Raw genomic sequence first — 56113 nt, 5'->3', positions numbered from 1 at the left:
CTCATGGCGGGCATCGAGCTGGCCGCGCTGATGGAGCGGCTGGCCGCCGAGCGCCTGGAGCGCCCGACCGACGATCTGACGACGGCGCTGGTGACCACCGAGGTCGAGGGGGAGAAGCTCACCCACCAGGAGATCGCCTCGTTCTTCATCCTGCTGCTCGTGGCGGGGAACGAGACCACCCGCAACGCCATCTCCCAGGGGTTGCTGGCGCTGCAGGAGCACCCCGACCAGCGGGCCCGCTGGATCGCCGACCCCGGGCTCACCCGCACGGCGGTCGAGGAGATCGTGCGGTGGACCAGCCCGGTCACCTGGATGCGCCGCACCGCGACCCGCGACGGAGAGGTGAACGGCCACCCCTTCACCGCGGGGGACAAGTTCCTCCTCTTCTACGCCGCCGCCAACCGCGACCCCGAGGTGTTCGCCGACCCCCACCGCTTCGACCTCGCGCGCGACCCCAACCCGCACGTCGGGTTCGGGTCGAAGGGGCCGCACTTCTGCCTGGGCGCGCACCTGGCCCGGCGGGAACTGGCGGTCACCTTCGCCCGGGTCTTCGAGCAGCTCCCCGACCTGGAGATCACCGGCCCGCCCGCCCGGCTGCGGTCGTCGTTCGTCAACGGGCTCAAGCGGCTCCCGGCCCGGCTGGCGGACAGCCGGTGAGCCGCCTGGAGGCCGACCTGGAGCGCTGCGTCGGGGCCGGCGCCTGCGAGGCACTGGCGCCGGACCTGTTCGAGGTGGGCGACGAGGGGACGGTGACGGTGCTGCGCCCCCACCCGGAGGGTGGTGAGCTCCGCGACGCCGAGGAGGCGGTGCGGCAGTGCCCGACCCGCGCCTTGCAGCTGGTCGCGGAACAGCCGGCTCCCGCGGCAGGTTGACCGCGGGCATGGAGACCACCGTCACCGACGTCCCCGAGTCCGACCGGTTCGAGATCCGCGACGGCGACCGCGTGCTGGGGCTGGCCGCCTACGAACGCCGCGGCGACACCCTGGAGTTCACCCACACCGAGATCGACCCCGACGCCGGGCAGTCCGGCCTGGGCGGCACCCTGGTACGCGCCGCCCTCGACGAGGTGCGGTCGCGCGGTGGGTCCGTGGTGCCGCGCTGCTCGTTCGTGGCCGGCTGGATCGAGCGGCACCCCGACTACGCCGACCTGGTGGCCGACCGGGACCGCTGAGGGGGACCGGTGGGGTGGCCCGGCCGCCCCACCGGTGCCCGTCACAGGACCTTGGTGCCGTACATCTCGCCGAGCGGGTCGGCGATGAGCTCGATGCGGGCGCCGTCGGGGTCGCGGAAGTAGACCGAGACCCCGCTGTGCACCTCGTGCGCGACGCCGGCCTCGGTGAGCCGGCCGACCAGCTCCTCCCAGCGCTGCGGGTCGACGCTGATCGCCATGTGGTGCAGCCCGCCGAGCACCTCGGCGTACGGCCCGACGTCCAGGCCTGGGAAGTCGAAGAACGCCAGCAGGTTGCCGTTGCCGATGTCGAAGAAGAAGTGCGAGGAGCCGGGGTAGTCGCGGTTCTCGATCAGCTCGGTCAGCGGGAAGCCCAGCACGTCCTGGTAGAAGCGCACGGTCCGCTCGACGTCGCTGCTGAGGAGCGCGGTGTGGTGCAGCCCGCGCGCGGTGGAGGGCGGCCGGGTGCCGGCCGGGCGCAGGTGCGTGGCCCGGATGCGGTCGCGGTCGGCCTCGAGGGCCGGCAGGTCGCGGTCGTGGTCGGTGGTGCTCACGGCGTCTCCTCGTCGGTCGGCGGTGACCGGCACAACCCGTGGGACCGTGATCTCGTTCCCTGCGGATGCCCTCGACGCACCAGGCTGCCAGGGTGGAGGTCGTGCGTGTTCTCGTGGCCGGGTGGTTCAGCTTCGACGAGGTGATCGCCACCGTCGGCGACGAACTGGGGGCCGAGGCCGTCACCGGCTGGCTGACCGAGCTCGGCGTCGACCACGACGTCGCCTGGGCGCCGTACCTGGAGCGGGGCGTGCACTGGCGCGACGTCGACCCGGCCGATTACACGCACCTGGTCTTCACCACCGGGCCCGTGGGTGACCTGCCGGGCCTGCGCGACCTGACCGCCGCGTTCGCCGGGGCGCAGCGGTGGGCGGTCAACGTCTCCGTCGTCGACGAGGCCGCCCGCGCGATGTTCGACGCCGTGTGGGAGCGGGACGCCCCCGGCGTGAGCCGGCCGGACCTCGCGATCGAGGGCCCTGCGGCGGATGCGCCCGTCCTCGCCGTCGCCTTCGCCCCGCTGCAGGGTGAGTACGGCGACCGCAGCCGGGCCGACCGCATGCGCGGCGTCATCGAGGAGTGGCTCGCCTCCCGGGCCCTGCCGTGGTTCCCGATCGACACCGACCTGTACGACAAGCCGCACCCCCGCAGGCCGGCCCAGGTGGAGGCCCTCCTCCGGCGGTGCGACGTCGTGCTCAGCATGCGCCTGCACGGGCTGGTGCTCGGGCTCAAGCACGACCGGCCGGTCATCGCCTGCGACCCGATCGCCGGCGGCGCCAAGGTGAGCGGCCAGGCCCGCGCGCTGGACTGGCCGCTGCTGTTGGAGGCCGAGGACGTCACCGCCCCGGCGCTGGACGCGGCGTTGTCCCGCTGCCTCTCCGGCGAGCTCACCGGGGCGGTGACCCGTTCCCGGGGCCGGGGAGCGGCCGGGACCGAGGACGCGCGGCGGTGGTTCACGGCCCGGCTGAGGGGCTGAGCGGCCGCTGCGCCAGGGCGAACCGCCGCTCCACCTCGGCCGGGACCGGCCGCCGCTGCCGCAGCGCAGCGGGCAGCCGGCGGGCCCAGCCGCGCAACGCCGCCCGCGCAGCCGGGTCCGACGGCGCCCGCCGGACCAGCCGGGCGGTGGCGGCCAGCGCCACCGGGAGCGGCCGGCGCAGCCAGTCGACCAGCAGGTCGTTGCGGGTCTGCAACGCCCAGCGGCGCGCCGGGACGGTCGGTGGACCGGCCGGGTCGTGCCAGGCGACGACGTCGTCGGCGAAGCTCTGCTGCCACCCCGCAGCCGCGAGCTCCAGCGCCAGCAGGTGCTCCTCGCCGCCGAAGAACAGCAGCGGCGAGAACCCGCCGACCGACAGGTACGCCTCGCGGCGGAGCACCGTGGCGAAGGCCGGGTAGCTCAGCACGTCGGGTCCCGGGGCCCCCGGCGACGTCCCCAGGACGGCGGCCCGCTGCTTGCGGGTGACCGCGTCGACCGACCCGTCGGCGGCCATCCGCACCCGGCCGGCGAGGAGGGCGACCCCGGGGTGGTCGTCGAGCAGGTCGGCGGCCCGGTCGAGCGCACCGGCCTCCCACCACGAGTCGTCGTCGGCGAAGGCGACGTAGGGCGTGCCGGCCCTCCGGACGCCGACCGTGCGCGCCACCGCCCCGCGGTTGACCGGCAGCTCGACGACGGTCACGCCGGGGTGCCGGGCGCGCACGGCGGCCACGGTGCCGTCCGAGGAGCCGTTGTCGACGACGACCACCGGGTGGACGCCGCAGTCGAGGTGGGCGAGCGACCGGAGCAGGGAGTGGCGCCGGTCGCGGGTGGCGACGACGACGGTCGCGCGGGAGGAGGTCACCCGGTCCTGCGTACCGTGCCGGAGCGGTCCTCGAACACGCCGAGGGGCGCCCTCTTCCTCTACGGGTGCGCGCCGGCAGCCCTGACCGGCCGCACCACCGGGGGCACTGCCCGGTCCGCCACCAGGTGCTCCCGGGCAGTTGGTCTCTGCCCAGCCGGTGTGGGCAGGGAATGACTGTCCCCGGGCCATCGTCGTGGATCGCGACCGACCGTGTCCGGCCGGCCGCGATGGCGCACCGCGGTCCGCGCCGGTCCGTCGACGGGCTCGGCCAGCAGCGCGACCAACCGGTCCAGCGGCAGCCCGACGGAGCGGGCCAGCGCCGCGACGGTGAAGAAGGCGGGGGTCGGCACACGCCCGGACTCGATCTTGCGCAGCGCCTCCAGGCTCACCCCGGAGGCCGCCGCCACCTCCGCCGGGGGGCGGGTGCCGCGCGCCTCGCGCAGAAGCTCGCCCGGCCCCGTCCAGAGGCTCGCCCCGAGCTTGCGAGGGGAGAGGGGGACGGGGTCCTTCTGATACCGGGATAGCTTTACCGGAAGCGTCCGAGGAGGACCACCGTGATCGAACTGCGCACGCCCGGCGAGCTGGACGCGATGCGCGCCGCCGGTGCGGTGGTCGCCGACATGCACGCCGCGGTGCGGGCGCTCGCGGCACCGGGGGTGCGGCTGACGCAGCTCGACGCCGTGGCCCGCGACGTCCTGGCCGACGCCGGCGCCACCTCACCGTTCCTCGGCTACGCGCCGCTGCCCACGACGCCGCCGTTCCCGGGCGTGCTGTGCCTGTCGGTCAACGACGTCGCGCTGCACGGCATCCCGACTCCCGACGTGCTCCAGGACGGCGACCTGCTCAGCGTGGACGCCGGTGCGGTGCTCGACGGCTGGGTCGGCGACGCCGCGATGACCTACCCGGTGGGCACGCAGCGGCCCGGGGACCTCGCGCTGGTGGAGACGACCGAGCGGGCGCTGGCGGCCGGCATCGCGGCGGCCGTCGTCGGCAACCGGGTCGGCGACATCTCCGCCGCCATCGGCGCGGTCGGCCGGGCCGGTGGGTGCGGCATCAACACCGACCAGGGCGGCCACGGGGTGGGGCGCACCATGCACGAGGCGCCGTCGGTGCCCAACGAGGGCCGCGCCGGCCGCGGGGTGCCGCTGCGCCCGGGCCTGGTCATCGCCATCGAGCCGTGGTTCCTCGCCGGGGGCAGCGACGACTACACGATCGACGCCGACGGCTGGACCCTGCGCAGCGCCGACGGCAGCCGGGCCGCGCACGTCGAGCACACGGTCGCGGTGACCGCGGACGGCCCGCGCATCCTCACGGCGCCGCGCTGAGATCCGCCGCGGCAGCCCGCCGACGGGCCGTACGGTGCACGCCGTGATCCTCGAGCACGCAGAGCTGTCCGTGACTCCCGGCCGCGAGGCCGAGTTCGAGGCGGCGTTCCGGTCCGCAGCCCCGATCATCTCCGCGTCGCCGGGCTTCCGGCGGCTGCTGCTGTCCCGGTGCGTGGAGCGGGAGAACGTCTTCCTCCTGCTCGTCGAGTGGAACAGCATCGAGGACCACACCGAGGGCTTCCGCGGGTCGCCGGGCTACCAGGAGTGGCGGCGCCTGCTGCACTCCTTCTACGAGCCGTTCCCCGTGGTCGAGCACTTCCGCCCGCTGTTCATCGTCGGGCCGACCCCGACGGGGGCCTGACTCTCAGCCCAGCGCCTGCTCGAGGTCGGCCACGAGGTCGTCGACGTCCTCGATGCCGACCGAGAGGCGGACCAGGTCGGCCGGCACCTCCAGCGGTGACCCCGCGGCGCTGGCGTGCGTCATCCGCCCCGGGTGCTCGATCAGCGACTCCACACCCCCCAGCGACTCGGCCAGCGTGAACAGCTGCGTCCGCTCGCAGACCCGCAGCGCCGCCTCCTCGCCGTCCCGGAGCCGGAAGGAGATCATCCCGCCGAAGCCGGACATCTGCCTCGCCGCGATCTCGTGGCCGGGGTGGTCGGGCAGCCCGGGGTAGAGGACCGTCGCGACGTCGGGCCGGCCGACGAGGAACTCCGCGATCCGGGCGGCGTTGGCGCAGTGCCGGTCCATCCGGACGCCCAGCGTCTTGAGGCTGCGCAGCACCAGCCAGGAGTCGAAGGGACCCGCGACCGCACCCATCGCGTTGTGGTTGTAGGCCAGCTTCTCGCCGAGGGTGGCGTCCCGGGTGACCAGCGCGCCGCCGACGACGTCGGAGTGGCCGCCGAGGTACTTCGTCGTCGAGTGCACGACGACGTCGGCCCCGAGCGTCAGCGGCCGCTGCAGGTACGGCGAGGCGAAGGTGTTGTCGACGACGAGCAGCGCGCCGGCCTCGTGGGCGATCGCCGCGGTCGCCTCGATGTCGGTGATGTTCAGCAGCGGGTTGCTCGGCGTCTCGCACCAGACCACCCGCGTCGTGGGACGGATCGCCGCACGCAGCGCCTCGGGGTCGTCGAGGTCGACCGGGGTGTGCTCCAGCCCCCACTCCGACAGCACGCGGGAGATCAGCCGGAAGGTGCCGCCGTACGCGTCGCCACCCAGGACGACGTGGTCGCCCGCCCGGCACATTGTGCGCAGCAGGGTGTCCTCGGCGGCGAGCCCCGACGCGAACGCCAGCGCGGTCGTGCCCTCCTCCAGTGCGGCCAGCGCGGTGTGCAACGTGTCGCGGGTCGGGTTGCCGCTGCGGCTGTACTCGTAGCCCCCGCGCAGCCCGCCGACGCCGTCCTGCTTGTAGGTGGTGGTCAGGTGCAGCGGCGGGATGACCGCGCCGGTGGCCGGGTCGGGCTCCTGCCCGGCGTGGATGGCGCGGGTGTTGAAGCCGCTCACCGGGTCACCCCCGCGAGGTGGCCCAGCACGTCCTGCCGGGTGACGACGCCGGCGGGCTTGCCGTCGACGTGCACGAGCAGCGCGTCGGCCGAGCCCAGCTGGGCGACCGCGGAGCTCACCGCCTCGCCCGAGCCGACGATCGGCAGCGGCGGGCTCATGTGCCTCTCCACCCGGTCGGCCAGCGAGGCGCGGCCGGCGAACAGCGCGTCGAGGAGCGTTTTCTCGTCGATCGAGCCGACGACCTCGCCGGCGGTCACCGGCGGCTCCGCCCGGACGACGGGCAGCTGGCTGACGCCGTACTCGCGCAGGATGTCGATGGCGTCGCGGACGGTCTCGTTCGGGTGGGTGTGCACCAGCGTCGGCGTCTCGCCGGACTTGATGTGCAGCAGTTCGCCGACGGTCTCACCGCCGGTGGCCTCGACGAAGCCGTAGTCGGCCATCCACGCGTCGTTGAAGATCTTGCCCAGGTAGCCGCGGCCGCCGTCGGGCAGCAGCACCACGAGGACGTCGCCCTTGCCCAGCCGCTCGGCCACGCGCAGCGCCGCCACCACCGCCATGCCGCAGGAGCCGCCCACGAGCAGGCCCTCCTCGCGGGCGAGCCGGCGGGTCATGGCGAACGAGTCGCCGTCGGAGACCGCGACGATCTCGTCGGCGACCTCCTGGTCGTAGGTGCTGGGCCAGAAGTCCTCGCCCACGCCCTCGACGAGGTACGGGCGGCCGGTGCCGCCGGAGTAGACCGAGCCCTCGGGGTCGGCGCCGATGACCTGCACCCGGCCGCCGGACTGCTCCTTGAGGTAGCGGCCGACGCCGCTGATCGTCCCGCCGGTGCCGGCTCCGGTGACGAAGTGGGTGATCCGGCCGTCGGTCTGCGCCCAGATCTCCGGCCCGGTCGTCTCGTAGTGCGAGCGCGGGTTGTTCGGGTTGGAGTACTGGTCGGGCTTCCAGGCGCCGGGCGTCTCGCGGGCCAGCCGGTCGGACACCGAGTAGTACGACCGCGGGTCGGCCGGATCGACGGCGGTCGGGCAGACGACGACCTCGGCGCCGTAGGCCTTGAGCACGTTGATCTTCTCCTGCCCGACCTTGTCCGGGCAGACGAAGATGCAGCGGTAGCCGCGCTGCTGGGCGACCAGCGCCAGGCCGATGCCGGTGTTGCCGCTCGTGGGCTCGACGATCGTGCCGCCCGGCTGCAGCTCACCGCCGGCCTCGGCGGCGTCGACCATGCGCACGGCGATCCGGTCCTTCACCGAACCACCGGGGTTGAGGTACTCGACCTTGGCCAGCACCAGCGGCGCGTCCGGGCCCAGGTGGCGGGTCACCGACGACAACCTCACCAGCGGGGTGTTGCCGACCAGGTCGACGACGGACTCGGCGTACTGCACGGTGGTGCCTCCTCGGAGCCCCGGGCCGGCCGCGTTGCCGGCCCCGGTCGCCCCCCATCCCACCAGATGCGGCGGATCAGGGCTTGAGGACGACCTTGGTGCAGTCGTCCTCCTTGTCCCGGAACATCCGGTAGCCCTCCGGCGCCCGGTCCAGCGGCAGGGTGTGCGAGATCAGGAAGGTCGGGTCGATCTCGCCGTCGCGGATCTTCTCGTAGAGCGGCCTCAGGTAGCGCTGCACGTGCGCCTGCCCGGTGCGCACGGTCAGCGACCGGTTCATCAGCGAGCCGACCGGGAACTTGTCCATGAGCCCGCCGTAGACCCCGATGATCGAGACCGTGCCGCCGTTGCGGCAGGCCATGATCGCCTCGCGCAGGGCGTGCGGCCGCTCGGTCTCGGCCATGACGGCGGTCTTCGCCCGGTCGTAGGCGTCCACCGCGGTGGTGGGGTGGGTGGCCTCCAGCCCGGCGGCGTCGATGCACCCGTCGGGGCCGCGGCCGGCGGTGAGCTCGTCCAGCGCATCGAGGACGTCGACCTCCTCGTAGTCCAGGACGTCGGTGGCGCCGGCCTCGCGCGCCTTGTCCAGCCGGTAGCCGAACCGGTCGATGGCGACGACCCGCTCGGCGCCGAGCATCCTCGCGCTGGCCACCGCGAACAGGCCCACGGGCCCGGCGCCCCAGACGGCGACGACGTCGCCGGGGGAGATGTCGCACATCTCCGCGCCCATGTAGCCGGTCGGGAAGATGTCGGAGAGGAACAGCACCTGCTCGTCGGTGAGGTCGTCCTCGATCTTCAGCGGGCCGACATCGGCGAACGGCACGCGGGCGTACTCGGCCTGCCCGCCGGGGTAGCCGCCGACCAGGTGCGAGTAGCCGAAGATGCCGCAGGGCGAGTGGCCCCAGAGCTTCTGCGCCATGCCGGCGTTCGGGTTCGAGTTCTCGCAGACGGAGAACAGGCCGCGCGCGCAGGCGTTGCAGGCGCCGCAGGCAATCGGGAACGGCACGACGACGCGGTCGCCGACGCGCAGGTTCGAGACGCCCCTGCCGAGCTCGACCACCTCGCCCATGAACTCGTGGCCGAGGATGTCGCCCTTCTTCATCGTCGGGATGAAGCCGTCGTAGAGGTGCAGGTCGGAGCCGCAGATGGCGGTGGAGGTGACCCTCACGATCGCGTCGCGGTCGTTCAGCAGCTGCGGGTCGGGGACCTCGTTGACCTCGACGTGGTTCTTGCCCATCCACTGGGTGGCGCGCACGGGGTGGTCCTTCCGGTCGGCGGGGTCAGGAACGGGGTGCGGCGGGCTGCTGCTTCGCCATCCGGCGGGCCAGCGGGCCCTCGGGGGTGCCCTCGGAGCGGACCACCTGCCCGGTCTCGAGGATCTGCTTGAAGCGCGCGAGGTCGTCGCGGACCTGCTGGTCGGGGGCCTCGCCGAACAGCTTCGCGACCGCCTTGCCGGCCGTGCCGCCGGGCTGCGCGTAGGCCAGCCGCACGCGCACCTCGGTGCCCTGGTCGCCGGGGGCCGGGCGGAACTCGACGACGCCGGCGTTCTCGACGTCCGCACCCGGCAGCGAGCGCCAGCGGATCCGCTCGCCCGGGGACTCCTCGACCACCTCGGCGTCCCACTCCACGGTGCGCCGGCCCGGCGCCTCGGCGACCCAGTGCCAGCGCCCGATGCCGGCGGCGCGCACCTCGCGCACGTGCGCCATGAACTCCGGCAGCCGGGTGAAGTCGTGCCAGCGGGCGTAGACCTCCTGCGGCGGCTTGCTCACGGTGGTGGCCGCCGAGACGTCGATCGCGCTCGTCCACGGGGCCGAGGAGGGCAGCAGCTCGCGGGCGGCGCTGCGGCTGCCGGCCCGGCGGGACCGCGCGGCGGTGAGCAGGTCCAGCGCGGCCAGGGCGGCGACGGCGGCCGTGGCGGTGCGCAGCCGGCGGCCGCGCTCACCGCCACGGTTCGACAGGGCCACGCCCATGGCGGTGAGGTCGACGGCGTCGCCGGCCACCCGGGTCCAGGCCCAGCCGGGCCGGCCGGCGAGCAGCGGCAGGGCGTGCAGCAGCTCGCGGGCGCCGACGAGCGGGATCACCGACAGCGCGGTCGCCGAGTCGTCGACGCCGGAGAACCGCGCGACGCCCTTCGGGTCCCGCAGCATCGCGACGCCGAGGCCGGTGCTGGCGAGACCGAGGACGCGGGCGGTGCGGCGCGGACCGGGACGGGTGCGGCTGGAGCTCATCGGGTCCTCCGGTAGGTCGGTGCCCGCACCGGCTACCCGGGGGCCCGGCGGGGAAACGGGAGCGGTGGCGGACGACGCGACGCGCGGACGAGGATGCGGCCATGCCTCCCGCCACCTCTCCCGTCGGTACCCGCACGCTCGGCCGCGACGGCCTGACCGTCTCCGCCCAGGGCCTGGGCTGCATGGGGATGAGCCAGATGTACGGTGCCGCCGACCGCACGGAGTCGATCGCGACCGTCCACCGCGCGCTGGAGCTGGGCGTGACTCTCCTGGACACCTCCGACGTCTACGGCAGCGGCCACAACGAGGAGCTGGTGGGCGAGGCGATCGCCGGGCGGCGCGACGGGGTGCAGCTGGCGACGAAGTTCTCGCTGTCCCGGACCCCGGACGGCGGGGTGCGGATCGACGGCCGCCCCGAGAACGTGCGGGCCTGCGCCGAGGCCAGCCTGCGCCGGCTGCGGGTCGAGGTGATCGACCTCTACTACCAGCACCGGGTCGACCCGCGGGTGCCGATCGAGGACACCGTCGGCGCGATGGCCGAGCTGGTGGCCGAGGGCAAGGTGCGCCACCTCGGGCTGTCGGAGGCGAGCGCCGCCTCGATCCGCCGCGCGGTCGCGGTGCACCCGATCGCGGCGCTGCAGAGCGAGTGGTCGCTGTGGACCCGGGACCTGGAGGTTCACGGGGCAGGTCGGGACACGGTGCTGGGGGTCGCCCGCGAGCACGGGATCGGGATCGTGCCGTTCAGCCCGCTGGGCCGCGGCTTCCTCACCGGGGCGATCCGCAGCCCCGAGGACTTCGGCGAGGACGACTGGCGGCGCGGCCACCCGCGGTTCACCGGCGAGGCGTTCACCGCCAACCTGCGGCTGGTCGACGCCGTCCGGGCCCTCGCCCAGGAGAGGGGCGTGACCGCAGGGCAGCTGGCGCTGGCCTGGGTGCTGGCGCAGGGGGAGGACGTCGTGCCGATCCCCGGTACCAAGCGCCGTGCCTACCTGGAGGAGAACGTGGCCGCGGCCGCCGTCGAGCTCTCCGCCGAGGACCTCGCGCGGCTCGACGCCATCGCGCCCCCGGGGGCGGCGGCCGGTGGGCGGTACGTGGACAGCAGCTACGCCTACGGCGACAGCCCCGAGCGCTGACCGGCGCCGTGGGGGAGGTGTTTCTCGGCGCCGACCTCGGCACGAGCGGGCTCAAGCTCGTCGCGCTCGACGACGGCGGCGCGGTGGTCGCCGAGGCCGAGGCCGGGTACGCCCACGACCGGCCGGCCCCGGACCGGGCGGAGATCGACGTCGCCGTCTGGCGCCGGGCGTTCGACACCGCCCTCGCGGAGCTGCTCCCCGCGCTGCGCGGGGCCCCGGTGCAGGCACTGGGGCTGTCCGGGCAGATGCACGGTGCGGTGCTCGTCGACCGCGCCGGGCGCGCCCTGCGCCCGGCACTGCTCTGGCCCGACTCCCGGGCCGGCACTGCTCTGGCCCGGTGGCGCCGGCTGCCGAGGGACGACCGCGCCGCGCTGGCCAACCCGCTCGTCCCCGGCATGACCGGGCCCCTGGTCGCCTGGCTGGCGGTGCACGAGCCGGCGGTGGTCGAGCGCGCCGCCACGGTGCTGCTGCCCAAGGACGCCCTGCGCGCCTCCCTCGTGCCCGGCGGGCCGCCGGTCACCGACCGCAGCGACGCCTCGGGGACGCTGCTCTGGGACGTCCCCTCCGACGCCTGGTCGGGCGCGGCGGCCCGCGCGGCCGGGCTCCCCGTCGAGCTGCTGCCGGCGGTCCGCCCCTCGGTGGAGGTGGCCGGGACCACGCCGCTCGCCGCCGGCGACGTGCCCGTCGTGGTGGGCGGCGCCGACACCCCACTGGCGCTGCTGGCGGCCGGGACGGCCGAGGGCCTGCAGGTGAACCTCGGCACCGGCGCGCAGGTGCTGCGCCCGGGCTGGTCGCCGCAGCCGGTCGAGGACCCGGTGGTGCACGGCTACGCCGACGTCGAGGACGGCTGGTACGCGATGGCGGCGCTGCGGAACGGCGGCTCGGCCTGGGCCTGGGTGTGCGACGTCCTCGGCCTGACCTGGCCGGAGCTGTTCGCGGCCGCCGCGTCGGTGCCCGGTGCCGGGGGCGTGGTCTTCCGCCCCTTCCTCACCGGCGAGCGTGGGGGCGTGGCCGGGCCCGACGACCGGGCCGGGTGGGACGGGCTGCACCCGGGGACCACCCGGGCGCACCTGGCGCGGGCGGCGGTCGAGGGCGTCGTCCGCGCCGTGGCCGCCGCCGCAGCGCTGCTCGGGGGGCCCGGCGACGGACCGGTGGTGCTCACCGGCGGCGGGGCCCGCAGCGCCGTCGTCCAGCAGCTGCTCGCCGACGAGCTCGGCCGGCCGGTCCGCCCCCTCGCGCTGCGCAGCGCCTCGGCGATCGGGGCCGCGGTGCTGGCGGCGCGGGGCGTCGGAGCCGACGTCGTCCCGCAGCGGGCGGCGGAGGTGCTGGTGGCGCCGCGCCGCTGAGCCGGCCGGTCAGGCGGGGGTCGGCCGGCCCGCCGACCGCAGCTGCTGGAGGGCGGCGTCGTGCAGCTTGCCGTTGGTCGCCAGCGCGCTGCCCCCGGCCGGCCCGGGAGCGCCGGTGATGTCGGTGAACCGGCCGCCGGCCTCCCGGACGATCACGTCCAGCGCCGCGAGGTCCCACAGCGACACCTCCGGCTCGCAGGCGATGTCGACCGCGCCCTCGGCGAGCAGCACGTAGCTCCAGAAGTCGCCGTAGGCCCGGGTGCGCCACACCGAGCGGCTCAGGCCGAGGAAGCCCTCGAGCCCTCCGCGCTCCTCCCAGCCCGAGAGGCTGGAGTAGCTGAGGCTGGCGTCACCGAGCTGCGACACCTCCGACACGCGGCAGCGGGTGGCCGACTCCAGCCGGCGCCCGGTCCAGGCGCCGACGTCCTTGGCCGCCCACCACCGCTTGTTCAGCGCCGGCGCGGAGACCAGGCCCACCACCGGCTCGTCGCCGTCGAACAGCGCGATCAGCGTGGCCCAGACCGGCACCCCGCGGACGAAGTTCTTCGTCCCGTCGATCGGGTCGAGCACCCAGCGGCGCGAGCCGTGGCCGGTCGTGCCGAACTCCTCGCCGAGGACCGCGTCCCGCGTGCGGGCCCGGCTCAGCGTGATGCGCAGCATCTCCTCGACCGCCCGGTCGGCGTCGGTGACCGGCGTCAGGTCGGGCTTGGTCTCGACCGTCAGGTCCTGCGCCTTGAACCGCTCCATGCTGATCGAGTCGGCCTGGTCGGCCAGCACGTGTGCCAGCCGCATGTCCTCTGAGAAGCCCCGACCCGACGTCATGGGCACCCAACCTAGCGGTGCGTCAGTCGAAGACGGCGGAACTGACCCCGCTGGGCCCTTCGTACTCGCGGTCCTCGATCTTCTTCAGCGCCTCCAGCACCTCCCCGTCGCCCCCGTGCTGCTCGGCGTGCTTGACGATGTCGTCCTTGCGCGCGGGGTAGTCGATGCCGGACAGGGCCTTCTGGATGTCGATGGGGCTCACCATGTCCCGCTCCCTACCCGGGCAGCGGTGGCCGATGCACCGATTACCGTCGGGGCGTGGACGCGGCGACGATCGCGGGGCTGCTCGCGGACCCGGTGCGGCTGAAGGTGGTCGCGGCGCTGGCGCTCGGCGCCGGCACGATCGAGGAGGTCGCCGAGGCCGCGGGGCTGGGGCTCAAGGAGGTCGCCCTCGCGGCCCGCCGCCTGGCGCGGGCGGGGCTGGTGCACCGCGACGGCCACGCCCTGGTGCTGCGCGCCGAGCGGTTCTCCGCGGCCGCGCGGGCGGCCGCGGAGGCGGCGCCCCCACCTGAGCCGCTGTCGGACGACCCGGCGGCCGACGCGGTGCTCTCGGCCTTCGTCCGCGACGGGCGGCTGGTGTCGATCCCCTCGCAGCGCAGCAAGCGGCTGGTCGTCCTCGACCACCTGGTGCGCGTCTTCGAGCCCGGCGTCCGCTACCCCGAGCGCGAGGTGAACGCGCTGCTCGCCGTCTGGCACCCCGACGTCGCGGCGCTGCGCCGGTACCTGGTCGACGAGGGGTTCCTCACCCGCGAGGCGGGCGTCTACTGGCGCAGCGGCGGCTACGTCGAGGTCTGAGCGCGCACGGTCCCTGGACTCGACACCTCGACGAGTCGACAGGTGGCGATGTCGACAAGTCGTTCGACGCCAGAGCCGCTGGCGCCGCAGACTTCTCCGGTGCCCAGCCCGTCAGCCGACTCGTTCGCCGCCTTCGCGCGCTCCTCGCCGTGGCGCTGGTCGACGCTGCGGTTCTCCGTCCGCTGGCCGGCGGACCCGTGGAAGCCCGGTGCCGTCCGTGCGTGGCTGCGCCGTCCGGACGTGCTGCGCGTCGAGACGGTCGCCGGCGTGCTGCTGCAGGTGGTCCGGGAGCCGGCGCGGGACGCGGGACCGCAGCCCTTGCTCCGGCCGGACGGGCTGGTCGCGGAGCGGCGACGGTCGTGGGACCACGATCTCGACGACCCGATGCACCAGGACTACCACTGGGTGGCCATGCTCGACCCGGCGGAGCTGGCGGACGGCCGCGAGCCGGACACCGTGGACACCGAGGTGCTGGTGCCTGCGCTGGAGGTGGGCTCCGTGGTGGAGGTCGAGCACGCCGGGCGGCCGGCGTGGGAGGCCGTTGTCCGGCCGACCGACGCCTACGAGCCGCGCTGCGGCTGCTGCCCGTTGCTCCGCTCGCGCGAGGTGGACCTGGACGAGTACCGCGACCACCCGCAGCACGTCCTGGAGGAGTACCCGGGGGCATACCGGGTGCGGCTGGACGTGCAGACCGGCGTCTGCGTGCTCACCGAGGCCCTCGGCGGCGACATCGCAGGACGGGGCCACGACCTGCGGATCGAGGCGGTCGACGAGCCGATGGCCGACGTCCTCTTCGTCGAGCCGCGCCGGCGCTGGTGACGTGCTGGAACGGCCCCGTCCAGAGGCTCGCGCCGAGCGTGGTGACGTGCTGGAACGGCCCCCTGCAGGGCCCCGCGGTGAGCGTGCGAGCCGTGGGGGCAGGGGGTCCTTTCAGTAGCCGGGGCCGACCTGGCCCACCGCGCCCAGCAGGACGCGCAGCGCGGCCAGCTGCTGCTCCCGGGCCGGCGGTCCCGCGGCCGCCCAGGCGTCGAGCGCGCAGTCCGGGTCCTCGGCGGTGTGCCCGCACCCGGGCGGGCACTCGGTCGCGGCCTCGGCGATGTCCTCGAACGCGGAGAGGACGTCGTCGGCGGTGACGTGGGCCAGGCCGAACGAACGGATGCCGGGGGTGTCGATGACGGTCCCGCCGCCGGGCAGATCGAACAGCACCGCCGACGACGACGTGTGCCGGCCTTTGCCGATCTTGCTGACGTCGCCGGTCGCCCGCAGCGCGTCGGGCACGAGCCGGTTGACCAGCGTGGACTTCCCGACGCCGGACTGGCCGACGAAGACGCTCATCCGGTCGCGCAACCGGTCCACCAGGTCCTCCAGCGGGAGCTCCCGGGACATGGGGACCGCGTCGAGGCTGAGCCCGGCGTAGCGGGCCAGCAGCGGCTCCGCGGACGCGAGATCGGTCTTGGTGAGGCACAGCAGCGGCTCGAGCCCGCCGGCGTAGGCGGCGACCAGGCAGCGGTCGAGGAAGCCGTACGCCGGCTCGGGGTCGGTGACCGAGGTGACGATGACCAGCAGGTCGGCGTTGGCGACGACCACGCGCTCAGTGGGATCGGTGTCGTCGGCGGTGCGGCGCAGCGACGTGGCCCGCTCCTCGATGACGACGATGCGGGCCAGGGTGTCCGTGCGCCCGCTGGTGTCCCCGACGACCCGCACCCGGTCGCCGACGACGACGCCGTGCCGCCCCAGCTCCCGGGCCCGCATCGCCGTGACGTCGACCGGCGCGCCGCCGGGCCCCTCGACCCGCACCGTCATCCGCCCGCGGTCGACGGCGATCACCAGGCCGGGGACGGCGTCGGCGTGCATGGGCCGGGTGCGGGTGCGGGGGCGCGAGCCGCGCCGGCTGGGCCGGACGCGGACGTCGTCCTCGTCCATCCGCCGGGCACCGCGCTGCCCGCTCAGGGGACGGCCCCGATCGGCTCGCCCAGCAGGCCGGCCCAGCGTTCGCGGAAGTCGGGCAGGGTCTTGGTGACCGCGCCGGCGTCGGTGACCGTGATGCCCTCGACCGCGAGGCCGAGGACGGCGGCGGCCATGACCATGCGGTGGTCGGCGTAGGAGTCGAGCACCGCGGCCCGCCGGGGGCCGGGCTCGATCTCCAGCCCGTCGGGCAGCTGCCGCACCCGGGTGCCCACGGCGGTCAGCACCTCGTCGAGCGCCTGCAGCCGGTCGGTCTCGTGCCCGCGCAGGTGCGCGATCCCGGTGAGCCGGGACGGGCCGTCGGCCAGCGCGCACAGCGCGGCGAGCACCGGCGTCAGCTCGCCCACCTCGCCCAGGTCGGCGACCAGCGGCCGGACGGTGCCGGTGCCGGTGACCTGCAGCCCCTCGGCCGTGCGGACCACCTCGGCGCCCATCGCGGGCAGCAGCCGGTCCAGGTGCGCCCCGGGCTGCGTGGTGACGGCCGGCCAGTCGCGCACGGTGACCCGGCCACCGGTGACCAGCGCGGCCGCGAGGAACGGCGCGGCGTTGGAGAGGTCGGGCTCGACCACCCGGTCGAGCGCGGCGACCGGCCCGGGGGCGACCCGCCAGCCGCGGTCGGTGGCGGTGACGTCGACGCCGTGCTCCCGCAGCGTGGTCACCGTCATCTCGACGTGCGGCATCGAGGGGACCCCGCCGGCCAGTGCGAGGTCCAGGCCCTCGTCGAAGCGGGCGGCGGCCAGCAGCAGCCCCGAGACGATCTGGGAGGACTCCCCGGCGTCGACCTCGACGGGGCCGCCCCGCACCCGGCCGGCGCCGTGCACGGTGAACGGCGCGCGGCCGCGACCGTCGTCGTCGACCCGCACACCCAGGGCGCGCAGCGCGGCGAGCAGACCGCCGTTGGGCCGCTCGTGCAGCCGCGGGTCGCCGTCGACGCGCACCGGGCCGTCGGCCAGGGCGGCCACCGGCGGCAGGAACCGCAGGATCGTGCCGGCCAGCCCGGCGTCGACCACGGCCGGACCGCGCAGCGGACCCGGGGTCACGACCACGTCGTCGCCGTCGTCCACCACCTGCACCCCGAGGGCGCGCAGCGCCGCGGCCATGAGGTCGGTGTCGCGCGCCCGGAGCGGCCGCACCAGCCGGCTCGGGCCGTCCGCGAGCGCCGCCAGCACCAGGGCCCGGGCGGTCAGGGACTTGGAGCCGGGCAGGGTGACGACGGCGCCGACAGGGGACGGGTGGTGCGGTGCGGACCAGGCAGGCGTCACGGGTCCATCCTGCCTGGCCCTGCGGCCCCGCTGCAGGGGCCCGCCGTGAGCTTGCGAGTGGTGGGGGCAGCGGGGTCCTTCTACCGCTCAGCCGGCCTGCGGCTTGTCGGCCTTCCTGACCGGCACGGTGCGCAGCAGCCGCCGGTTGGCGAACTCGAACATCGCCAGCTCGGAGAGCTCGCGGCCGTAGCCGGACCGCTTGACGCCGCCGAAGGGGAGGTCCGGGAAGGAGGCCGTGGGCTGGTTGATCCACACCATGCCGGCCTCGAGCCGTTCGGCCACCGACCGCGCGCGGTCGAGGTCGCTGCTCATGACGGTGGCACCGAGGCCGAAGTCGCTGTTGTTCGCCAGCTCGACGGCCTCGTCGGCGTCCTTCACCTTGTAGACGACGGCCGCGGGGCCGAACAGCTCCTCGCTGAAGGCCCGCATCTCCGGCGTGACGTCGGTCAGGATCGTGGCCTCGACGAAGGCGCCGGGCAGATCCGGGCGCTGGCCGCCGGCGATCACGGTCGCGCCCTTGTCGATCGCGTCCTGGATCTGCGCGTGCAGGTCCTGGGCGGCGCGCTCGCTGGACAGCGGCGCCAGCGTCGTGCCCGGGTCGGCCGGGTCGCCGGGGGCGAAGGTCGAGAACGCCTGCTTGAGCCCCTCGACGAAGGACTCGTAGAGCTCCTCGGTGACGATCAGCCGCTTGGACGCGGTGCACGCCTGGCCGGTGTTCTGCATCCGGCCCATGGTCGCCGCCTTGACGGTGGCGGCCATGTCCTCGGCGTCCAGCACGATGAACGGGTCGCTTCCGCCGAGCTCGAGCACCGACTTCTTGAGGTGCTTGCCGGCCAGGGCGGCGACCGAGCTGCCGGCCCGCTCGCTGCCGGTCAGGGTCACGCCCTGCACCCGCCGGTCGGCGATCACCTGTTCCACGTCGGAGATCGCCAGGAAGACGTTGGTGAAGAGACCCTCGGGGGCGCCCGCATCGGTGAAGAGGCGCTCGATGGCCTGGGCGCACTGCGGCACGTTCTCCGAGTGCTTCAGGATGACGGTGTTGCCCAGGACAAGGTTCGGCCCCGCGACCCGGACCACCTGGTAGAAGGGGTAGTTCCACGGCTCGATGGCGAACAGGACACCGATCGGCTCCGTCCCGATGACGGCCTCGCCCTTGCCGAACATCGGGTCGATCGACGTGGGCTCGAGGAAGTCGGCGCCCTTCTCGGCGTAGTACTTCAGGATCATCGAACAGAGCTTGAGCTCCCCGACGGCCTCGTCGCGGCGCTTGCCCATCTCGCGGGTGATGAGTCCGGCGAACTCGTCGAGCCGCTCGCCCAGCAGCTCGGCGGCGCGCGCCACGACGGCCGCGCGCTCCGCCACGGGACGGCGCCGCCACTCCTGGTACGCGGCGTGCGCCCGCTCGATGACGCCGTCGATCTCGGCGGCGTCGAGGAACGGGAACTCCTGCTCGGTCTCCCCGGTGTAGGGATTCACCGTCGCGTACGGGCGGGCAGCGGCGTCGCTGGCGGTCTTCGGGTGCTCGGTCGGTGGCTTCTGGGTAACAGTCACGCGGTGATCCTCGTCTCTCGTCGGCTGTTGCGACAGGGGGGCTACCCGCGCCCATGCGGGACACGCACCCGAGGTTCGCTGTCGGCGGGGCCACCTAGAGTTCGAACGGTCAATACCGACCGGACCCGAGGAGGCGCCCGTGTGCGGTCGCTACGCGGCCAGCCGCAAGCCCGAGGACCTCGTTCTCGAGTTCGAGGCGGTCCCCGCCGGAGGACAGCCCCCGCTGGCTGCCGACTACAACGTGGCACCGACCAAGGACGTCCACGTGGTGCGGCACGCCCGGGAGCGCGACGCCGAGGGCGTGCCCACCGACGAGGGGCACCGCGAGCTGCGGGCGGTGCGCTGGGGGCTGGTGCCCTCGTGGGCCAAAGATGCGTCGGTCGGCAACCGGATGCTCAACGCGCGGGCGGAGTCGCTGACCGAGAAGCCGGCCTTCCGCAGCGCGGCCCGCTCGCGGCGGTGCCTGGTCCCGGCCGACGGCTGGTACGAGTGGGCCAAGCGCCTGGACTCCCCGGCCAAGCAGCCCTACTTCATCACCCCGGAGGACGGCTCGGTGCTCGCCATGGCCGGCCTCTGGGAGGTCTGGGGGAAGGGCGAGGACCGGCTGTACACGTGCACCGTGGTCACCGCCCCGGCGACCGGCTCCCTCTCCGAGATCCACGACCGCATGCCGCTGGTGCTGCCGAAGGAGCGCTGGGCGGAGTGGCTGGACCCGGCGCGCGAGGACGTCGCGGAGCTCGCCAGGCCCACGCCGCCCGAGTTCGTCGAGAGGCTGGAGCTGCGGCCGGTGAGCCCGGCGGTCAACAGCGTGCGGAACAACGGACCCGAGCTGCTGGCCAGGGCGGACGGCGTGGACGCACCCGCTCATCAGGACGCCTTTCCTGTTCCCCTGCGGAGCAGTGACGACCAGCCGGCGCTGTTCTGACGTGGTCGCGGACGAGGTCCCCGCCCCGGTCGACGCGCCGCCGCAGGCCCCACCGCCCGGCGGTGCGCTCCCGGCCTGGGTCGCAGCGGGGCTGACCTTCCTCAGCTCCGGCGCCGTCCTCGTGCTGGAGATCGTCGGCCTGCGGCTCATCGCGCCCTACGTCGGCGTCACGGTGCAGACGAGCACCGCCGTCATCGGGTTCGCCCTCGCGGCGATCGCCGCCGGTGCCTGGCTGGGCGGTGCCACCGCCGACCGCACGGACCCGCGCCGGCTCCTCGCGCCGCTGCTGGTCGCCGGCGGCGCGCTGGTCGTGGCTGTGCTGCCGCTGGTGCGCTTCACCGGCTCGCTGCTCAGCGGCGCCGACGCCGGCGGGGTGCTGCTGCTGGCCGCCGTCGCCGTCGTCGTGCCGGCCGCGCTGCTGTCGGCGGTGCCGCCGATGGTGGTGAAGTTGCAGCTGGCCAGCCTGGACGAGACCGGCGCGGTCGTCGGGCGGCTCTCGGGCATCGGCACCCTGGGCGGGATCGCGGCGACGTTCGCCACCGGGTTCGTGCTCGTGGCGATCCTGCCCAGCAGCGTCATCCTGGTCGCCACCGGTGCGGTCACCGTGCTCACCGGGCTGGTGGTGGGCGTGGTCCTGCGGCGCGGGGGCGGCCCCCGGACCGTCCCCGCCGGGCTGCTCGCGCTGGTCGTGGTGGGCGGGGGTCTGGCGGCGGTCGCCCCGACGCCGTGCGAGGAGGAGACCGCCTACCACTGCGCGCGCGTGGTCGCCGACCCGGAGCGACCCTCGGGCCGGGTGCTGATGCTGGACACCCTGCGGCACTCCTACGTCGACCTGGCCGACCCCACCTACCTGGAGTTCGCCTACGTGCGTGCGATCGCCGCGGTGACCGACGCCGTCTTCCCTGCGGGGGAGCCGGTGTCGGCGTTGCACGTCGGCGGCGGCGGGCTCACGTTGCCGCGGTACCTGGCCGAGGTGCGCCCCGGCACGGAGAGCCTCGTGGTGGAGGTCGACCCCGAGGTGGTCGCCATGGACCGCGAGCAGCTCGGGCTGGAGACCTCGCCGGACCTGCGGGTGCGGGTGGCCGACGGCCGGGTGGGGCTGGCCGAGGAGCCGGCGGGGGAGCGCGACCTCGTCGTCGGCGACGCCTTCGGCGGGCTCTCGGTGCCCTGGCAGCTCACGACGCGCGAGGCGCTCGAGCTGGTCGACCGGGCCCTGGCCGAGGACGGCGTCTACGCGGTCAACCTGATCGACCACCCGCCGCTGTCGTTCGTGCGGGCGGAGCTGGCCACGATGCGCGAGGTGTTCGACCACGTGGTCCTGCTCGCCCGCGCGCCGGTGCTCGCCGGGGAGGACGGTGGCAACGTGATCGCGGTGGCGTCGCAGCAGCCGCTGCCGGTGGGGGAGATCGCCGCGGCGCTGGGTGACCAGGACCTGGTCTGGCAGGTCGCCGAGGGCGAGGAGCTGGCGCGGTTCGTCGGCGACGCCGGCGTGCTGACCGACGACTTCGCCCCCGTCGACCAGCTCCTGAACCCGTACGGCTGAGCTCGGCGGTGCCCGACCCGTGATCTCGTCCTCGCGGTCGGCGAGGGCGCAGGTCGCTCGACGGGCTCGGACAAGGCCCGAGCGGAAGTCGGAGGTGCGTCCCTCGCGAGACCGGCCGAGCCTCGGCGCTCGCCGGGGCCGTGCACATTTGGACCGTACAAAAAATATGCTAGCGTCCCCCTCGATTCGCATGGCGCGCGTCACAGCGAGCGGGAGGGGGCCCCGTGTTCCGGCACGTCGCGGTGTTCGAGTGGTCGGACGAGGCCACGGAGCAGGAACGCGCGGCCGCTGTCGCAGCCCTGGAGGCGTGGGCGGCTGGACCGGCGACCGCCTTCGGTCGGCTCACCGTGGGTGTCGACGCCGGCCTGGCCGACGGCAACGGGGACGTCGTCGTGGTCATGGACCTGCCCGATCGCGAAGCGTATGCCGCCTATGCGGTGGACGAGGCGCACCAGACGCTCGTGCGCGAGCACGTGCGCCCCATCCTGCGTCGGCGCACCGCCGTGCAGCACCAGTTGTAGGCGGTCGGCGTGGACCTCGGGCTGGACGGGCGACGAGCAGCGGTGGCCGCGGCCACCGGCGGGCTCGGCTACGCGACGGCGGCCGCGCTCGTGGCCGAGGGGGTGCGGGTGACGATCTGCGGCTCCGACCCCGCTCGCGCCGAGGCGGCGGCCGGACGTCTCGGCGCCGGTACCGCGTGGGTCGTGGCAGACCTGGCCGACCCCGGGGAAGGGGAGCGGTTCGTGCGCCTGGCGCAGGAGGCCATGGGCGGGGTCGACATCCTGGTGCCCAACGCCCCGGGCCCGCCCGCGGGAACGTTCACCCAGGTCGGAGCGGACCAGTACGCCCCGGCGCTCGAGCTGAGCCTGCTCTCCACCGTGCGCATGTGCCTCGCCGCGGTGCCGGGGATGCGCGAGCAGGGCTGGGGCCGGGTGGTCGCCATCACCTCGATCGCGGTGCGGCAGCCCGTGCCGAACCTGATCCTGTCCAACACCGCCCGGGCCGGGCTGACCGGCTTCCTCAAGACGGTGGCCCGTGAGGTGGCCCCCGACGGGGTGACGGTGAACTCGGTCCAGCCCGGCCTGCACGACACCGAGCGCCTGCGCCACGTGTGGGGGGACGGCATCACGGCGGAGGTGGCGAGGATCCCCGCCCGTTCCCTCGGCCGGCCGGAGGACTTCGGCGCCGCGGTCGCCTTCCTCTGCTCGGAGAGCGCCCGCTACATCACCGGCGCTGCGGTTCCCCTGGACGGCGGCATGAACCAGGGGCTGCAGTGACGCGACCCCGGCCGTGCACCACCGACGACGGCAGTGCCCGATCCGATCCACCGGAGGAGAAGTACACGTGAAGACCTACGGCGCCGTGCTGCGCGATGCAGGTTCGGACTACGAGATCGTCGAACTGGAGGTCGGCGATCCGGGCCCGGGTGAGGTGCTGGTCGAGATGGCCTTCGCGGGGCTCTGCCACTCCGACGTGCACCTGCGCCAGGCCAACGCCGGCGGTCGCTACCCGATCGTCGGCGGTCACGAGGGTTCGGGAACCGTGCTGGCCGTGGGCGCGGGGGTCGACCGGGTGCAGCCCGGCGATCACGTCATCACCAGCTTCCTGCCCGCGTGCGGGCACTGCCGGTGGTGTGCGGCCGGGCGGTCCAACCTGTGCGACGATCGCGACCGGGCAGCTGCCCACCGGCACCTGGCCCTTCACCCTGGACGGCGAGGCACTCGGGGGCTACTGCATGGTGGGCGCCTTCGCCCGCCACACCTTGCTGAGCGAGTACTCCTGCGTGCGCATCGAGCCCTGGGTCCCCATGGACACCGCTGCCCTGCTGTCCTGCAGCGTGCCCACGGGCTGGGGGTCGGCCGTGTACGCGGGCGGTGTCAAGCCGGGTGACACGGTCGTCGTGGTCGGGGCGGGCGGCGTGGGGGTGAACGCCGTCCAGGGGGCCGCGCACGCCGGCGCCCAGCACGTCATCGCCGTGGACCCCGTGGCGTTCAAGCGCGACTTCGCGATGACCGTGGGAGCGACGCACACGGCCGAGGACACCCGCGCGGCCGCCGACCTGGCCCACCAGCTCTCCTGGGGCGTGGGAGCCGACGTGGTGGTGGTGACCACCGGTGAGCTGGACGCGGAGACCACCAAGGGCGCGGTCCGGTGCGTCGGCAAGGGTGGGACCCTGGTCCTCACCGCGCTCGCCGGCGTGGCGACGGAGACGACCCTCTCCCTGCTGGGCAACCCCATCACCGTCTTCGAGCAGCGGATCCAGGGCTCGCTGTTCGGTGGCTGCAACCCCTTCCGGGACATCCCCAGACTGCTGCGGATGCACCAGGAGGGCTCGCTGGAACTGGACTCCCTGATCACCCGGCGGTACTCGCTCGAGGAGTTGCGCCAGGGATACGCGGACCAGGCCGCCGGCGAGACGATCCGCGGCCTGCTCGTCCACGGCTGAGTCGCAGGCACGCCCGTTCCCGAACACCTCCACCACCGGGGGCGCCCGTCCACCCGCCGGTCACCGACCCGGCGCGGCGGATGCGCGGTCCCGAGCGCGAAGAGTCCGGCCCCGCCGCCGGACCTGCCCCGAGGAGCGAGATGAACACCGCCGTCCAGGTCGAGGACCGCTACCGCCAGTCCGAAGGACTCCTCCACGTCACCGGCATCCAGGCGCTGGTCCGCGTAGCGCTGGACCAGGTGCGCGCCGACCGGCGACGCGGACAGCGCACCGCCGGCTTCGTCTCGGGCTACCCCGGGTCCCCCCTGGGTGGCTTCGACATGGAGCTGGGCCGCCGGGGTGACCTGCTCGAGGAGCACGACATCGTCTTCCGGCCGGGGGTGAACGAGGAGCTCGCCGCCACCGCGGTGGCCGGCAGCCAGCTGGCCCAGACCCGTCCCGAACTGCGCTACGACGGCGTGACCGGCATCTGGTACGGCAAGGCCCCAGGTGTCGACCGCGCCGTGGATGCCCTCCGGCACGGCAACATGGCCGGTGCCGCGCCGCGTGGCGGCGTGCTGGCGCTCGTCGGCGACGACCCGTCCGCCAAGTCGTCGACCATGCCCAACGCCTCCGAGGCGACCATGGCAGCCGTCGGGATGCCGGTCCTCTACCCGGGTGACGCGCAGGACGCGCTCGACATGGGGCGGCACGGGATCGCGCTGTCGCGGGCCTCCGGGCTCTGGGTCGGGGTCAAGATCGTCACGGACGTCGCCGATGGCTCGGGCACCGTGGAGGTCCATCCCGACCGGATCGTCCCCGTGGTGCCGGACATGACCGTCGACGGACGGGTGTTCCGGCACGAGGTCCGCGGCATGCTGCTGCAGCCGACGTCGGGTGAGCTCGAGTCGACGCTGCACCACGAGCGCCCGCTGATCGCGCAGCGGTACGCCGCGGCGAACGGGCTGGACGGCATCACCAGATCGGGAGCCGACGACCGCGTCGGCATCGTGGCGGCGGGGAAGACCTATCTCGACGTCTGCCAGGCCCTGGCCTCGCTCGGGCTGGACGAGGCCGAGTGCCGCCGCCGGGGCGTGCGGCTGCTCAAGCTCGGGATGGTCACCCCCGTGGAGCCGGGGATCATCCGCTCGTTCGCCGAGGGGCTGCGGGAGATCGTCGTCGTCGAGGAGAAGCGGTCCTTCGTCGAGGCGGCGGTCAAGCAGATCCTCTACGGCCGCACCGGGGCGCCGGTCGTCCACGGCAAGACGGGCCCCGATGGGAGCCGGCTCGTGCCGGCCTCCGGAGAGCTGGAGCCCGACCTGCTGGCCGGCGTGCTCGCGCGGCGGCTGCTGGCGCTCGGCGGCATGCCGTCGGTGGAGGCGTGGTCGGAGGCGCGGACCGCCCGCGCCGCCCGGGAGGAGCGCCGGCCCGCGCTGCTGCCGCTGCTCAGCCGGACGCCGTACTACTGCTCCGGATGCCCGCACAGCACGTCGATGGCTGCTCCCGAGGGGGCCCTCATCGGCACCGGGACCGGCTGCAGCTCCCTGGCCGTCCTGATGAAGCCCGAGACGGTGGGCGACGTCAGCGTGCTCATGCAGATGGGCGGCGAGGGCAGCCAGTGGATCGGCATGGCGCCCTTCGTCGACGTGCCCCACATGGTCCAGAACATCGGGGACGGCACGTTCCACCACTCCGGGAGCCTGGCCCTGCGCGCGGCCGTCGCCTCCGGGGTGGACATGACGTACAAGCTGCTCTACAACTCGGCCGTCGCCATGACAGGTGGGCAGAGCGCCCAGGGCGGCATGACCGTCCCGGCGCTGGCCTCGATGCTGACCGCCGAGGGCGTCGCCCGCATCATCGTCACCACCGACCAGCCGGAGAAGTACCGGCGCGTGCGGCTGCCCGCGAAGACGCAGGTGTGGCACCGCGACCGCCTGGTCGAGGCCCAGGAGGAGCTGGCGCGCGTACCCGGCGTCACGGTGCTCGTGCACGACCAGGAGTGCGCCACGGAGAAGCGCCGGCGGCGCAAGCGCGGCTTGCTGCCGGAGCCGGCCACCCGTGTGGTGATCAACGAGCGGGTCTGCGAGGGGTGTGGCGACTGCGGGCAGAAGTCCAACTGCCTCTCGGTCGTCCCGGTCGACACGGAGTTCGGCCGGAAGACGCAGATCCACCAGGCGTCGTGCAACAAGGACTACACCTGCCTGGCGGGCGACTGCCCGTCCTTCCTCACCGTCGTGCCCGGCGAGCAGTCGCCGAGGCCGACGGCCGCCGAGCTCGACGACGCCACGCTGCCGGCGCCCACCGCCCGGGTCGCGGCGGACGACTTCGCACTGCGCATCGTCGGCATCGGCGGCACCGGCGTGGTCACGGTCGCGCAGATCCTCGCCACGGCGGCTCAGCTCGGGGGACTGCACGTGCGCGGCATGGACCAGACGGGGATGGCGCAGAAGGGTGGTGCGGTCGTCTCCGACCTGAAGTTCACCCGGGCAGCCGTGGTCCAGGCCGCGCGGGTGGCGGGGGAGGAGTGCGACCTCCTGCTGGGGTGCGACATCCTCGTGGCGGCCGAGGCGAAGAACCTCGCGGCGGCGGATCCGGCACGCACGGTCGCCGTCGTCTCGACCGCGCAGGTCGCCACCGGTGCGATGGTGTCCGACCCGGGGGTGTCCTTCCCGCCGCAGGAGCAGCTGGAGGACCGGATCCGGGCGGCGACCCGGGACGACGACGCGGTGTTCCTCGACGCCCACCGGCTGACCCAGCAGCTGTTCGGCAGCGACCAGTCGGCCAACGTGCTGCTCCTGGGCTCCGCCTACCAGGCCGGCGCGCTCCCTGTCCACGCCTCGGTGATCGAGGAGGCGATCGCGGTCAACGGCGCGGCCGTCCAGGTCAACGTGCAGGCGTTCCGTCGCGGTCGGCAGGCGGTGGCGGATCCCGCCGGGCTCGCCGCCGCCCTGGTCGAGATGGTCCCGCCGGCGGCGGAGCCGGCGCCGCCGGCGCCCGAGGTCGCCGCCCTGATCGCGTCGGTGCAGGCGCCGGTCGGCTCGGAGCTGGCGCGCTGCATCGGCGTGCGCGTGCCCGACCTGGTCGCGTACCAGGACCTCGGCTGGGCGCAGGACTACGCCCGGCTCGTCGAGCAGGTGCGCGCCGCGGAGGCCGAGGTGGTCCCGGGGAGCGGGGAACTGGCCGAGGCGGTCGCGCTGGGGCTGTACAAGCTGATGTCGTACAAGGACGAGTACGAGGTCGCCCGGCTCTCGATCGACCCGGCCGTCGAGGCCGACGTCGAGTCCCGCTTCGGCCGGGGGGCGCGCTACAGCTACCGCCTGCACCCGCCCCTGCTCCGGTACCTGGGCCGCAAGGACAAGATCGCGATCGACGCCCGCGCCGCGCGGCCGGTCCTGCGCGCGCTCTACGGCATGCGCCGGCTCCGCGGGAGCGCGCTCGACCCGTTCGGCCGCAGCCACGTCCGTCGCACCGAGCGGGCGCTCATCCAGGAGTACCGGGAGCTCGTGCACCGCCTGCTCGAGGGGCTGACCACGGACAACCACGGCGTGGCCGTCGAGCTGGCGGCTCTCCCGGACATGGTGCGCGGCTTCGAGGAGATCAAGTTGGACAACGTCGCCCGGTACCGCGAGCGCCAGCGGAACGCCCTGCGGCGGTTCGCCGGGACCGCGGCCCCGCTCGCCACCACCCCGAGGAGCTGACCCATGCCCGAGACCGACCTGCAGGACCTGCGCGCGGGTGTGCGCGACCTGGCATCGTCCTTCCCCGCGGAGTACTGGCGACGCTGCGACGCCGCCCGCGAGTACCCGGAGGCGTTCGTGCGCGCGCTCACCGAGGCCGGCTGGCTCTCGGTGCTCATCCCCGAGGAGTACGGGGGAGGAGGGCTCGGCCTCGCCGAGGCCTCGGTGATCATGGAGGAGATCAACAGCACCGGGGCGAGCACGTCGGCGTGCCACGCGCAGATGTACACGATGGGGGCCGTGCTGCGGCACGGCTCGCAGGCGCAGAAGCGCACCTACCTGCCCGACATCGCCGCGGGCAAGCTGCGACTGCAGGCGTTCGCCATCACCGAACCCGACGCGGGCTCGGACACCACCCGGATCACCACGTTCGCCCGGCGGACCTCCGACGGCTACGTCGTCAACGGCCGCAAGATGTGGATCTCCCGCGTCCAGCACAGCGACCTCATGCTGCTGCTCGCCCGGACCACGCCCCGCGACCAGGTGGCCAAGCGCACCGACGGGCTCAGCCTCTTCCTCGTCGACCTGCGGGCAGCCGGCTCCTCCGTCCGCGCCGAGCCCATCGACACGATGGTGAACCACGAGACCAACGCCGTGTTCATCGACGACCTGGAGCTACCCGCCGACGCCCTCGTCGGGATCGAGGGCCAGGGGTTCCGGCACGTCCTCAGCGGCATGAACGCCGAGCGGATCCTGCTGGCCAGCGAGAGCATCGGCGACGCCCGCTGGTTCCTGGACACGGCGTCGGCCTACGCCCGCGACCGCGTCGTGTTCGGCAGGCCGATCGGGGACAACCAGGGCGTGTCCTTCCCGCTGGCACGGGCCTGGGCGGACATGCGAGCTGCGTCCCTGGTCCGTGACCGGGCGGCCGAGCTGTTCGACCAGGGCGAGACCGCGGGCACGGACGCGAACATCGCGAAGCTCCTGGCGTCCGAAGCGGCGTGGGCGGCGGCCAACGCGGCCATGACGACCCTCGGGGGTTACGGCATGGCTGCCGAGTACGACGTGGAGCGCAAGTTCCGTGAGTCGCGCCTCTACCTCGTCGCGCCGGTGTCGAACCACCTCATCCTCCAGCACGTCGCCGGGCACGTCCTGGGTCTGGGCCGCGGCTGATCCCCGGCCCGTCCGGGAGGGATCTCCCGGACGGGCCGGTCAGCCTGCCGCGTCCGCCAGCAGTGCGCGGGCACGCTCGACCAGGGGGCGGTCGACCATCGCGCCCCCCACGGTCCCGACACCGCCGTCGCCGCCGGCGGTGGCGACCACCGCCCGGGCCCAGGCGAGCTCCTCGGCAGAGGGCCGCCATGCCCGGCCGACGACCTCCACCTGGCGCGGGTGGATGCACAGCTTCCCGCCGAAGCCGTTCTCCCGGGCGGCACGGGCGTCGGCGGCCAGGACGTCCGGCGCGTCGAGCTCGGTGGTCACCCCGTCCAGCGGTGCGGGCAGGCCGGCCAGCCGTGAGGCCAGGACGAGTTCTGCCGCGAGCTGGCGCACCAGGGGCGAGCGCGGGGTGACCCCCAGGTCCAGCGCCAGGTCCTGATCGCCCAGGGCCAGTCGCGCCGAGGCGCGGGCCAGCTCACGGGCGGCGGCGATCCCGGCGGCGGTCTCGACGAGAGCGATCACCGGCCCGCCGGTCGCCTCGCCCGCCGCCCGCACGTGGCCGGGGTCCTCGGCACGGGCCAGCATGACGGCCATCAGGCCGGGGCTCCCTGCCAGCGCGGCGACGTCGTCCTCGTGGCCCGGCGCGTGCGCGGCCTGCACGCGGACGACTGCCCTGCCGTCCTCGTCGAGCCACCGGCGGACGTGTTCCCGGGCCGCTGCCCGCCGGCCAGGGGCGACGGCGTCCTCGAGGTCGAGGATCGGCACCGCGCCCGAGCCGGCGGCCCTGTCGAAGCGTTCCGGGCGATCTCCGGGGACGAACAGGTAGGCGCGCGAACCGGTCAGCGGAGTGCTCATCGCTCCTCCGCGACGACCGAGGGTCGGGCCGAGGTCGGGCCGCGGCCCTGTCGGTAGACCAGCAGGGTCCGGGTGAACGTGATCACCACGGTGCCCTCCTGGGTGTATCCCGTGGTCCGCACGGTGACCAGGCCGGTGCTCTCCCGGGAGCGGGACGGTCGCAGCGCCAGCACCTCCGACCGGGAGTACACGGTGTCGCCCTCGAACAGCGGGTGCGGCATCCGGACCTCGTCCCACCCCAGGTTCGCGAAGACGTTCTGGGAGACGTCGGTCACCGACTGGCCCGTGACCAGGGCGAGGGTCAGGCACGAGTTGACGATCGGCCGGCCGAACTCCGTCTGCGCGGCGTAGTGGGGGTCGAAGTGCGGGTGGGCGGTGTTCTGGGTCAGCAGCGTGAACCAGGAGTTGTCGGTCGCGGTGATCGTGCGTCCGAGCGGGTGCTCGTAGACGTCACCGACCTCGAAGTCCTCGTAGAAGCGTCCGTTCCAGCCCGGCTTGTTGGCCACGGCACCCCCTCCGCCGGTGAAGCGCCGACTCCGCGTGCCCGCTCCCGCGGTCACGGGCTCACGATCGCACAAAATATAGGAAGCTGGGAACGGGTCGCCGCCTCCGGTACCGCCGCCTCCGGTACCGCCGCCTCCGGTACCGCCGCCTCCGGTATGCCGCCCGAGGTCAGCCCGCCGCGGGCAGCCCTTCGGCCAGCGACCGCAGCACGAGCGCCAGCTGGAGCTGCAGGGCCCGGTCGTGATCCCGCCAGTCCGGCCCGAGCAACTCGGTCACCCGGTCCAGCCGTTGGTAGAGCGTGTTGGCATGCACGTGCAGCTCGGCGCACGTGCGGGCGTGGTGCTGGGCGTTGCGGAGGAAGCTCGCGAGGGTGTCGACCAGGTTCCTGTTCCGCTGGGCGTCCCAGTCGAGCAGAGGGCCCAGCGTCGCGCTCACGAAGGCGTGCAGCTCACCCCGGCCGGCCGGGCTCAGCAGCGCCCGGTAGATCCCGAACGCGGCCGACGTGGCTGCCACTTCCGGGCGTCCCAGGGCGTGCAGAAGGGCGGCGGTCTGCCGCGCCTCCTGGTGGGCGGCCCGGATCGAGGCGGCCCCGCCGCCGCACGGGGCCAACCCGACGGCGGCGGGGAGCGGGCTGCCCGGTGCCCGCAGCCAGGCGAGGGCGTCCTCGGCGCTCGGTCCGGTCAGCAGGACCACCTCCCGCCCCTGGTGCTCGGCAGACCAGCCGCGCGCTCCCTTGGCCAGGCGGGCTGCGGTCCGGGCAGCGGGCTGGAGGTCTCGCGCGCCCGGGTCCAGCACCGCCACGGCGGTGACCGCATCCACGTCGAGCCCAGCTGCCCGCCCCCGCCGGCGGGCTCCCGCATCATCGACGTCGCCGGCGAGGAGGGCCTGGAGGAACTCACCCCTGCTGCGCAGCTCGGCCAGGGCAACCGCCCGCTCGGTGACCACGACGAGGGCCAGCGAGGTCGCCGCCGTCTGCAGCAGACCGGCCAGTTCCGCGTCCGCCCCCTCGACGTCCCAGACGACGAGGCAGCCGGCGGGGCCGTCGCTGAGCGTCACCGGGACCAGCACCCCCGAACGGCTGCCGGTCCGGACCGTCCGGTGCCCAGGGGTGGCGAGCCGGTCCGGCCACGGCGCGTCCCCGGTCTCGGCGTCCCGGAGGAGATCCGGTCCCTCCGCGGAAGGTGCGGCGTCCAACCGCCCGCCGACGGGATCCCAGACCTGCACCTCGCCGCCGACCGCCCGCTCCAGCGCCCGGGCGATGGCGGGGACACCACCTCCTCCGATCACGGCCGCGGTGAGCAGCTCCCGCAGCGCCGCCGCCCGCTCGCGCTGCTCCTCCGACCGGCGGAGCTCGGCGTTGCGGCGTGCCAGCTCACCCGCCGTGCCGCGGAGCTCGTCGATCAGCTGCGCGTTGCGCAGGGCGACGGCGGCGTGCGCGGCCAAGCCGGCCATCAGCTCGACGTCGTGGTCGGCGAAGCGTCGCGGACGGCGGTCACCGGCCAGTAGCACGCCGATGGTCTCCCCGCCGAGCTGGAGCGGGAGGCCGAGGATGCCGCCGAGCTGCTCGCTGCGCGCCGCCACGTCCATGTGCGCCAGCCGGTGGACCTGCGGGTCGGTGCAGTAGGACTCGGTCCACACCGGCCGGCCGGTGCGCAGCACCTCGCCACCGATGCCCTCGCCCTCCTGGAGCGTGATCCCGCGCAGCGCTCCACCCATCGAGCCGTCGACGACCTCGATCCGCAGCCCTTCGGGACGCCGCAGCATCAGGTAGGCCACGTCGGCGTCCAGCAGGCGGCGGGACTGGGCGGCCACCTCCTGGAGCACCTCGCCCGGATCGTGCATCGAACCCAACCGGCGGGCGAGGTCGTTGAGCACGACCAGCTCCCGGGAGTGGCGGCGGCCGGCGGCCAGGAGCTCCCGGACCCGCCCCGCCGCCGAGGCCTCCTCCTCGATCCGGACGCGCTCCGCGGGCGGGACGGCGGGGTCGGCCAGGAGCTCGGCGCGGTGGGCACCGAGCTCCTCGGCCGAGGCGTCGGCCGCCAGCAGGTGCAGCCAGGTGGCAGAGCGGTCGGTCACGGACGCGTCCTCCCCGGGTGGACGATGGGGCCACGTGCGGTCTCGGGCGGTGAGCGGATCGTCCATTGAGTGTGTCAGGGGCCACACCTACTCTCGGCAGGATGACCACCGGCACCTCGACCCCCAGTGGCGTGAGCGGATCCGCCACTGCAGCATCCGTCGCCGCCCGCGCCCCCGACGTGGTGGCGGCCCTCGGGGCGGCGCTGCCGCCCGGCCGGGTGGTCACCGACCCGGACGTGCTGGCCTCCTATGCGCACGACGAGGCTGAGTGGGCCGAGAACGTGCTCCCCGTCGCCGTGGTCCGGCCCCGCGCGGCCGAGGAGGTGCAGGCGGTCGTGCGCACGTGCATCGAGCACCGCACCCCGGTGGTCCCGCGTGGTGCCGGTACGGGGCTGTCCGGCGGGGCCAACGCCAGCGCGGGGTGCGTGGTCGTCTCCATGGAGGCGATGGACGCCGTGCTGGAGGTGGACGAGCTCGAGCGCTTCGCCGTCGTCCAGCCGGGGGTGGTCAACGACGACCTGCGCGCCCACGTCGCCCGCCACGGCCTCTGGTACCCGCCCGACCCGGCCAGCTCTCCCTGGTCGACCATCGGTGGGAACGTGGCGACCAACGCCGGTGGCGTGTGCTGCGTCAAGTACGGCGTCACCGGTGACTACGTGCTCGGCCTGCAGGTCGTGACCGGCACCGGTGAGCTGGTCCGGCTCGGTCGGCGGACCGCCAAGGGGGTGGCCGGGTACGACCTCACCGGCCTGATGGTCGGCAGCGAGGGCACGCTCGGCATCGTCACCGAGGTGACGGTGAGGTTGCGCCCGCTCCGCGATCCGGAGCGCACCGTGGCCGGTTACTTCGACTCGGTGGTCGCCGCCGGGGAGGCCGTCACCGCGGTCGCGGCGGCCGGGCTCACTCCTTCGGCGCTCGAACTGGTGGACCGGCACTGCCTGGCCGCCGTCGACGCCTGGAAGAACATGGGTCTGTCCGACGACGCCGAGGTCGTGCTGCTCGGCCGGGTGGACACCCCCGGCGCGGCCGGGGACGCCGAGGCCGAACGGATGCTGGCCGCCTTCGAGGGCGCCGGCGCGAGCTGGGCCGCCGTCAGCACCGATGCCGAGGAGGCGGACGCGCTCTTCGCCGCACGCCGGCTCGCCTACCCGGCGCTGGAGCGGCTGGGGCCGGTTCTCACCGAGGACGTGTGCGTCCCGAAGGCCGCCGTCCCGGCGATGCTCGCGCGCATCGAGCAGATCGGCGCCGCGCACGACATCGTCATCGCCAACATCGCCCATGCGGGAGACGGCAACCTGCACCCCTTGCTGATCACCCCGCCCGGCGACGAGGCCGCTCGTGACCGCGCCCAGCTGGCCTTCCACGAGATCATCGCCGGCGCCCTGGCGCTCGGCGGCACGGTCACCGGGGAGCACGGGATCGGACTGCTCAAGCGCGACGGCCTGGTCGCCGAGATCCCACCCGCCGTGCTCGCGATGCACCACGCGATCAAGGAGGCGCTGGACCCGCACGGCATCCTCAACCCGGGAAAGGTCGTCGCCGCGCGCCGGCGCTGACCGCGCGACCGACCTCGATGACGAGGGGCCACCGCCAGCGGGAGGCGGCCGCGTGCGCCCTGTGGACGGATCCACTACAGAGGGACCGGCATGGTGGAGCAATTCTCCCTGCTGGTCGCGCCGCCCGTCTCCTAGCGTCGTGACTGGAGTCACAAGTACCGACGCGCGGCGGTAGGCCGCGACCGGCCGGAGGAGCGGGCCGCCCACCCCTGGGCGCTCGCGCGCCGAGCCGGCCATCGGGGCGCGCCCTCGGCCGTTCGCGACCGAGCAGGCACCGCCGCAGTCGTTGCGCAGGTGTTACTTGACCGCATATATCGTATGTGGTGTTGTCTTCGTCACAGGTCAGCCGGACCGGGCTGGTCTTGTCGGCACCGAATCGAGGAGATGGCGTGCACAGCTCACAACGCACGAAGCGGGCCGCTGCGGTAGGCGCAGCGGCGGTGCTGGCGGCCTCGCTGGCCGCCTGCGGTGGGGACTCCGGCGGCGGTGGCGGTGGCGGTGGCGGGGCTCAGTCGTACGACTGGCAGTACGCCAACTACCTGCCCCCGAACTCCTCCTTGAGCACCGGGATCGCCAACTACTTCGACTCGATCGAGGAAGGCGGCGACATCACGGTCGAGGAGTTCTACCAGGAGGCGCTGCTGTCGGCGACGGACACGTTGCCGGGCGTCGCGCAGGGCCGGGCCGACCTCGGCTTCATGATCGCCCTCTACTACCCGGGCGAGCTGCCGCTCTCGCAGATCGTCGGCGTGCCCTTCCAGACCGACGACGCCGAGGCGCAGGTCCGGGCCATGAACGACCTGTACGAGAACAACGAGGCGTTCCGGGCGGAGTACGAGGACCAGGGCGTCCACGTGCTCAGTTTCGTGCCGCTCGCCCCCACCATGATCGCGACGGCGGAGCCGCTGTCCGGGCTCGACGATCTCGCCGGCCGGCAGATCCGCGCCGTCGGGCTGCTGAGCCAGGCGATCGAGCAGACCGGTGCGAGCCCGGTGGCGCTCTCGGCGCCGGAGGTCTACGAATCGGTCGAGCGCGGTGTCATCGACGGCTTCACGTCCTACCCGTTCGACGTGGCGGTCGCCAACAGCCTCAACGAGGTGGCACCCCACATGACGGACCCGGGTACCGGCCTCTACAACCTCGGCGCGCTGGTCATCACCAAGAGCCTCTGGGACGGCCTTCCCGAGGAGACGCGCGAGCTCATGACCGAGGAGATCGACCAGTACGTCACCGACGCCATCGCGCTGCTGGCCGAGGAGGAGGAGAACACCTGCGACACCTTCCTCGAGGCCGGCGGCACGCCGGGCGTCTTCCCGGAGGCCGACGTCGAGGAGTTCGAGAGCATCGTCGGTGACAGCGTGCTGGAGGCCTGGCGGGAGACGACCGTGAGCGCCGGCGCCTCCGAGGACGTGGTCGACGGATTCCTGGCGGACTACCAGGCCGCGCTGGAGGAGTACGCCGCGGAGTCCACCTACGTGCCCGGCCTCGTGGCCTGCGCAGAGCGGGGCGGCAACTGACCGGTTCCACACCGATGGGGGCGTCGGGGGACAACGATCCGTTGTCCCCCGACGCGCTGATCGGTGACCCGCACTCGATCGCCCCCATCGCCGGGTCAGCGGAAGATCGGGCCGACGGAACGGTCCGCAAGGTCATCCACGCGATCGCGACGACCTTCGGGGTCATCGCCGCCCTGCTCATCGTCGGCATCATGATCAGCACCGCTCTGGACGTGCTGGTCCGCCAGGTCACCGGCTCGTCCATCCCGGGCGTCGTCGAGTACAGCGAGGTGCTCCTCGCCGGGCTGGTGTTCCTGGGCCTCGCCTACGCGCAGCGCACCGGCGCGCACATCGGCGTGGACCTGGTCACCGAACGCCTGCCGGCGCGCGTCGCGCACGTCGTCCGTGCGATCGGGCTCTTCGTCGCGATCGCGGTGCTCCTGTGGATGACGTACGAGACGGCGATCGTGGCCATCAACTCGTTCCAGGTCGGAGAGTTCCGCTTCGGCCTCGTCCCCGTGCCCATCTGGCCGATCCGGATCGTAATCCCGCTCGGCCTCGTCGCCCTCGTCCTGGAGCTGGCGTTGAGCACCTACGACGAGATCGTCGGAGCCCGCACGGGTGCCCCGACGGTCCAGCACGAGCACCCCGAAGCGGCGTCCGCGGCCGCGGAGCGCGACGAGGACGCCCGGTCGTGACCGCGGGGCTCGTGGCGCTCCTCGCCGTCCTCGTCCTCCTCGTCCTGCTGTGCACCGGCGTACCGGTGGCCTTCGCCCTCGCTGCCGCGGGCATCCTCGGCCTGGTCATCTACCGCGGTGGTGACATCACGTCCGGCACGCTCGGCTCGCTGCCCTACCAGGCGACGGCGGAGGCGACGCTGGTCGTCATACCCATGTTCATCCTGATGGGCGTGCTGGCCGCGCACGCGCGGGTGGCCGAGGACGTCTTCCGGATCAGCCACCGGTTGCTGCGCCGGCTCCCCGGCGGCCTGGGGCTCGCCTCCATCGCGGCCTGCGCCGGCTTCGGTGCGGTGTCCGGATCGAGCGTGGCCACCACCGCGACCGTCGGCCGGGTCGCCATCGTCGAGATGCGCAAGTACGGCTACAGCGTGTCCTTCGCCGCCGGCATCGTGGCCGCGGCGGGCACCCTGAGCGTGCTGATCCCGCCCAGCATCGTGCTGGTCATCTACGGGATCATCACGGGCGAGTCCATCGGCGCACTGCTCACCGCCGGGATCATCCCCGGCATCCTGTCGGCGCTGGTCTTCATGTCCCTGGTGATCATCCGGGTCCGGCTGCGGCCGGCCATCGGCGGCTACAACCAGGCACCGACCGCCGTCGACGAGCAGCCGAGCCTCGCCGGCAACCGGCCGCAGGGCAAGGGCTACGCCGGGCTGATCAAGATCACGGTCTTGTTCGCCATCGTGATCGGCGGCATCTACGCGGGGCTCTTCACCGCCACCGAGGCCGCATCGCTGGGCGCCCTGGCCGCACTGCTCATGCTGCTGGCGGACGTGTTCCGGTACGGGCCCCGCCAGTTGATGACCAACCTGCGGAACAGCTTCGCGGAGGCGGCGTCGGTGACCAGCTTCATCTTCGCCATCCTGGTCGGCGCCAGCCTGTTCACCTACTTCCTGGTGAGCGCCGGGATCACCAACTCCTTCGCCAACTGGGCGCTGGACCTCCCGGTGTCGCCCACGGTCCTCATCATCGTCCTGCTGGCGATCATGATCCCGCTAGGGATGTTCCTCGACCCGATCTCGATCATGCTGATCGTCCTGCCGCTCGCCTATCCGGTCGTCACCGGTCTCGGCTACGACGGCATCTGGTTCGCCATCCTCACCGTGAAGATGATCGAGATCGGACTCATCACGCCGCCGGTGGGGCTGAACGTCTACGTCCTCGCAGGTACCCCCGGGGTCCGGCTGGAGGACGCCTTCCGGGGCATCGGCTGGTTCCTCCCCGCGGAGCTGTTCACCACCTCGCTGCTGTTCCTGATCCCCGACCTCGTCACCTGGCTTCCCAACCAGATCGGTTAGCCGACCCGGTGGCACCGCCACGTCCCGCACCACCCGACCCCCGCGCCCGAAGGAGGGCTGCCATGACCGCCCAGCCGACAGCCGATGACCCCAAGACCGAGGCCGAGCTGGACCTCGAGAGCAAGCAGGAGGACGTCGAGCGCAGCTTCGCCGGACCGGGCGAGCGCCTGGAGATCCTGTCCCCCGACGGGACGGTCCGCCCCGGCACCGAGGCCCCGATGAGCACCGAGCAGGTCCGGGACGCGCTCCGCTGGATGATGCTGTCCAGGACGGTGGACGTCCGGGCGATCAGCCTCCAGCGGCAGGGCCGCATGGGCACGTTCTCCGCCGTCCGGGGGCAGGAGGCCTCGGTCGTGGGCTCGTCGTTCGCCCTGGACCCCGCCCGCGACTGGATCGTCCCGCAGTACCGCGAGCTCCCCGGCGTCGTCCGGCACGGCTTCCCGCTGGACGGGTACCTCCTCTACTGGATGGGCAACCCGGCCGGCGGACGGGTGCCCGACGGGGTCAAGGTCCTCCCGCTGCAGATCGCGCTGGCCGCGCAGCTCCCGCACGCCGTCGGGCTCGGCTGGGGGCTGAAGCTCCAGGGCAGCGAGAGCGTGGTGGCCACCTACTTCGGCGACGGCGCGTCCTCGGAGGGGGACTCCCACGAGGCCATGAACCTCGCCGGCGTGATGCGGGCCCCGGTCGTGTTCTTCCTGCAGAACAACGGGTGGGCGATCTCGACCCCGCGGACGAAGCAGACGGCGGCGGCCAACTTCGCCAGCCGGGCCGAGGGGTACGGCTTCCCGGGCGTCATCGTCGACGGGAACGACCTCTTCGCCGTCTATGCCGCGATGCGGGAGGCCGTCGAGCGTGCGCGCACGGGTGGCGGGCCGACGTTGATCGAGTCGCAGACGTACCGGATGGGCGCGCACAACACCGCGGACGACCCGACCCGCTACATGGAGCCGGTGGAGCTCAGCGGCTGGGACGAGCGCGACCCCATCCGCCGCGTCACCGCCTGGCTGCGCAGCCAGGACGCCTGGGACGACGACGCCGAGCGGGAGATGCAGGCAGGCATCGACCGGCAGGTCGACGAGGCCATCGAGTCCGCCGAGGCGTTCGCCCCGCCCAACCCCGAGCAGATCTACACCCACGTCTACGCCGACCCGCCGGAGCGCCTGCGTGCGCAGCAGCGTGCCGCGCTGGATTCCCACTGAGCCGAGGAGCGATCACATGGCGACGATGACGATGATCGAGGCGATCCGGTCGGCGCTCCGCGAGGAGATGGCGCGCGACGAGCGGGTCGTGGCGCTGGGCCAGGACATCGGCCAGCTCGGCGGGGTCTTCCGGGCGACCGACGGCCTGCTGAAGGAGTTCGGGGCCGACCGTGTGTTCGACATGCCCCTGGCCGAGGGCGTGATCGCGGGGTCGGCACTGGGGTTGGCCGTCTCGGGGCTGGTGCCGGTCGCCGAGATCCAGTTCCTCGGGTTCACCCACCAGGCGTTCCACCAGATCGCCCCCCAGATCGCCCGCTACCGCTACCGGTCGCAGGGCCGGTACAACGCGCAGGTCACGATCCGCACGCCGTTCGGCGGTGGGGTCCGGACGCCGGAGCTGCACTCCGATGCCATCGAGGCCCAGTTCGTGCAAGCCCCCGGCCTCAAGGTGGTCATGCCGTCGAACCCCTACGACGCCAAGGGCATGCTCCTGGAGGCCATCCGCGACCCGGACCCGGTCCTGTTCTGCGAGCCGCTGCGCGGCTACCGGCTGGTCAAGGGAGAGGTCCCGGAGGGCGACTACACGGTCCCGTTCGGGCAGTCGCGGGTCACCCGTGAGGGGTCCGACGTGACGCTGGTGGCGTGGAGCGCCGCCGTGCAGCTCGCCGAGCGGGCCGCCGAGCGGTTGGCGGAGGAGGGCATCGAGGCCAAGGTCCTGGACCTGCGCACGCTCGTCCCCCTGGACGTCGAGGGGCTGGTCTCGGCCGTCGAGTCCACGGGGCGGTGCGTCGTGGTCCACGAGGCACCGCTGACGGCGGGTTTCGGGGCCGAGGTGGTCGCGACCCTGCAGGAAGAGGCGTTCTACTCCCTCGAGGCACCTGTGGCCCGGGTCGCGGCGCCGGACACCCCCTACCCGATCGCCTCGATCGAGGACTACTACGTCCCGAGCGTCGAGCGCGTCGTCGACGCCGTCCGCCGGACGGTGAGCGCCAAGTGAGCGAGCGTACGAGCTCACCGATGAATACAGCAGCGCCGCGAACGCGGCCGACGAGCGCGAGCGAGGAGAGAGCGTGAGCGAGCTCGAGTTCCGCCTCCCCGACGTCGGGGAGGGCCTCGATGCCGGCGAGATCGTCGAGTGGCACGTCCAGCCGGGGTCGACGGTCGTGCGCGACCAGGTGCTGGCCGACGTGGAGACCGACAAGGCCGTCGTCGAGATCCCGTCCCCGGTGAACGGGACGGTGCTCCGCCTCGGGGGTGACGTCGGCGACGTGCTGGAGATCGGCGCGCTGCTGGTGGTCTTCGAGACCGAGGAGTCGGTACGGATCCGCAGCCACGGCTCGACCGGTCCGGCGACCCCGCAGTCCGCTGGGAAGCCCCCGGCCGTCGGAGAGCAACCGGCAGCTGCGCCGGCTCTCCCCACTCCCGTCGCCGTGGCGCAGTCCCCGGAGACCGGGGCGGGCGGGCCCTCGCCCGATGCGGCCGCCGACGGGGGCGGGTCCCGGACCGGGCGCGTCCTGGCCTCGCCGGCCACGCGCCGGCTCGCGCTGGAGATGGGGGTCGACCTGGGTGCGGTGCGCGGGTCCGGTCCCGGTGGACGGGTGACCTCGGACGACGTCCGGTCCTTCGCGACCGCGCCTGCGGTGGCCGACACCGCGACAGCCGAGTCGGCGCCGTCCCCGCGCAAGAGTGCCCCCGCGGCCGGCGAACCCCGGCGCGCGGTCCGCCGGCTCACCGACGAGACCGTGCCGCTGCGCGGGTTGCGGCGCTCGATCGCGAAGTCGATGACGGCGTCCTGGCGGGAGATCCCGCACATCACGGAGTTCCGGGAGGTGGACGCGACCGCCCTCGTGCAGGCGCGGGCCACCCTCCGGCCGCACCTGGAGCGGGACGGCGTGCCCTTCACGTTCCTGCCTCTGCTGGTCAAGGCCGTCGTCGCGACGCTGGCCGAGCACCCGAAGTTCAACGCCAGCATCGACATGGACGCCGAGACGATCACCTACCACGGCCGGCGCAACATCGGCCTGGCCACGTCCACCGGTGCCGGGCTGATGGTGCCGGTCGTCAAGGATGCGGACGCCAAGTCCCTGGGCGAGCTGGCGCGGGAGATCGACGGACTGGCCGCGGCCGCCCGCGACCGCAGCGTCACCCCCGCGGAGATGTCCGAGGGGACCTTCTCGATCACCAACTTCGGCAGCTACGGCGGCTGGCTCGCCACGCCGATCATCCGGCCGTCCGAGGCGGCGATCGCCGGGTTCGGCCGCATCCGCGACGCCGTGGTCCCGGTCGACGGCGTGCCCGTGGTGCGACCGACGCTGCCGCTGTCGGTCTCGGCCGATCACCGGCTGGTCGACGGGGAGGACCTGGGCGGGTTCCTGGCCACGCTGATCGCCTACCTGGCCGACCCGATCCTGCTGCTCAAGGGGGAGTGATGGTCGTCGGAGAAGTGGCCGAGGGCGTCGACCTGCTCGTGGTCGGCGCCGGCCCCGGCGGCTACACGGCAGCCCTGCGCGCGGCCGTGCTGGGACGCAGCGTGCTGCTCGTCGACCGGCTGGGGGACTCCGGCATCGGAGGGGTCTGCCTGCAGGTCGGCTGCATCCCGAGCAAGGCGCTCATCGAGGTCGCCGACGTGGCGCACCGGGCCGGCGGGCTCGGGGACGCCGGGCTCACGGTGCGGGACGTGTCGGTGGACCTGGACCGCTTCCAGGACTGGAAGGCGGGCAAGGTCGGCGGGTTGACCGGCGCCGTCTCGGGGCTGCTGCGCCGAGCCGGCGTGGAGGTCGCGGCCGGTGAGTTCCGGTTCACCCGGCCGGGGTCGGGGGTCCTGCAGTCCGCGGACGACCGCCCGCCGCGTCATCTGCAGTACACGGACGTCCTGCTCGCGACCGGCTCCAGGCCCGTCGAGCTGCCGGGCCTCCCGCGGGACGGGTTGCGGGTCCTGGATTCGACGGATGCCCTGGCCCTGCGGAGCCTGCCGAGGAGCATGGCGGTGGTGGGGGGTGGCTACATCGGGCTGGAGCTCGGGACGGCGTTCGCCAAGCTCGGTAGCAAGGTGACCGTCATCGAGGCGCTCGACCGGCTGCTCCCGGGTGTCGACGCCGCACTCCTGCGCCCGGTCCGCCAGCGGCTCGAGGCGCTGGGTGTCGACGTGCTGCTCGGGCACCGGGTGGAGGGCTTCGAGGACGGCGTGGTCACCGCGACCGCGGGGTCGGGCGTCGTCCGGGTGCCGGCCGAGAAGATGGTCGTCGCCATCGGCCGGCGCCCGAACACCGACGGGCTCGGGTTGAACAAGATCGGCATCACGCCGGACGGCGCCGGGCTCCTCGCGGTGGGACCGGACCGCATGGCCGCACCGCACGTCGCGGCCATCGGTGACATCACGGCCGGGCCGGCCCTGGCGCACAAGGCGACGGCGGAGGGCGAGGTGGCCGCCGAGGCGTTGTGCGGCAAGCCGGCGGCGTTCGACCCGGCGGCCGTCCCCGCCGTCGTCTTCAGCGATCCGGAGATCGCCGTCGCGGGGCTCTCGCCCGAGGAGGCGCGGGCCCAGGGCATGGACGTCGCCGTCGCGCGCCTCCCGCTGAGCGCCTCCGGCCGGGCCGCGACGATGGGCGCCACCGAGGGGTTCACCCAACTGGTCGTGGACCGGTCGGTCGATGCGGTGGTCGGCGTGCACATCGTCGGGCCGCACGCCTCGGAGCTGATCGCCGAAGGGGTGCTCGCCATCGAGATGGCGGCCTCCCCGCTGGACCTGCTGGCGTCGATCCACCCGCACCCGACGTTGAGCGAGATGACGTCCGACGTCGCCCGCGTCCTCCTGCACCAGCCGGCGGGAGCGACGGTGCCGGCGCCCGCCGCGTCGTGACGGCGGAGGCGGGGGCCGGCGGGCGGCCGCTCGCGGGGCTGCGCGTCGTCGAGTGCGCCACCTACGTCGCCGGCCCCTCCGGCGGGATGACCCTGGCCCAGCTGGGCGCCGACGTCATCCGGGTCGACCCGCTGGGCGGAGCCACCGACCACAGGCGCTGGCCGTTGGCCCCCAACGGGGGCAGCCTGTACTGGCACAGCCTGAACAAGGGGAAGCGCTCGGTGACCGTGGACCTGCGGGCGCCGGCCGGCAAGGAGCTGGTGACGGCGCTGATCACCGCCCCGGGTGCGGACGCCGGGGTCTTCCTGGACAACAACGTCGCCCGCTCGTGGCTGGACTGGCCGGCGCTCTCGGCGCGACGCCCCGATCTGGTCCACGTCCACGTGCAAGGGCACCGCGACGGTCGGCCGGCGGTGGACTACACCGTCAACGCCGCGGCAGGTATCCCCGACATGACCGGCGGCGAGTCCGACGGGGCGCCGGTGAACCACGTGCTCCCGGCGTGGGACCTGCTCACCGGGCAGACCGCGGTCGTGGGCCTGCTCGCCGCGCTGCGGCACCGGGGCCGGACGGGGGAGGGGACCTACCTCGAGGTGGCGCTCGCCGACGTCGCGCTGGCCGGGGTCGCGGCCCTCGGGTGGTACGCGGACGCGCAGCTGTCGGGCGCCGACCGGCCGCGTCACGGCAACCACGTGTACGGCAGCTTCGGCGTCGACTTCCCCACCTCCGACGGCCGGCGGGTCATGGTCGTCGCACTCACCGAGGGGCAGTGGCGGTCGTTGTGCCAGGTGACCGGGACGCAGGAGGTGTTCGCCGCCCTTGAGAAGGCCCTCGGCGTGGACCTCGAGGACGAGGTGACCCGGTACCACCACCGGGAGACGATCGCGGCGATCCTGCGCGGCTGGTTCGCCGCGCGCGATGTCGCGACCGTGAGTCGCGAGCTCGAGGCCGCCCGGGTCCTCTGGGGTCCGTACCGGACCGCCACGGACGTCGTGCGCGACCACGAGGCGGCGCCCGCATCCTCACCGCTGACCGAGGTCGTCCAGCCGGGTATCGGTCGCCTGCTGGCGATGGGGAGCCCGCTGCGGGTCCGGGCGGAGGAGGTGCCGCCCCGGCCGGCGCCGGTGCTCGGGGCCGACACCGACGAGGTGCTGGCCGACGTGCTCGGGCTGGGGGCGTCGGAGATCGGACGACTCCACGACGAGGGCGTCCTCGCACCCACCGGGGGACGGGGGTGACCGCGCTCGACCGGCCGGGACGCGCCCGGCCGGGTGAGGGTCCGCCCCGGCGTACGTCATCAGTGCAGTACGGCGCGGGGTCGGCTGATTACCATACCGAGGTGGCGGTCGACGGTTCGGGCATCGACGGGTTCGGTTCTGCGCAGCCCGGTCGGGGGCGCCAGGCGCTCAGCGAGGAGTCCGCGAGCTACGTCCGCGCGCTCATCATGTCGGGCGAGCTCCGCGAAGGTGAGTTCGTGCGTCTGGACCGGATCGCGGCTGATCTGGGAATCAGCGTGACCCCGGCGCGTGAGGGGCTCCTGCTCCTGCGCGGTGAGGGGTTCGTGGTCTCCGAACCTCGGCGAGGTTTCGTCGTTGCCCCCCTGTCGCCGGAGGACGTGGCCGATCTCTTCTTCGTGCAGGCCACCATCGCCGGGGAGCTCGCCGCGCGCGCGGCGGACAAGCTCAGTGACGCGGACCTCGCCGAGATCGACCGGCTCCAGGACCAGCTGACCCGGGCGGCGCGGAACGGTGACGGCGACGTCGTCGCCCGGTGCAACCACCAGCTGCACCGGATGATCAACCAGGTGGCGGCTGCGCCGAAGCTGAACTGGTTCCTCGGCCTCTCGGTGCGCTACGTGCCGACCCGCTTCTTCACGTCCATCGCCGGCTGGGAGGAGGCGTCGGCGCACGACCACGCCGCTCTCATCCAGGCGCTGCACGGGCGCGATGCCGATGGTGCGCGGGTGGCGATGGAGGAGCACATCCGGCACGCCGGCGAGTTGCTGGTCGCCCACCTGGTGCGGACCCGCTCCGCCATGAGCGACAGCACGGGCACGGCGACCGCGCGCGATGCGGTGGCCGGGCAGGAGGCGGCGACGCCGGCGGACTCCTGAGCGGGCTCCAACGGCTCAGCGGCCGATCGGTGCGGTCCGGGCCCGGGTCAGCCGCACCAGCTCGGCCGGCGGCAGCTCCAGCTGGAGGCCGCGCCTCCCCGCGCTGACCAGCACGGTGGGGAAGCCCAGCGCCGAGGAGTCCACCACGGTGGGCAGCAGCTTGCGCTGGCCCAGCGGGCTGATGCCGCCGACCACGTAACCGGTGGCGCGCTCGGCATCGGCCGGTTCGGCCATCGCCGCCTTCCGCCCGCCGGCCGCGGCGGCCAGCGCCTTGAGGTCCAGCGTGCCGCTGACCGGGACGACCGCGACGGTGAGCGCACCGTCGACGCGGGTGACCAGCGTCTTGAACACCTGGCGGGGATCGGCCCCGAGGGCGGCCACCGCCGCCTCGCCGTGCCCCTGGTCGGCCGGGTGCTCGGGGTCGTAGGGGTGCAGCGCGTGCGCCACCTCCGCCTGCTCCAGGACCCGCACCGCCGGGGTTGCCGCCACGGCGGGGGAGCCTAGCGAGATGCGGCACCCGGGAATGCCACCGGCGTGCGGTGCCGTTGGACCGGCCGTGAGCAGCACCCTCTCCACCCCCCGCGCCCGGGCCGCGCGCCGACGTCCCCCGGGCCGTCCGGACGCCGCGCGGCTAGGATCGACCGATGTGGCGCCCCGCCTCCGGGGGCCCCGGAGAGGACGGTCGGTGCCTGAGGAGTCCGCGGTCGAGAACACCGGTCAGCTGCCCGAGGCGACCCCGGCGGAGGTGCCGGAGGCGCGCGAGGGCGGCAGCCGCACCGAGCTCGCCGAGACCCGCGCCGAGCGGGATGCCCGGTTCGAGCGGGATGCGCTGCCCTTCCTGGACCAGCTGTACCCGGCGGCGCTGCGGATGACCCGCAACCCGGCCGACGCCGAGGACCTCGTGCAGGAGACCTTCGTCAAGGCCTACTCCGCGTTCCACCAGTTCGCCGAGGGCACGAACCTCAAGGCGTGGCTGTACCGGATTCTGACGAACACCTACATCAACAGCTACCGCAAGAAGCAGCGGCAGCCGCAGCAGTACCCCACCGACCAGGTGCAGGACTGGCAGCTGTACGCCGCCGAGGAGCACACCTCCTCGGGCCTGCGGTCGGCCGAGATCGAGGCGCTGGACCACCTGCCGGACTCCGACATCAAGGAAGCGCTGCAGCAGCTCCCGGAGGACTTCCGGCTGGCGGTCTACCTGGCCGACGTCGAGGGCTTCGCCTACAAGGAGATCGCCGAGATCATGGGCACGCCCATCGGCACGGTGATGTCCCGGCTGCACCGCGGCCGGCGCGGGCTGCAGAAGATGCTGGCCGACTACGCCCGGGAGCGCGGTTTCGTCCGCGCCGGGGCCGGTGAGGAGGCGACCCGCCCGTGAGCGACGAGCTGGGGGCCGGCGAGCCCCTCGACATCAACTCGTGCGACGACGTCCTCAGCCACGTCTTCGAGTTCCTCGACCACCAGACCTCCGACGAGCGCCGCGGCGTGATCGCCGAGCACCTCGACGAGTGCTCGTCCTGCCTGCGGCAGTTCGGCATCGAAGCGGAGTTCAAGGCGCTGGTGCGCCGGCGCTGCGGTGGCGACAAGCCGCCCACGGGGCTGCGGGAGCGCATCAAGCTGCAGCTGACGAGCGTCTCCTTCGAGGAGGACGGCACCCAGGTCAGCGTCGAGCGGCTGACCGTCGAGCGGTCGGAGGAGCGCCCCACCGCCTGAAAGAGGACCACCCTGCCCCCCACGGCTCGCACGCTCGCCGCGGGCCCCTGCAGAGTGGCCGTTCCAGCACGTCACCGGGGCCGGACGCGCGAGCGCCCCGTCCGCCGGGGGCGGGACGGGGCGCTCGGTCGTTCAGGCGTTGGGGCGCTTGCCGTGGTTGGCCTTGTTCCCCTTGCGGGAGCGACGCTTGCGTCCGCGCTTGGACATCGCTGCCCTCCTTCCTCATGCTGCTGGCGGGCCGGGTGGCCCAGGACCGGTGCGGGCCGTGACCGGCGCACGCGGGGTGCGCGGCGCCGACCGACCCGCCAAGCTGACCCGACAAGCCTCTCACGGGGTGCCCCGGCCGTGCGCCGGGCCGGGCGAGTGCAGGAGGAGCAGGAGTGCCGCAGCTGGGGATCGAGACCGTCCTCGTCGCCGGACGGGGGCCGGCGGGGTGCGCCGCGATCCGCGCGTGCCAGCGGCTCGGTCTCAAGGCCGTCGCGGTGCACAGCGAGACGGAGCGCTCGGCCCGCCACGTCCGCCTGGCCGACGACGCGGTGCTGCTGGGGCCGGCACCGGCCGCCGAGTCCTACCTGGCCGTCGACCGCATCGTCGAGGCGGCCCGGCGCAGCGGCGCCGACACCGTGCTCCCCGTCCCGCCCGCGCTGGCCGGCGACGCCCGGCTCGCCGGTGGGGTCATCGGGGCAGGGCTGCGCTGGGCCGGGCCCGACCCGGAGGTGCTGGACCGGCTCGGCGGGGACGGCGTCGAGCCGGCCAGCGAGCGCGGTTTCCTGGCGTGGGTGACCGCCGAGGGGCTGCGGTTCACCACCCCGGTCGCCCGGGACCGCGCCGCCGGCATCGCGCGGGTGTCCTGGACCCCCGGCGAGCCGGGGCAGCTGCCGGCAGCGGCGCACCGCCTCGCCGAGGTCGGCTGGCGTGGGCTGGTCACCGTGGGGATCGCGCCCGACGGGGAGCTGGCCGAGGTCGCCGCCGGCTTCTCGCTGGACATGGCGGTGCTCGAGCGGTCGCACGGCGTGGACGCCGTCGAGCTGGCGCTGCGCAGCGCCGCCGGGCCCCGGGAGCCCGACCCGGGCCCCGGGGCCCGGCCCGCACCGCGGGCGGCGGTCGTCGCGCAGCTGCGCGCCACCCTGCCCCCCGGGACCGCCGGGCGGATCAGCGGCCGTCTGCCCGGGTCCGGTCGCCCGCCCGAGGCCGAGGGCGGCGTCGACCTGGTCGCGGTGAGCGGCTACGACCCCGGTGACCGCCTGGACGGCTGGTACGACGCCCTGCTGGCCACCGTCAGCGGCGGGGCGGACGGCGTGGCGGCGGCGGCCCGTGCGGTCAGCCGGGCGCTGTCCGGGCTGCCCGGGGCCGGCGTCCCGCACGACGGGGCCGAGGTCTGCGCGGTGCTCGGGCGGCTCGCCGAGGGACGGGCCTTCCCGGCGACCTGACGCCGGCCGCCCGTGCTTGGATGGGGGCTCACGATCGGCGGGCGCGGGAGGTACCGGTGGCGGTGGAGGAGATCCACGCGGAGATGGTCTCCAGTGTCTGGAAGGTCCTCGTCCAGCCGGGCGCGCAGGTGTCGGCGGGTGACACGCTGGTGATCCTGGAATCCATGAAGATGGAGATCCCGGTGCTCACCGAGAGCGCGGGCACCGTGCAGGAGCTGCACGTGGTGGAGGGCGAGGTCCTCCAGGAGGGCGACCTCATCGCGATCGTCGCCCACTCCTGACGGCCCGCCCGGAGGCTCCCCCCGAGCGTGCGAGGGTGGGGGCGGCGGGGTCCGTCAGCAGACCTCGCGGGCGTAGACCAGCAGGTCGACGCCGGGGACGGGCGTCCAGTCCCGCTCCGGCAGCCGGGTGAAGCCCAGCCGCTCGTACAGCCGGTGCGCCGCGGTCATGCGGGTGCCGGTGGAGATGACGACGCGCCGCCGGCCCGCCTCGCGCGCCCGGGTCAGGCACTCGTGCACCAGGGCCGCGCCCACGCCGCGCCCCCGCGCGCGCGGATCCACCACCAGCATGCGGAAGCCGGCCTCGTCGGGGGACTCCAGCACCTCGCCGAAGTCGCCCCCCGGCACGAAGGCCACGCTCCCGATCAGCTCGCCGGCCTCGTCCCGGGCGACCAGCAGCTCGGCCACCCGCGCGCGCCGGGCCACGTCGGCCAGTTCCGCCGCGTAGCCCGCCGACGCCAGCCCGCCGTCCACGTAGACCTGCACGGTGAGGGCGGCGATGCGGTCGTGGTCGGCGGGGAGGGCCGGTCCGATGCGGACGGCGGAGAGGGGCAGCACGGCCCCCAGGCTAGGAGGGACGCCGTCCTCGCCCGCTCGGGGTGAGGGAGGGGAGGCGCCCTAGGCTCGGGGCACCATGAGCAGCCTCTCGGAGCGCCTCACCCGCGGAACGGCCTCCAGCCCCGCCCAGATCGACCACGCCCGGCGCCTGGTGGCCGACTGGCAGCTGCTGGCCGACCTGGCCTTCGCCGACCTGACGCTGTGGGTGCCGCAGTCGTCCGGATCGTGGTGGTGCGTGGCCCAGGTGCGCCCGCTCACCGCACCGACGAGCAGGCCGGAGGACATGGTCGGCGTCGAGGTGGACACCGACGGAGCGCGTCCGTTCGCCGCGGCCCTCCGCGAGGCCCGGCCCGTCACCGACGGGGAGCCGGACCGGTCGGGGGCGACCCCGCGCCGCCGCGAGGTCATCCCGGTGCATCACGAGGGCGTGGGCATCGCCGTGCTGGCGAAGGACACCAACCTCGCGGTGACCAGGTCGCCGTCGACGCTGGAGCTCACCTACCTCGACATCGCCGCGGACCTCTGCCTCATGGTCTCCGCCGGCACCTTCCCGCCGGTCACCCTGCAGGACGCGGAGATGAGCCCCCGGGTGGGCGACGGGCTGGTGCGCCTGGACCGGGCCGGGCGGGTCACCTACGCCAGCCCGAACGCGCTCTCGGCGTACCGCCGCATCGGCGTGGCCGGCGACCTGGCCGGCGCCGTCCTCGCGGAGGTGACGTGCCGCGCGGTGACCGACCGCGTGGCCGGCGAGGCGGCGGCCGCGGGCATCACCGCGGCGGTCGGCGGGCGCTACCTCGATCCCGTCGACGTCGAGGGCGCCAGCGCGACGCTGCTGCTGCGGGCCCTCCCGCTGCAGGCCCCCGGGGCCGAGCACGGCGCGCTGGTGCTGGTCCGCGACGTGACCGACGTCCGGCGGCGCGACCGGGCGCTGCTGACCAAGGACGCGACCATCCGGGAGATCCACCACCGGGTGAAGAACAACCTGCAGACGGTCGCCGCGCTGCTGCGCCTGCAGGCCCGGAGGATGACCGAGCCGGCGGCCCGGGCAGCGCTGGAGGAGTCGGTGCGCCGGGTGGCCTCGATCGCCGTGGTGCACGAGACGCTCGCGGGCAGCCGGGAGGACGTGGTCGACGTCGACGACGTCCTGGACCAGGTGCTGCCGATGCTCGGTGACCTCACCAGCGTGGGGCCGGCGGCCCGCACCCGGCGGACCGGCTCGTTCGGGGAGCTGCCCGCGGCCGCGGCGACGCCGCTGGTGCTGGCGGTGACCGAGCTGCTGCACAACGCGGCGGAGCACGCTTTCCCCGAGGGTGAGCCGGGGGTCATCGAGCTGGTCGCCGAGCGCGACGGCGAGGACCTCCGGGTCCGGGTCCGGGACGACGGCCAGGGGCTGCCGCCGGACTTCGACCCTGCTGCGAGCGACGGGCTCGGGCTGCAGATCGTGCGCACGCTGGTCACCAGCGAGCTGGGCGGGAGCCTGACGATGGGTCCGCTGGAGGGCCGGTCGGGCACCGAGGTCGTGCTGACACTTCCCGGGAGCGCCTGGCCGCGGCGCTGACCCGCGTGCCGGCCCCCGGACGGCGCCGAGGCCGGCCCGGGAGATCCCGGGCCGGCCTCGTGGCGGTCGGTGCGACTGCGGTGGTGCGGTCGCCGCCGGGTGTGCCGGCGGCGCGGTCGTGCTCCGCGGTCAGGCGGTGTGGACCCGGGTGCGAGCCTGCCGACGCTTCAGCGCGCGTCGCTCGTCCTCGGAGAGCCCACCCCAGACACCGGAGTCCTGGCCCGAGCGCAGGGCCCAGTCCAGGCACGACGAGACCACCGGGCAGCGCTGGCACACGGCCTTGGCCTGCTCGATCTGGACGAGTGCGGGGCCGGTCGTCCCGATCGGGAAGAACAGCTCCGGGTCCTCGTCCCGGCAGAGCGCGCGGTGGCGCCAGTCCATGGCGTTGTACTCCTCGATGTCGTCTGTGGGTCGTGCGTCAGTCGCTTTGCTCGGTCTGCCATCGCCGGGCCGACACCGGTCACCCAGCGCCATGGCGGCAGCGACTGCCTGCGTTGTTACCGGCAGGTTGCGTTCCAGCAGCGATGTTTTCACGTGCCGGACGCCTGTCAAGGGAAACGCGGTCAGCGCTGACCCCCGCGTGAGCAACCTCACCACGGCCGTGCTAGGCCCGCCACCCGGCAGGAGGACAAACCGCCCGGGTGCTTGAAGAAATGCCGCTCAGGCGATGACGCGCAGCGCGTGCGGGACGTTCGTGATCCGGACCCCCGTGGCGGTGCCGAGGTGGTCGCCGTCGAGCTGCCAGCCTTGCGGCCGCACGGCCGTCACGGTGAGCTCCTGGAGGTCGTGCCACCGGTGCAGGCCGCGTCCGCGCAGGTCGGGCTCGGGGCGCATGGTCTGGCGCAGTGCCCGCAGCATCCGGGCGGTGCCGGTGCGTCCCAGGGCGAAGACGTCCAGCCCGGTGTCGAAGGAGGCCTGCGGTGTCGGGTTCACCGGGCGGGCTCCCAGGTAGGTCCAGGGGCTGACGTTGGAGACCAGGCAGAGGAACAGCTGCTCCACGGGCGGTTGACCCGGCACCTGGAGGGTCATCGCCGGCCGGCGCCGCTCGCGGCCGAACAGGAACGCACTGGTGCCCTCCCGGACGTAGAGGGCGCCGGTCGACCTCCGTCCCCGGGCGCGGTGTGCCTCGACCCGGGCGATGACCTCGGCGTCGAACCCGAAGCCCGCGGCGAACACGAACCAGCGGGGATCGGTCCACCCCGGGCCGTCGGCGTCGGCGTCGGCCCGGGCGACCGCCTCCGCCGCCGCCGGCGCCACCCCGGTGACCGCCGCGGTGCTGGTGCCGGTGGCGCTCGCGGTGCCCAGCGAGACCGAGCGGGTCCGGCCGGCACGCAGCGAGGCGAGGATCTCCGCGGTCGCCTCCACCGGGTCCCGCGACCGGCCGAGGGCCCGGGAGAACACGTTGGTCGACCCACCGGGCACGACCGCCAGCGCGGGCACGCCCGGCCCGGGCCCCTGGGCGAGGAGACCGTTGACCACCTCGTTGACCGTGCCGTCGCCCCCGAGCGCGACGACGACGTCGATGCCGTCGGCGGTGGCCCGGGCGCCCAACTCGTGGCCGTGCCCGCGGTGCGTGGTCTCGGCGACGTCGACCTTCAGCTCGCTGGCGAGGGCGCCGACGAGCACGTTGCGCATCTTGGCGGTGGTGGTCGTGGCCGCAGGGTTGACGACCACGAGCGCGCGCATGCCGCCAGGCTAACCAGCGGGTCACCGGGCACGTGGGAGGAAGCCGGCGCGGACCGGGAGCAGCGCCCGGCCGCGTAGTCTCGCCGTCGTGACCGAGGATCGCGGCACACCCGCCCCGCCGCCCCGTCGCCTCGCCGACCGGCTGTTCGGTGCCACGGCGGCGCAGCCGGCGCCGCGCCCGGCCGAGCCGGTGACGCCGGCGCCGCCGTCGCTGCGCCGGGCGGCGCTCGTGGTCGCGCTGGAAGGCGTGGTCCTCGCCGTCGGGGCGCTGGTGCTGCTCTACCTCACGCTGACGGGGAACCCGGAGAGCGTGCCGCGCGCCGTCGCCGAGGTGGTGCTGGCAGCGCTGGCCGCGGGCGTCCTCCTGGCCGCCGCACGAGGGCTCTGGCGGGTGGCCGCCTGGGCTCGCGGGCCCGTGGTGGCCCTGCAGCTGTTCCTGGGGCTGACCGGCTTCACGTTCGCCTTCTCGGCCCAGCAGCCGCTGATCGGGCTGCCGATCCTGGCCTCGGTCGCGGCGGTGCTCTACCTGCTGGCCGCGCCCGACTCGCGCCTGGCCTACGAGGACAGCTGAACCCCGGGCGAGCTCCTCACACCAGGTCGATCACGTCCGCGATCGAGTCGCAGACCCGGCTCGGGCGGAACGGGAAGCGGCTCACCTCGTGCGCCGCGGTCGAGCCGGAGAGCACCAGCACCGTCTCCAGCCCGGCCTCGATGCCGGCGACGACGTCGGTGTCCATCCGGTCCCCGACCATCATCGTGGACTCGGAGTGCGCCTCGATCCGGTTCATCGCGCTGCGGAACATCATCGGGTTCGGCTTTCCGACGAAGTAGGGCTTCGCGCCGGTCGCCGCGGTGATCATCGCGGCCACCGAACCGGTCGCCGGGAGCGGGCCCTCGGGGGAGGGGCCGGTGACGTCGGGGTTGGTCGCGATGAACCGTGCGCCGTTGCCCACCAGCCGGATCGCCCGGGTGATCGCCTCGAACGAGTACGTGCGCGTCTCCCCGAGGACGACGTAGTCCGGGTCGGTGTCGGTCATGACGTACCCGACCTCGTGCAGCGCGGTGGTGAGCCCGGCCTCGCCGATGACGTACGCCGAGCCGCCGGGCAGCTGCGTGGCGAGGAAGTCCGCGGTCGCCAGCGCCGAGGTCCAGATCGCCTCCTCGGGCACGAGCAGGCCGGTGCGGCTGAGCCGGGCCGCCAGGTCGCGCGGCGTGAAGATGGAGTTGTTGGTGAGCACGAGGAACCGCCGCCGCCGCTCGACCAGCCGGTCGAGGAACTCCTTGGCGCCGGGCAGGGCGTTCCCCTCGTGGACGAGGACGCCGTCCATGTCGGTCAGCCAGCACTCGATCGGTCCGCGCTCGGTGGTCACGGGACGAACGCTAGCGCCGCGCGGTCAGGATCGGTCGGCGGAGGCGAACGAGGCGAGCGCGTCGTCGGTGAGGCGGAACACGGTCCACTCGTCCATCGGGACGGCGCCGGCGGCCCGGTAGAACTCGATCGACGGCGTGTTCCAGTCCAGCACCGACCACTCCAGCCGGGAGTAGCCGCGCTCGACGCACACCTGCGCCAGCGTGCGCAGCAGCTCCTTGCCCAGGCCGGCGCCCCGGTGCCGCGGCTGCACGTAGAGGTCCTCGAGGTACACCCCGTGCGTGCCGCGCCAGGTGGAGAAGTTGAGGAACCACAGCGCGGTGCCGACGACCTCGCCGGGGGCCACCCCGTCATCAGCCACAGCGACGTGGCCGAAGAGGGCGGGGGAGTCGCCGAACAGGCAGGCGGTGAGCTGCTCTTCGGTGAGCCGGACCTCGTGCAGCGCCCGCTCGTACTCGGCGAGCTCGCGCACCAGGCCCACGACGGCGGGGACGTCCTCGGGGCGGACCGGTCGCACGCTCACGAGAGCGCCTCCTTCAGCCGGGTGGGCACCAGCCGGCCCAACGGGGAGAGCACCGGCACCAGGACCGGGGCCAGCAGGTAGCCGTAGGCCAGCACGCAGCCGGTGACGACGGGGAACAGCGCGAAGCCGATCACCAGCAGCACCGCGGTGGCGACCAGGCCGTACGGGCGGCCGCTCTTCGGGCTGACCAGCGACCGGAAGGAGCGGAACCGGATGTTGGTGACCATCAGCACCGCCGGGACGGCGACGACCAGCAGCACCCAGAGCCGGTCGCGGCCCTGCATGTCGTCGCCGAAGGCGAACACCGACGCGAGGACGACGCCCGCGGCACCGGGGCTCGGCATGCCGGTGAAGTACCGCTTGTCGGCGGTGGGGTCGATCGTGGTGTTGAACCGGGCGAGCCGGATCGCCGCGCACGCCACCCACAGGAAGCAGACCACCCAGCCCAGCGGGTCCCACTCGTCGCGGCCCTCGGAGAACAACGTGAAGGCCAGCAGCGCCGGCGCCAGACCGAAGGACACCAGGTCGGCGAGCGAGTCGAACTGCAGGCCGAAGGGGGTCACCGCCCCCACCAGCCGGGCGACGGCGCCGTCGGTGATGTCGAACAGCACCGAGAGCCCGATCAGCACCGCGGCCAGGGTGTACTGGCCGCGGATGGAGACCAGGATCGCGGCGAAGCCGCACATCATGTTGCCGAGGGTGAACAGGCTGGGCAGGGTGGCCAGCGCCCGCCGGCGGGTACCGCGCACCGAACCCCGCACGAACTCCACGGTGGCCGTGCGCCGTGTCGGCACCGGGGGCCTCAGCGGGTGGCGGGCCAGCGGGCGATGACGGTCTCGCCGCCCCGCACGCGCTGTCCCGCCGTCACGGTGATGGTGCACTCGCGCGGCACGAACACGTCCATGCGCGAGCCGAACTTCATCAGCCCCATCCGTTCCCCCGTCGCCAGCGAGCGGCCGACCCCGGTGCGGGTCACGATCCGGCGCGCCAGCACGCCCACGATCTGCCGGAAGACCACCGTGCGGTCGCCGTCGCGGAGCCGGAGCTCGCTGCGCTCGTTGCGGTGCGCCGACTCCTTGCGGTAGGCCGCCAGGAAGCTGCCCTTGCGGTAGGAGCTCTCCACGACCTCGCCGCGGTAGGGCGAGCGGTTCACGTGCACGTCGACCACCGAGAGGAAGACGCTCACCTGCTGCCAGCCACCCTCGGGGGCGCCGCCGGGCGCGACGCCCTCCTGCGGTTCGCCGGCGACCATGACGACGCCGTCGGCGGGGGAGAGGACGTCGTCCGGGCCGGGGGGCGTGGTGTCGCACCGCCGGTCGGGGTCGCGGAAGAAGACCGCCATGTAGGCGGACAGTCCGAGCAGGGGCCAGGCGGCCAGGCGTGGCCAGCGGCGGCCCGTGACCCGGGCTCCCGCGGCGAGCAGGGCGGCCGGGGTCAGCGGGCCGGCGATGAAGGGCCAGCCGGCGGGGTCGATGCGCATGGTGGCCCCCACGCTACCGGTGGCGGTAGGGCGGGGGCCGCGTCGTCGTCGGACCGCCGGGCCCCGCGACGACGCCCGGGGCTCAGGAGGCGGGTGTGGCGGCGTTCACCAGCCAGCGGACGCCGAACCGGTCGGTGACCTGCCCGAACGTGTCCCCCCACATCTGCTTCTCGAACGGCACGTCCACGGTGCCGCCCGCCCCGAGCCCCTCGAACCACCGGGTGAGGGTCTCGGTGTCGTCGCCGGAGAGGGAGCACGAGACCTTGTCCGGTCCGCCCGCCTGCGGGTCGTGCCCGTCGGAGGCCATGAGCTCCAGGCCGGCGTCGGTGCGGAGGTAGGCGTGCATGACGCCGTCGTCCGGGTATTCGCCGCCCCCGCCGCCGGCGTCGCCGAAGGTCATCACCTCCAGCTCCCCGCCGAGGACGGAGAGGTAGAACTCCATCGCGGCGCGGGCGTCGCCGGCGAAGTGCAGGTAGGGGTTGAGCCGGACGGCCATGATCGCTCCTCGGGTCGGGGACTTCGGAACTGGAGACCGGACCGGGACCGCGAACTCATCGGTGCGCAGGGCCTCGTCGGGCGCCGGGCGTTGACGGTGCGCGGCGCGTCGACCCTTCACCGGCCACCTGCGCCGCGGTCCTGGCCGCCTGGGGAGCAACGCCGCGTGCGGCGGCCGGGACGTCCCGTGCCCCGAGACGCCACCGGCCGGCACCCGCGAGGGGCGCCGGCCGGTGAGCTGCAGGTCCTCGTTCAGGCCGCGGCCTTCGTCTCCCAGAAGATCTTGTCGATCTCGGCGATGTAGTCGAGCAGCTTCTGGCCCTCGGCGGGGTCCATGCTCTGCTTCGACGCGGTGCCGCCGGCCTGCTTGGTGGCCTTGTTGAACAGCTCGTGCAGCTGCGGGTACTTCTCGAAGTGCGGCGGCTTGAAGTAGTCGGTCCACAGCACCCACAGGTGGTGCTTGACCAGGTCGGCCCGCTGCTCCTTGATCAGGACGGCGCGCTGCCGGAACACCGGGTCGTCGTTGCCCTGGTACTTCTCCTGGATGCCCTTGACCGATTCCGCCTCGATGCGGGCCTGGGCCGGGTCGTAGACGCCGCAGGGGAGGTCGCAGTGCGCGGTGGCCTCCACGGCGGAGAACATGCGGAACAGACGCATGGGGGTGCCTCCGAGTTCGTGGGGATGGATCTTCTGCGACCCTACCCGCGGTGATCAGCGCGAACACGTCGAGCGGTCGCGGTCCG

General features: G+C 74.1%; 59 protein-coding genes and 1 pseudogene (2 of these 60 only partly in view). 35 read left to right on the top strand and 25 right to left on the bottom strand.

Translation table 11 applies throughout. The features are described 5' to 3' along the window. The 3 genes in view from BMW62_RS00565 to BMW62_RS00555 are tightly spaced (at most 8 nt apart) and all read left to right on the top strand, a layout consistent with a single transcriptional unit that may run on beyond the window. Positions 1 to 657 carry the final stretch of a cytochrome P450 gene (locus BMW62_RS00565; protein WP_091928893.1) on the top strand. Its footprint begins 660 nt before the window's first position, so 657 of the gene's 1317 nt are visible here — the last part of the coding sequence; its start codon lies off the left edge, out of view; the stop codon is at positions 655 to 657. After that, positions 654 to 872 carry a ferredoxin gene (locus BMW62_RS00560; protein ID WP_091928892.1) on the top strand — a complete coding sequence of 73 codons (219 nt, stop codon included), beginning with the start codon at positions 654 to 656 and terminating at the stop codon, positions 870 to 872. The genes BMW62_RS00565 and BMW62_RS00560 overlap by 4 nt, the downstream gene beginning before the upstream one ends. Before the next feature lie 8 nt (positions 873 to 880). Then, complete coding sequence (locus BMW62_RS00555; protein ID WP_091928891.1) at positions 881 to 1171, top strand: GNAT family N-acetyltransferase; 291 nt, start codon at positions 881 to 883, stop codon at positions 1169 to 1171. A gap of 41 nt (positions 1172 to 1212) precedes the next feature. Here the strand turns inward: BMW62_RS00555 and BMW62_RS00550 are convergent, their stop codons facing one another. Then, positions 1213 to 1722, bottom strand: coding sequence for a VOC family protein (locus tag BMW62_RS00550; RefSeq protein ID WP_091928890.1), 510 nt, complete (start codon positions 1720 to 1722; stop codon positions 1213 to 1215). Positions 1723 to 1823: 101 nt separating this feature from the next. On the opposite strand from BMW62_RS00550, the gene BMW62_RS00545 reads away from it, so the two are divergent. Next, positions 1824 to 2693: a polysaccharide pyruvyl transferase family protein gene (locus BMW62_RS00545; protein WP_091929143.1), complete on the top strand. Its 870-nt coding sequence runs from the start codon at positions 1824 to 1826 to the stop codon at positions 2691 to 2693. Here the strand turns inward: BMW62_RS00545 and BMW62_RS00540 are convergent. Then, on the bottom strand, positions 2671 to 3552 hold the full coding sequence (locus tag BMW62_RS00540) for a glycosyltransferase family 2 protein (protein WP_211434916.1): 882 nt from the start codon (positions 3550 to 3552) through the stop codon (positions 2671 to 2673). The genes BMW62_RS00545 and BMW62_RS00540 overlap by 23 nt on opposite strands. Before the next feature lie 59 nt (positions 3553 to 3611). Next, complete coding sequence (locus tag BMW62_RS23370) at positions 3612 to 4178, bottom strand: helix-turn-helix domain-containing protein (protein ID WP_280138581.1); 567 nt, start codon at positions 4176 to 4178, stop codon at positions 3612 to 3614. Here BMW62_RS23370 and map point away from each other — a divergent pair. Both map and BMW62_RS00525 read left to right on the top strand, forming a co-directional pair. Beyond that, a complete protein-coding gene (gene map / locus BMW62_RS00530; protein ID WP_091928888.1) occupies positions 4107 to 4877 on the top strand; it encodes a type I methionyl aminopeptidase in 771 nt (256 codons plus the stop codon). The genes BMW62_RS23370 and map overlap by 72 nt on opposite strands. A gap of 43 nt (positions 4878 to 4920) precedes the next feature. Beyond that, on the top strand, positions 4921 to 5238 hold the full coding sequence (locus BMW62_RS00525) for an antibiotic biosynthesis monooxygenase family protein (RefSeq protein ID WP_091929142.1): 318 nt from the start codon (positions 4921 to 4923) through the stop codon (positions 5236 to 5238). A 3-nt stretch (positions 5239 to 5241) separates the two neighbouring features. Here BMW62_RS00525 and BMW62_RS00520 read toward each other — a convergent pair whose 3' ends face one another. The 4 genes from BMW62_RS00520 to BMW62_RS00505 all read right to left on the bottom strand — a co-directional run bounded on the left by BMW62_RS00520 (position 5242) and on the right by BMW62_RS00505 (position 9979). Beyond that, positions 5242 to 6378 carry a cystathionine gamma-synthase gene (locus tag BMW62_RS00520; protein WP_091928887.1) on the bottom strand — a complete coding sequence of 379 codons (1137 nt, stop codon included), beginning with the start codon at positions 6376 to 6378 and terminating at the stop codon, positions 5242 to 5244. Next, positions 6375 to 7757: a cystathionine beta-synthase gene (locus BMW62_RS00515; RefSeq protein ID WP_091928886.1), complete on the bottom strand. Its 1383-nt coding sequence runs from the start codon at positions 7755 to 7757 to the stop codon at positions 6375 to 6377. The genes BMW62_RS00520 and BMW62_RS00515 overlap by 4 nt, the downstream gene beginning before the upstream one ends. A 76-nt stretch (positions 7758 to 7833) precedes the next feature. Beyond that, the gene (locus BMW62_RS00510) at positions 7834 to 9006 is read right to left on the bottom strand and encodes a zinc-dependent alcohol dehydrogenase (RefSeq protein WP_091928885.1); all 1173 of its coding nucleotides are present in this window, start codon (positions 9004 to 9006) and stop codon (positions 7834 to 7836) included. Between the two features lie 25 nt (positions 9007 to 9031). After that, positions 9032 to 9979, bottom strand: a complete 948-nt coding sequence (locus tag BMW62_RS00505) for an SRPBCC family protein (protein ID WP_091928884.1) — start codon at positions 9977 to 9979, stop codon at positions 9032 to 9034. 101 nt (positions 9980 to 10080) lie between these two features. Here BMW62_RS00505 and BMW62_RS00500 point away from each other — a divergent pair, with 101 nt between their 5' ends. Next, on the top strand, positions 10081 to 11112 hold the full coding sequence (locus BMW62_RS00500; protein ID WP_091928883.1) for an aldo/keto reductase: 1032 nt from the start codon (positions 10081 to 10083) through the stop codon (positions 11110 to 11112). Between the two features lie 8 nt (positions 11113 to 11120). Next, positions 11121 to 12458: an FGGY family carbohydrate kinase gene (locus BMW62_RS00495; RefSeq protein WP_091928882.1), complete on the top strand. Its 1338-nt coding sequence runs from the start codon at positions 11121 to 11123 to the stop codon at positions 12456 to 12458. A gap of 9 nt (positions 12459 to 12467) precedes the next feature. Here BMW62_RS00495 and hisN read toward each other — a convergent pair whose 3' ends face one another. Then, entirely contained in the window at positions 12468 to 13280 is an 813-nt protein-coding gene (gene hisN / locus BMW62_RS00490) for a histidinol-phosphatase (RefSeq protein ID WP_091928881.1), read from the bottom strand. A 22-nt stretch (positions 13281 to 13302) separates the two neighbouring features. Further along, on the bottom strand, positions 13303 to 13485 hold the full coding sequence (locus tag BMW62_RS00485) for a DUF2795 domain-containing protein (RefSeq protein WP_091928880.1): 183 nt from the start codon (positions 13483 to 13485) through the stop codon (positions 13303 to 13305). Between the two features lie 53 nt (positions 13486 to 13538). Here BMW62_RS00485 and BMW62_RS00480 point away from each other — a divergent pair, with 53 nt between their 5' ends. Both BMW62_RS00480 and BMW62_RS00475 read left to right on the top strand, forming a co-directional pair. Continuing rightward, positions 13539 to 14075, top strand: coding sequence for a DUF2087 domain-containing protein (locus BMW62_RS00480; protein WP_091928879.1), 537 nt, complete (start codon positions 13539 to 13541; stop codon positions 14073 to 14075). A gap of 99 nt (positions 14076 to 14174) precedes the next feature. After that, positions 14175 to 14894, top strand: a complete 720-nt coding sequence (locus tag BMW62_RS00475; protein ID WP_091928878.1) for a hypothetical protein — start codon at positions 14175 to 14177, stop codon at positions 14892 to 14894. A 111-nt stretch (positions 14895 to 15005) separates the two neighbouring features. On the opposite strand, the gene rsgA is transcribed toward BMW62_RS00475, so the two are convergent. The 3 genes from rsgA to BMW62_RS00460 all read right to left on the bottom strand — a co-directional run bounded on the left by rsgA (position 15006) and on the right by BMW62_RS00460 (position 18853). Next, a complete protein-coding gene (rsgA, locus tag BMW62_RS00470; protein WP_091928877.1) occupies positions 15006 to 15998 on the bottom strand; it encodes a ribosome small subunit-dependent GTPase A in 993 nt (330 codons plus the stop codon). A 23-nt stretch (positions 15999 to 16021) separates the two neighbouring features. Beyond that, positions 16022 to 17302, bottom strand: coding sequence for a 3-phosphoshikimate 1-carboxyvinyltransferase (gene aroA / locus BMW62_RS00465; RefSeq protein WP_091928876.1), 1281 nt, complete (start codon positions 17300 to 17302; stop codon positions 16022 to 16024). 87 nt (positions 17303 to 17389) lie between these two features. Then, positions 17390 to 18853, bottom strand: coding sequence for an NAD-dependent succinate-semialdehyde dehydrogenase (locus tag BMW62_RS00460; protein WP_091928875.1), 1464 nt, complete (start codon positions 18851 to 18853; stop codon positions 17390 to 17392). A 139-nt stretch (positions 18854 to 18992) separates the two neighbouring features. Here BMW62_RS00460 and BMW62_RS00455 point away from each other — a divergent pair, with 139 nt between their 5' ends. The 8 genes and pseudogenes from BMW62_RS00455 (at position 18993) to BMW62_RS00425 (ending at position 28596) form a co-directional block, all read left to right on the top strand. After that, entirely contained in the window at positions 18993 to 19778 is a 786-nt protein-coding gene (locus BMW62_RS00455) for an SOS response-associated peptidase (protein WP_091928874.1), read from the top strand. A gap of 1 nt (position 19779) precedes the next feature. After that, positions 19780 to 21321, top strand: coding sequence for a fused MFS/spermidine synthase (locus BMW62_RS00450; RefSeq protein ID WP_091928873.1), 1542 nt, complete (start codon positions 19780 to 19782; stop codon positions 21319 to 21321). Positions 21322 to 21545: 224 nt separating this feature from the next. Beyond that, the gene (locus tag BMW62_RS00445) at positions 21546 to 21842 is read left to right on the top strand and encodes a Dabb family protein (RefSeq protein WP_091928872.1); all 297 of its coding nucleotides are present in this window, start codon (positions 21546 to 21548) and stop codon (positions 21840 to 21842) included. A gap of 9 nt (positions 21843 to 21851) precedes the next feature. After that, entirely contained in the window at positions 21852 to 22598 is a 747-nt protein-coding gene (locus BMW62_RS00440) for an SDR family oxidoreductase (protein ID WP_091928871.1), read from the top strand. A gap of 166 nt (positions 22599 to 22764) precedes the next feature. Further along, positions 22765 to 22938 (top strand): annotated as a pseudogene (locus BMW62_RS23045) (alcohol dehydrogenase catalytic domain-containing protein); the annotation flags it as partial. A gap of 16 nt (positions 22939 to 22954) precedes the next feature. Beyond that, positions 22955 to 23767 (top strand): zinc-binding dehydrogenase, encoded by an 813-nt coding sequence (locus BMW62_RS00435; RefSeq protein WP_244523750.1) that lies wholly within the window; start codon positions 22955 to 22957, stop codon positions 23765 to 23767. Between the two features lie 140 nt (positions 23768 to 23907). Beyond that, positions 23908 to 27444 carry an indolepyruvate ferredoxin oxidoreductase family protein gene (locus tag BMW62_RS00430; protein WP_091928870.1) on the top strand — a complete coding sequence of 1179 codons (3537 nt, stop codon included), beginning with the start codon at positions 23908 to 23910 and terminating at the stop codon, positions 27442 to 27444. Positions 27445 to 27447: 3 nt separating this feature from the next. Then, positions 27448 to 28596 (top strand): acyl-CoA dehydrogenase family protein, encoded by a 1149-nt coding sequence (locus BMW62_RS00425; RefSeq protein WP_091928869.1) that lies wholly within the window; start codon positions 27448 to 27450, stop codon positions 28594 to 28596. 39 nt (positions 28597 to 28635) lie between these two features. Here BMW62_RS00425 and BMW62_RS00420 read toward each other — a convergent pair whose 3' ends face one another. From BMW62_RS00420 to BMW62_RS00410, 3 genes are all read right to left on the bottom strand, one after another. Further along, the gene (locus BMW62_RS00420; protein WP_091928868.1) at positions 28636 to 29436 is read right to left on the bottom strand and encodes an HpcH/HpaI aldolase/citrate lyase family protein; all 801 of its coding nucleotides are present in this window, start codon (positions 29434 to 29436) and stop codon (positions 28636 to 28638) included. Then, positions 29433 to 29942: a MaoC family dehydratase gene (locus tag BMW62_RS00415; protein ID WP_091928867.1), complete on the bottom strand. Its 510-nt coding sequence runs from the start codon at positions 29940 to 29942 to the stop codon at positions 29433 to 29435. The genes BMW62_RS00420 and BMW62_RS00415 overlap by 4 nt, the downstream gene beginning before the upstream one ends. Positions 29943 to 30108: 166 nt before the next feature. After that, positions 30109 to 32016, bottom strand: coding sequence for a helix-turn-helix domain-containing protein (locus BMW62_RS00410; protein ID WP_170852153.1), 1908 nt, complete (start codon positions 32014 to 32016; stop codon positions 30109 to 30111). Between the two features lie 101 nt (positions 32017 to 32117). On the opposite strand from BMW62_RS00410, the gene BMW62_RS00405 reads away from it, so the two are divergent. From BMW62_RS00405 to BMW62_RS00360, 10 genes are all read left to right on the top strand, one after another. Then, the gene (locus BMW62_RS00405) at positions 32118 to 33572 is read left to right on the top strand and encodes an FAD-binding oxidoreductase (RefSeq protein WP_091928865.1); all 1455 of its coding nucleotides are present in this window, start codon (positions 32118 to 32120) and stop codon (positions 33570 to 33572) included. Positions 33573 to 33961: 389 nt separating this feature from the next. After that, on the top strand, positions 33962 to 35089 hold the full coding sequence (locus tag BMW62_RS00400; protein ID WP_139206148.1) for a C4-dicarboxylate TRAP transporter substrate-binding protein: 1128 nt from the start codon (positions 33962 to 33964) through the stop codon (positions 35087 to 35089). A 14-nt stretch (positions 35090 to 35103) separates the two neighbouring features. Further along, positions 35104 to 35766, top strand: a complete 663-nt coding sequence (locus BMW62_RS00395) for a TRAP transporter small permease subunit (RefSeq protein WP_091928863.1) — start codon at positions 35104 to 35106, stop codon at positions 35764 to 35766. Beyond that, on the top strand, positions 35763 to 37106 hold the full coding sequence (locus tag BMW62_RS00390; protein ID WP_170852152.1) for a TRAP transporter large permease: 1344 nt from the start codon (positions 35763 to 35765) through the stop codon (positions 37104 to 37106). Before BMW62_RS00395 ends, BMW62_RS00390 begins: the two co-directional genes overlap by 4 nt. Positions 37107 to 37168: 62 nt before the next feature. Then, the gene (gene pdhA / locus BMW62_RS00385) at positions 37169 to 38305 is read left to right on the top strand and encodes a pyruvate dehydrogenase (acetyl-transferring) E1 component subunit alpha (protein WP_091928861.1); all 1137 of its coding nucleotides are present in this window, start codon (positions 37169 to 37171) and stop codon (positions 38303 to 38305) included. A 16-nt stretch (positions 38306 to 38321) separates the two neighbouring features. Further along, entirely contained in the window at positions 38322 to 39302 is a 981-nt protein-coding gene (locus tag BMW62_RS00380; RefSeq protein ID WP_091928860.1) for an alpha-ketoacid dehydrogenase subunit beta, read from the top strand. A 73-nt stretch (positions 39303 to 39375) separates the two neighbouring features. Beyond that, the gene (locus BMW62_RS00375) at positions 39376 to 40734 is read left to right on the top strand and encodes a dihydrolipoamide acetyltransferase family protein (protein WP_091928859.1); all 1359 of its coding nucleotides are present in this window, start codon (positions 39376 to 39378) and stop codon (positions 40732 to 40734) included. Then, positions 40734 to 42164, top strand: a complete 1431-nt coding sequence (gene lpdA, locus BMW62_RS00370; protein ID WP_091928858.1) for a dihydrolipoyl dehydrogenase — start codon at positions 40734 to 40736, stop codon at positions 42162 to 42164. Before BMW62_RS00375 ends, lpdA begins: the two co-directional genes overlap by 1 nt. Further along, positions 42161 to 43402 carry a CoA transferase gene (locus tag BMW62_RS00365; RefSeq protein WP_091928857.1) on the top strand — a complete coding sequence of 414 codons (1242 nt, stop codon included), beginning with the start codon at positions 42161 to 42163 and terminating at the stop codon, positions 43400 to 43402. Before lpdA ends, BMW62_RS00365 begins: the two co-directional genes overlap by 4 nt. Positions 43403 to 43503: 101 nt before the next feature. Further along, the gene (locus BMW62_RS00360; protein WP_211434915.1) at positions 43504 to 44277 is read left to right on the top strand and encodes a GntR family transcriptional regulator; all 774 of its coding nucleotides are present in this window, start codon (positions 43504 to 43506) and stop codon (positions 44275 to 44277) included. Positions 44278 to 44292: 15 nt separating this feature from the next. Here BMW62_RS00360 and ybaK read toward each other — a convergent pair whose 3' ends face one another. Beyond that, the gene (gene ybaK, locus BMW62_RS00355) at positions 44293 to 44766 is read right to left on the bottom strand and encodes a Cys-tRNA(Pro) deacylase (protein WP_091928856.1); all 474 of its coding nucleotides are present in this window, start codon (positions 44764 to 44766) and stop codon (positions 44293 to 44295) included. Between the two features lie 196 nt (positions 44767 to 44962). Here ybaK and BMW62_RS00350 point away from each other — a divergent pair, with 196 nt between their 5' ends. The 4 genes from BMW62_RS00350 (at position 44963) to BMW62_RS00335 (ending at position 47704) form a co-directional block, all read left to right on the top strand. Beyond that, the gene (locus BMW62_RS00350) at positions 44963 to 45658 is read left to right on the top strand and encodes a sigma-70 family RNA polymerase sigma factor (RefSeq protein ID WP_091928855.1); all 696 of its coding nucleotides are present in this window, start codon (positions 44963 to 44965) and stop codon (positions 45656 to 45658) included. After that, a complete protein-coding gene (gene rsrA, locus BMW62_RS00345; RefSeq protein WP_211434914.1) occupies positions 45655 to 45993 on the top strand; it encodes a mycothiol system anti-sigma-R factor in 339 nt (112 codons plus the stop codon). The genes BMW62_RS00350 and rsrA overlap by 4 nt, the downstream gene beginning before the upstream one ends. 380 nt (positions 45994 to 46373) lie before the next feature. Further along, positions 46374 to 47423 (top strand): biotin carboxylase N-terminal domain-containing protein, encoded by a 1050-nt coding sequence (locus BMW62_RS00340; protein ID WP_091928854.1) that lies wholly within the window; start codon positions 46374 to 46376, stop codon positions 47421 to 47423. A 20-nt stretch (positions 47424 to 47443) separates the two neighbouring features. Further along, positions 47444 to 47704: a biotin/lipoyl-binding carrier protein gene (locus BMW62_RS00335; protein ID WP_091928853.1), complete on the top strand. Its 261-nt coding sequence runs from the start codon at positions 47444 to 47446 to the stop codon at positions 47702 to 47704. Positions 47705 to 47758: 54 nt separating this feature from the next. Here BMW62_RS00335 and BMW62_RS00330 read toward each other — a convergent pair whose 3' ends face one another. Continuing rightward, complete coding sequence (locus BMW62_RS00330; RefSeq protein ID WP_244523748.1) at positions 47759 to 48259, bottom strand: GNAT family N-acetyltransferase; 501 nt, start codon at positions 48257 to 48259, stop codon at positions 47759 to 47761. A gap of 76 nt (positions 48260 to 48335) precedes the next feature. Between BMW62_RS00330 and BMW62_RS00325 the strand changes: the two genes are divergently transcribed. Further along, entirely contained in the window at positions 48336 to 49817 is a 1482-nt protein-coding gene (locus BMW62_RS00325; RefSeq protein ID WP_091928852.1) for a sensor histidine kinase, read from the top strand. A gap of 129 nt (positions 49818 to 49946) precedes the next feature. Here BMW62_RS00325 and BMW62_RS00320 read toward each other — a convergent pair whose 3' ends face one another. Together BMW62_RS00320 and BMW62_RS00315 are read right to left on the bottom strand one after the other, a co-directional pair. Next, the gene (locus BMW62_RS00320) at positions 49947 to 50198 is read right to left on the bottom strand and encodes a WhiB family transcriptional regulator (RefSeq protein ID WP_091928851.1); all 252 of its coding nucleotides are present in this window, start codon (positions 50196 to 50198) and stop codon (positions 49947 to 49949) included. A 279-nt stretch (positions 50199 to 50477) separates the two neighbouring features. Beyond that, complete coding sequence (locus BMW62_RS00315; RefSeq protein ID WP_091928850.1) at positions 50478 to 51503, bottom strand: diacylglycerol/lipid kinase family protein; 1026 nt, start codon at positions 51501 to 51503, stop codon at positions 50478 to 50480. Positions 51504 to 51591: 88 nt separating this feature from the next. Between BMW62_RS00315 and BMW62_RS00310 the strand changes: the two genes are divergently transcribed. After that, entirely contained in the window at positions 51592 to 52074 is a 483-nt protein-coding gene (locus BMW62_RS00310; RefSeq protein ID WP_091928849.1) for a hypothetical protein, read from the top strand. 16 nt (positions 52075 to 52090) lie between these two features. On the opposite strand, the gene BMW62_RS00305 is transcribed toward BMW62_RS00310, so the two are convergent. The 6 genes from BMW62_RS00305 to sodN form a co-directional block, all read right to left on the bottom strand. Further along, positions 52091 to 52873, bottom strand: coding sequence for an HAD-IIA family hydrolase (locus tag BMW62_RS00305; RefSeq protein ID WP_211434912.1), 783 nt, complete (start codon positions 52871 to 52873; stop codon positions 52091 to 52093). Between the two features lie 24 nt (positions 52874 to 52897). Then, positions 52898 to 53395, bottom strand: a complete 498-nt coding sequence (locus tag BMW62_RS00300; RefSeq protein WP_091928848.1) for a GNAT family N-acetyltransferase — start codon at positions 53393 to 53395, stop codon at positions 52898 to 52900. Then, positions 53392 to 54189, bottom strand: a complete 798-nt coding sequence (pssA, locus tag BMW62_RS00295; protein WP_091928847.1) for a CDP-diacylglycerol--serine O-phosphatidyltransferase — start codon at positions 54187 to 54189, stop codon at positions 53392 to 53394. Before pssA ends, BMW62_RS00300 begins: the two co-directional genes overlap by 4 nt. 8 nt (positions 54190 to 54197) lie before the next feature. Beyond that, a complete protein-coding gene (locus BMW62_RS00290; protein WP_091929137.1) occupies positions 54198 to 54875 on the bottom strand; it encodes a phosphatidylserine decarboxylase in 678 nt (225 codons plus the stop codon). Positions 54876 to 54957: 82 nt separating this feature from the next. Beyond that, positions 54958 to 55371: a VOC family protein gene (locus BMW62_RS00285; RefSeq protein ID WP_091928846.1), complete on the bottom strand. Its 414-nt coding sequence runs from the start codon at positions 55369 to 55371 to the stop codon at positions 54958 to 54960. Positions 55372 to 55622: 251 nt separating this feature from the next. After that, positions 55623 to 56027 carry a superoxide dismutase, Ni gene (sodN, locus tag BMW62_RS00280; protein WP_091928845.1) on the bottom strand — a complete coding sequence of 135 codons (405 nt, stop codon included), beginning with the start codon at positions 56025 to 56027 and terminating at the stop codon, positions 55623 to 55625. A gap of 50 nt (positions 56028 to 56077) precedes the next feature. On the opposite strand from sodN, the gene BMW62_RS00275 reads away from it, so the two are divergent. Then, positions 56078 to 56113, top strand: the 5' portion of a protein-coding gene (locus tag BMW62_RS00275; RefSeq protein ID WP_091928844.1) for a S26 family signal peptidase. The gene runs 360 nt beyond the window's last position; only the first 36 of its 396 coding nucleotides appear in the window; it begins with the start codon at positions 56078 to 56080; the stop codon falls past the right edge of the window.

The organism is Blastococcus sp. DSM 46786, assembly GCF_900109665.1.
Classification (GTDB): Bacteria; Actinomycetota; Actinomycetes; order Mycobacteriales; family Geodermatophilaceae; genus Blastococcus; species Blastococcus carthaginiensis.
This window is presented reverse-complemented; position numbering and strand designations above follow the sequence as displayed.

What these genes read in the sequence shown, in the direction of transcription:
- BMW62_RS00430 (WP_091928870.1), top strand. Translation starts at nt 23,908, where the DNA reads ATGAACACCGCCGTCCAGGTCGAGGACCGCTACCGCCAGTCCGAAGGA.
- sodN (WP_091928845.1), bottom strand. Translation starts at nt 56,027, where the DNA reads ATGCGTCTGTTCCGCATGTTCTCCGCCGTGGAGGCCACCGCGCACTGC.
- BMW62_RS00380 (WP_091928860.1), top strand. Translation starts at nt 38,322, where the DNA reads ATGGCGACGATGACGATGATCGAGGCGATCCGGTCGGCGCTCCGCGAG.
- BMW62_RS00320 (WP_091928851.1), bottom strand. Translation starts at nt 50,198, where the DNA reads ATGGACTGGCGCCACCGCGCGCTCTGCCGGGACGAGGACCCGGAGCTG.
- BMW62_RS00335 (WP_091928853.1), top strand. Translation starts at nt 47,444, where the DNA reads ATGGGGGCTCACGATCGGCGGGCGCGGGAGGTACCGGTGGCGGTGGAG.
- BMW62_RS00290 (WP_091929137.1), bottom strand. Translation starts at nt 54,875, where the DNA reads ATGCGCATCGACCCCGCCGGCTGGCCCTTCATCGCCGGCCCGCTGACC.
- BMW62_RS00505 (WP_091928884.1), bottom strand. Translation starts at nt 9,979, where the DNA reads ATGAGCTCCAGCCGCACCCGTCCCGGTCCGCGCCGCACCGCCCGCGTC.
- BMW62_RS00500 (WP_091928883.1), top strand. Translation starts at nt 10,081, where the DNA reads ATGCCTCCCGCCACCTCTCCCGTCGGTACCCGCACGCTCGGCCGCGAC.
- BMW62_RS00555 (WP_091928891.1), top strand. Translation starts at nt 881, where the DNA reads ATGGAGACCACCGTCACCGACGTCCCCGAGTCCGACCGGTTCGAGATC.
- pdhA (WP_091928861.1), top strand. Translation starts at nt 37,169, where the DNA reads ATGACCGCCCAGCCGACAGCCGATGACCCCAAGACCGAGGCCGAGCTG.
- BMW62_RS00315 (WP_091928850.1), bottom strand. Translation starts at nt 51,503, where the DNA reads ATGCGCGCGCTCGTGGTCGTCAACCCTGCGGCCACGACCACCACCGCC.
- BMW62_RS00405 (WP_091928865.1), top strand. Translation starts at nt 32,118, where the DNA reads ATGACCACCGGCACCTCGACCCCCAGTGGCGTGAGCGGATCCGCCACT.
- BMW62_RS00395 (WP_091928863.1), top strand. Translation starts at nt 35,104, where the DNA reads ATGGGGGCGTCGGGGGACAACGATCCGTTGTCCCCCGACGCGCTGATC.
- lpdA (WP_091928858.1), top strand. Translation starts at nt 40,734, where the DNA reads ATGGTCGTCGGAGAAGTGGCCGAGGGCGTCGACCTGCTCGTGGTCGGC.
- BMW62_RS00425 (WP_091928869.1), top strand. Translation starts at nt 27,448, where the DNA reads ATGCCCGAGACCGACCTGCAGGACCTGCGCGCGGGTGTGCGCGACCTG.
- BMW62_RS00420 (WP_091928868.1), bottom strand. Translation starts at nt 29,436, where the DNA reads ATGAGCACTCCGCTGACCGGTTCGCGCGCCTACCTGTTCGTCCCCGGA.
- BMW62_RS00325 (WP_091928852.1), top strand. Translation starts at nt 48,336, where the DNA reads ATGAGCAGCCTCTCGGAGCGCCTCACCCGCGGAACGGCCTCCAGCCCC.
- BMW62_RS00485 (WP_091928880.1), bottom strand. Translation starts at nt 13,485, where the DNA reads ATGGTGAGCCCCATCGACATCCAGAAGGCCCTGTCCGGCATCGACTAC.
- BMW62_RS00285 (WP_091928846.1), bottom strand. Translation starts at nt 55,371, where the DNA reads ATGGCCGTCCGGCTCAACCCCTACCTGCACTTCGCCGGCGACGCCCGC.
- rsgA (WP_091928877.1), bottom strand. Translation starts at nt 15,998, where the DNA reads ATGGACGAGGACGACGTCCGCGTCCGGCCCAGCCGGCGCGGCTCGCGC.
- hisN (WP_091928881.1), bottom strand. Translation starts at nt 13,280, where the DNA reads ATGACGTCGGGTCGGGGCTTCTCAGAGGACATGCGGCTGGCACACGTG.